General features: G+C 29.8%; 45 protein-coding genes and 1 pseudogene (1 of these 46 running past the window's edge). 27 read left to right on the forward strand and 19 right to left on the reverse strand.

Annotated features, from left to right (window positions below):
• Positions 1–84: 84 nt before the first annotated feature.
• From B3J31_RS08925 to B3J31_RS08960, 8 genes are all read right to left on the reverse strand, one after another.
• Positions 85–1,455 (reverse strand): HAMP domain-containing sensor histidine kinase, encoded by a 1,371-nt coding sequence (locus B3J31_RS08925; RefSeq protein ID WP_346873897.1) that lies wholly within the window; start codon positions 1,453–1,455, stop codon positions 85–87.
• Positions 1,452–2,138, reverse strand: coding sequence for a response regulator transcription factor (locus B3J31_RS08930; protein ID WP_346873898.1), 687 nt, complete (start codon positions 2,136–2,138; stop codon positions 1,452–1,454). The genes B3J31_RS08925 and B3J31_RS08930 overlap by 4 nt, the downstream gene beginning before the upstream one ends.
• Before the next feature lie 31 nt (positions 2,139–2,169).
• Positions 2,170–2,424, reverse strand: a complete 255-nt coding sequence (locus B3J31_RS08935) for a hypothetical protein (protein WP_125136560.1) — start codon at positions 2,422–2,424, stop codon at positions 2,170–2,172.
• A 13-nt stretch (positions 2,425–2,437) separates the two neighbouring features.
• Positions 2,438–2,620 (reverse strand): SHOCT domain-containing protein, encoded by a 183-nt coding sequence (locus B3J31_RS08940; RefSeq protein WP_125136561.1) that lies wholly within the window; start codon positions 2,618–2,620, stop codon positions 2,438–2,440.
• A gap of 42 nt (positions 2,621–2,662) precedes the next feature.
• Positions 2,663–3,049, reverse strand: coding sequence for a hypothetical protein (locus tag B3J31_RS08945; RefSeq protein ID WP_346873899.1), 387 nt, complete (start codon positions 3,047–3,049; stop codon positions 2,663–2,665).
• A 1,061-nt stretch (positions 3,050–4,110) separates the two neighbouring features.
• The gene (locus B3J31_RS08950) at positions 4,111–4,242 is read right to left on the reverse strand and encodes a hypothetical protein (RefSeq protein ID WP_346873900.1); all 132 of its coding nucleotides are present in this window, start codon (positions 4,240–4,242) and stop codon (positions 4,111–4,113) included.
• Between the two features lie 46 nt (positions 4,243–4,288).
• Complete coding sequence (locus B3J31_RS08955; protein WP_346873901.1) at positions 4,289–5,062, reverse strand: SpoVG family protein; 774 nt, start codon at positions 5,060–5,062, stop codon at positions 4,289–4,291.
• Between the two features lie 81 nt (positions 5,063–5,143).
• The gene (locus B3J31_RS08960) at positions 5,144–5,371 is read right to left on the reverse strand and encodes a hypothetical protein (protein WP_346873902.1); all 228 of its coding nucleotides are present in this window, start codon (positions 5,369–5,371) and stop codon (positions 5,144–5,146) included.
• 409 nt (positions 5,372–5,780) lie between these two features.
• On the opposite strand from B3J31_RS08960, the gene B3J31_RS08965 reads away from it, so the two are divergent.
• Positions 5,781–6,047, forward strand: coding sequence for a hypothetical protein (locus B3J31_RS08965; RefSeq protein WP_346873903.1), 267 nt, complete (start codon positions 5,781–5,783; stop codon positions 6,045–6,047).
• Positions 6,048–6,352: 305 nt separating this feature from the next.
• Here the strand turns inward: B3J31_RS08965 and B3J31_RS08970 are convergent, their stop codons facing one another.
• Positions 6,353–6,859, reverse strand: a complete 507-nt coding sequence (locus B3J31_RS08970) for a ferritin-like domain-containing protein (protein WP_346873904.1) — start codon at positions 6,857–6,859, stop codon at positions 6,353–6,355.
• Between the two features lie 592 nt (positions 6,860–7,451).
• On the opposite strand from B3J31_RS08970, the gene B3J31_RS08975 reads away from it, so the two are divergent.
• The 13 genes from B3J31_RS08975 to B3J31_RS09035 all read left to right on the forward strand — a co-directional run bounded on the left by B3J31_RS08975 (position 7,452) and on the right by B3J31_RS09035 (position 19,919).
• Entirely contained in the window at positions 7,452–8,111 is a 660-nt protein-coding gene (locus B3J31_RS08975; protein WP_346873905.1) for a CPBP family intramembrane glutamic endopeptidase, read from the forward strand.
• 98 nt (positions 8,112–8,209) lie between these two features.
• On the forward strand, positions 8,210–9,523 hold the full coding sequence (locus B3J31_RS08980; protein WP_346873906.1) for an erythromycin esterase family protein: 1,314 nt from the start codon (positions 8,210–8,212) through the stop codon (positions 9,521–9,523).
• A 125-nt stretch (positions 9,524–9,648) separates the two neighbouring features.
• Entirely contained in the window at positions 9,649–10,206 is a 558-nt protein-coding gene (locus B3J31_RS08985) for a glycerol-3-phosphate responsive antiterminator (RefSeq protein ID WP_346873907.1), read from the forward strand.
• 249 nt (positions 10,207–10,455) lie between these two features.
• A complete protein-coding gene (gene glpK, locus B3J31_RS08990) occupies positions 10,456–11,952 on the forward strand; it encodes a glycerol kinase GlpK (protein ID WP_150845408.1) in 1,497 nt (498 codons plus the stop codon).
• A 26-nt stretch (positions 11,953–11,978) separates the two neighbouring features.
• Complete coding sequence (locus B3J31_RS08995; RefSeq protein WP_346873908.1) at positions 11,979–12,422, forward strand: GNAT family N-acetyltransferase; 444 nt, start codon at positions 11,979–11,981, stop codon at positions 12,420–12,422.
• Positions 12,423–12,601: 179 nt separating this feature from the next.
• Entirely contained in the window at positions 12,602–14,029 is a 1,428-nt protein-coding gene (locus B3J31_RS09000) for an NAD(P)/FAD-dependent oxidoreductase (protein ID WP_346873909.1), read from the forward strand.
• A 12-nt stretch (positions 14,030–14,041) separates the two neighbouring features.
• A complete protein-coding gene (locus B3J31_RS09005; protein ID WP_346873910.1) occupies positions 14,042–15,292 on the forward strand; it encodes an FAD/NAD(P)-binding oxidoreductase in 1,251 nt (416 codons plus the stop codon).
• Between the two features lies 1 nt (position 15,293).
• Positions 15,294–15,653 carry a DUF1667 domain-containing protein gene (locus B3J31_RS09010; protein WP_150845412.1) on the forward strand — a complete coding sequence of 120 codons (360 nt, stop codon included), beginning with the start codon at positions 15,294–15,296 and terminating at the stop codon, positions 15,651–15,653.
• A gap of 97 nt (positions 15,654–15,750) precedes the next feature.
• Complete coding sequence (locus tag B3J31_RS09015; protein ID WP_150845413.1) at positions 15,751–16,086, forward strand: hypothetical protein; 336 nt, start codon at positions 15,751–15,753, stop codon at positions 16,084–16,086.
• A 94-nt stretch (positions 16,087–16,180) separates the two neighbouring features.
• The gene (locus B3J31_RS09020) at positions 16,181–16,690 is read left to right on the forward strand and encodes a methylated-DNA--[protein]-cysteine S-methyltransferase (RefSeq protein WP_035134771.1); all 510 of its coding nucleotides are present in this window, start codon (positions 16,181–16,183) and stop codon (positions 16,688–16,690) included.
• A 124-nt stretch (positions 16,691–16,814) separates the two neighbouring features.
• Complete coding sequence (locus B3J31_RS09025; protein WP_346873911.1) at positions 16,815–17,747, forward strand: M15 family metallopeptidase; 933 nt, start codon at positions 16,815–16,817, stop codon at positions 17,745–17,747.
• 35 nt (positions 17,748–17,782) lie between these two features.
• Positions 17,783–18,901, forward strand: a complete 1,119-nt coding sequence (locus tag B3J31_RS09030) for an amidase domain-containing protein (protein WP_346873912.1) — start codon at positions 17,783–17,785, stop codon at positions 18,899–18,901.
• Positions 18,902–18,971: 70 nt separating this feature from the next.
• Positions 18,972–19,919 (forward strand): type I phosphomannose isomerase catalytic subunit, encoded by a 948-nt coding sequence (locus B3J31_RS09035; protein WP_346873913.1) that lies wholly within the window; start codon positions 18,972–18,974, stop codon positions 19,917–19,919.
• 64 nt (positions 19,920–19,983) lie between these two features.
• Here B3J31_RS09035 and B3J31_RS09040 read toward each other — a convergent pair whose 3' ends face one another.
• The 4 genes from B3J31_RS09040 to B3J31_RS09055 all read right to left on the reverse strand — a co-directional run bounded on the left by B3J31_RS09040 (position 19,984) and on the right by B3J31_RS09055 (position 27,529).
• Complete coding sequence (locus B3J31_RS09040; protein ID WP_150845418.1) at positions 19,984–21,840, reverse strand: S8 family serine peptidase; 1,857 nt, start codon at positions 21,838–21,840, stop codon at positions 19,984–19,986.
• A gap of 3 nt (positions 21,841–21,843) precedes the next feature.
• The gene (locus B3J31_RS09045) at positions 21,844–23,730 is read right to left on the reverse strand and encodes a S8 family serine peptidase (RefSeq protein WP_150845419.1); all 1,887 of its coding nucleotides are present in this window, start codon (positions 23,728–23,730) and stop codon (positions 21,844–21,846) included.
• 70 nt (positions 23,731–23,800) lie between these two features.
• Positions 23,801–25,663, reverse strand: a complete 1,863-nt coding sequence (locus tag B3J31_RS09050; RefSeq protein ID WP_150845420.1) for a S8 family serine peptidase — start codon at positions 25,661–25,663, stop codon at positions 23,801–23,803.
• A 3-nt stretch (positions 25,664–25,666) separates the two neighbouring features.
• Positions 25,667–27,529 (reverse strand): S8 family serine peptidase, encoded by a 1,863-nt coding sequence (locus B3J31_RS09055; protein WP_150845421.1) that lies wholly within the window; start codon positions 27,527–27,529, stop codon positions 25,667–25,669.
• Between the two features lie 246 nt (positions 27,530–27,775).
• Here B3J31_RS09055 and B3J31_RS09060 point away from each other — a divergent pair, with 246 nt between their 5' ends.
• Positions 27,776–28,651 carry a tRNA 2-thiocytidine biosynthesis TtcA family protein gene (locus B3J31_RS09060; protein ID WP_035134780.1) on the forward strand — a complete coding sequence of 292 codons (876 nt, stop codon included), beginning with the start codon at positions 27,776–27,778 and terminating at the stop codon, positions 28,649–28,651.
• Positions 28,652–28,791: 140 nt separating this feature from the next.
• Here B3J31_RS09060 and B3J31_RS09065 read toward each other — a convergent pair whose 3' ends face one another.
• Positions 28,792–30,774: a sodium-translocating pyrophosphatase gene (locus tag B3J31_RS09065; RefSeq protein WP_150845422.1), complete on the reverse strand. Its 1,983-nt coding sequence runs from the start codon at positions 30,772–30,774 to the stop codon at positions 28,792–28,794.
• A gap of 669 nt (positions 30,775–31,443) precedes the next feature.
• Positions 31,444–34,644, reverse strand: a complete 3,201-nt coding sequence (locus tag B3J31_RS09070; RefSeq protein ID WP_346873914.1) for a lantibiotic dehydratase — start codon at positions 34,642–34,644, stop codon at positions 31,444–31,446.
• A 632-nt stretch (positions 34,645–35,276) separates the two neighbouring features.
• Between B3J31_RS09070 and B3J31_RS09075 the strand changes: the two genes are divergently transcribed.
• The 4 genes from B3J31_RS09075 (at position 35,277) to B3J31_RS09090 (ending at position 40,980) form a co-directional block, all read left to right on the forward strand.
• Positions 35,277–35,501, forward strand: a complete 225-nt coding sequence (locus tag B3J31_RS09075) for a hypothetical protein (protein WP_147522026.1) — start codon at positions 35,277–35,279, stop codon at positions 35,499–35,501.
• A gap of 460 nt (positions 35,502–35,961) precedes the next feature.
• Positions 35,962–37,287: a lanthionine synthetase C family protein gene (locus B3J31_RS09080; RefSeq protein ID WP_346873915.1), complete on the forward strand. Its 1,326-nt coding sequence runs from the start codon at positions 35,962–35,964 to the stop codon at positions 37,285–37,287.
• A 43-nt stretch (positions 37,288–37,330) separates the two neighbouring features.
• Positions 37,331–39,073: an ABC transporter ATP-binding protein gene (locus B3J31_RS09085; RefSeq protein WP_346873916.1), complete on the forward strand. Its 1,743-nt coding sequence runs from the start codon at positions 37,331–37,333 to the stop codon at positions 39,071–39,073.
• A gap of 587 nt (positions 39,074–39,660) precedes the next feature.
• A complete protein-coding gene (locus B3J31_RS09090; RefSeq protein ID WP_346873917.1) occupies positions 39,661–40,980 on the forward strand; it encodes an erythromycin esterase family protein in 1,320 nt (439 codons plus the stop codon).
• 93 nt (positions 40,981–41,073) lie between these two features.
• On the opposite strand, the gene B3J31_RS09095 is transcribed toward B3J31_RS09090, so the two are convergent.
• Positions 41,074–41,271, reverse strand: coding sequence for a hypothetical protein (locus tag B3J31_RS09095; protein ID WP_346873918.1), 198 nt, complete (start codon positions 41,269–41,271; stop codon positions 41,074–41,076).
• A gap of 310 nt (positions 41,272–41,581) precedes the next feature.
• On the opposite strand from B3J31_RS09095, the gene B3J31_RS09100 reads away from it, so the two are divergent.
• The 3 genes from B3J31_RS09100 to B3J31_RS09110 all read left to right on the forward strand — a co-directional run bounded on the left by B3J31_RS09100 (position 41,582) and on the right by B3J31_RS09110 (position 45,123).
• Positions 41,582–42,292, forward strand: coding sequence for an ABC transporter ATP-binding protein (locus B3J31_RS09100; RefSeq protein WP_346873919.1), 711 nt, complete (start codon positions 41,582–41,584; stop codon positions 42,290–42,292).
• On the forward strand, positions 42,285–43,874 hold the full coding sequence (locus tag B3J31_RS09105) for a hypothetical protein (protein ID WP_346873920.1): 1,590 nt from the start codon (positions 42,285–42,287) through the stop codon (positions 43,872–43,874). Before B3J31_RS09100 ends, B3J31_RS09105 begins: the two co-directional genes overlap by 8 nt.
• 109 nt (positions 43,875–43,983) lie before the next feature.
• On the forward strand, positions 43,984–45,123 hold the full coding sequence (locus tag B3J31_RS09110; RefSeq protein WP_346873921.1) for an aminotransferase class V-fold PLP-dependent enzyme: 1,140 nt from the start codon (positions 43,984–43,986) through the stop codon (positions 45,121–45,123).
• Between the two features lie 131 nt (positions 45,124–45,254).
• Here B3J31_RS09110 and B3J31_RS09115 read toward each other — a convergent pair whose 3' ends face one another.
• The 3 genes and pseudogenes from B3J31_RS09115 to B3J31_RS09125 form a co-directional block, all read right to left on the reverse strand.
• Positions 45,255–45,554, reverse strand: coding sequence for a DUF3343 domain-containing protein (locus B3J31_RS09115; protein WP_346873922.1), 300 nt, complete (start codon positions 45,552–45,554; stop codon positions 45,255–45,257).
• Between the two features lie 2 nt (positions 45,555–45,556).
• On the reverse strand, positions 45,557–46,831 hold the full coding sequence (locus tag B3J31_RS09120; RefSeq protein ID WP_346873923.1) for a double-cubane-cluster-containing anaerobic reductase: 1,275 nt from the start codon (positions 46,829–46,831) through the stop codon (positions 45,557–45,559).
• A gap of 324 nt (positions 46,832–47,155) precedes the next feature.
• Positions 47,156–48,166 (reverse strand): annotated as a pseudogene (locus B3J31_RS09125) (AAA family ATPase); the annotation flags it as partial.
• Positions 48,167–48,599: 433 nt separating this feature from the next.
• Between B3J31_RS09125 and B3J31_RS09130 the strand changes: the two are divergent.
• The 5 genes in view from B3J31_RS09130 to B3J31_RS09150 are tightly spaced (at most 17 nt apart) and all read left to right on the forward strand, a layout consistent with a single transcriptional unit that may run on beyond the window.
• Positions 48,600–51,857, forward strand: a complete 3,258-nt coding sequence (locus B3J31_RS09130) for a helicase-related protein (RefSeq protein ID WP_346873924.1) — start codon at positions 48,600–48,602, stop codon at positions 51,855–51,857.
• Between the two features lie 9 nt (positions 51,858–51,866).
• Positions 51,867–52,625, forward strand: a complete 759-nt coding sequence (locus B3J31_RS09135; RefSeq protein ID WP_346873925.1) for a DUF4391 domain-containing protein — start codon at positions 51,867–51,869, stop codon at positions 52,623–52,625.
• 17 nt (positions 52,626–52,642) lie between these two features.
• Positions 52,643–54,592 (forward strand): site-specific DNA-methyltransferase, encoded by a 1,950-nt coding sequence (locus B3J31_RS09140; protein ID WP_346873926.1) that lies wholly within the window; start codon positions 52,643–52,645, stop codon positions 54,590–54,592.
• Between the two features lie 12 nt (positions 54,593–54,604).
• Positions 54,605–57,553 carry a type III restriction-modification system endonuclease gene (locus B3J31_RS09145; RefSeq protein WP_346873927.1) on the forward strand — a complete coding sequence of 983 codons (2,949 nt, stop codon included), beginning with the start codon at positions 54,605–54,607 and terminating at the stop codon, positions 57,551–57,553.
• Positions 57,554–57,570: 17 nt separating this feature from the next.
• Positions 57,571–57,671, forward strand: the 5' end (the start) of a protein-coding gene (locus B3J31_RS09150; protein WP_346873928.1) for a YdbC family protein. It continues 121 nt past the right edge of the window; only the first 101 of its 222 coding nucleotides appear in the window; the start codon lies at positions 57,571–57,573; its stop codon lies beyond the right edge, outside the window.

Below are 57,671 nucleotides of genomic sequence, written 5' to 3' on the forward strand. Positions count from 1 at the left end.
TCACAACATCATTATGAGCGTGCTGCTCATTACAAGTCTGGCACACTCATAGTATATACAATATTTTAGTATATATAATTTTGATTATCTTGGTATTGTCAATATGAATTTACTACCTTTAGTTAAATCAGATTCTACAATAATTGTACCATGAATGATTGCCATATTTTCATTTGCTACATAAAGGCCAATACCGTCTCCTGCCGATCCAATTGATATATCCTTTTTATAATAGGCGTCAAAAATTTTAGCTTGATCTTCTTTACTTATTCCCGGACCGTTATCTTCTATTGCTAAGATAATACTATCAGAATTTACATGGTAGGATACAGATACATTACCATTTGGTTCAGTAAATTTATACGCATTCGTCAGTATGTTGTATATAGCCTGGCTTAATCTATATTTATCCGTTTTTATCGATACTTTTTCGTGATCTGTGATTTTAAAATCTATTCCTTTTTTTTCAAATTGTGCTTTTAAACCATTAACAATCTGCTTAACGAGCTGGCTAAGTTCAAATTCTTCGATATTTAATGTCGTTTCCAATTTTTCTGTATCAATCATACTGCTCATATTTGTAATAATAGCTGTAATGTTCTCAATCTGATTTTCACATACCCTGATTTCCTCAGGAACCATATCAATTACCCCATCCTCGATTCCTTCCAGATGTGTCCTTAAGATGGTTAGAGGCGTCCTAGTCTGGTGTACCAGCTGATCAATAAGAGCTTTCCTATTTTTCTGTTTCAACTTTAACCTTGATTGTAATGTTTGCAAGCTCTGTTGGATTACTCTAATTTCTTTCACTTTTGACTGACGAGAGGGTGTATCATTTCCAATATCAATATTTTGTGCCATCTCGGCAGTCTGAATTAAATCCTTACTCATCCGATTACTAATAATCATTCCAATAATAACTGCAAATATAAGCACGATACCGATGGAGTATAGGCTATTTTTCAAAAGAGACGATTGAAACATCCATGTCGCAAATGAATTTTCAGCTGAACTATATTTTGTAATGTTAACTTGGCCTATTACTGTATTACCATAGATGATCTCGGTATGGTCCACTTCCTCATACTGAGAGTCACTCATTCTCCCCATCATATTACCCATCATGCCACTCATCGTACCACTTGTTACATATGATTGAACATCCGCACTTACATCAGTTATTAAAACACCGTTATTATCATATACCTTTATTCTGGTTATCGGATCCACAAGATGAGTTTCTAACTCTAAAGCTATCTGATTTTCAGAATAATTTTCATCTTTTAATGCTCCTGATAAGTATTCTACAATCTGATTTAAATGCTTATCATAATTATCTTTCATATAATCTTTGAAGTACTGATTTGTTAAAGTACTTAGAATCAATGAGTTAATAATGACAGATAGAATTGCTATTATTACAAGTACCAGAAGCCACTGTTTTTTTATCGTCATATCTCCTCACCTCCAAATATATAACCTGCTCCATACTTTGTAATAAGTATTTTGGGAGTTTTCTGATCATCCTCTATTTTTTGTCTGATTCTCTTGATAAAGCTATCTATGTTTCTGTCGTAGCCTTCATAATCATCTCCATATGCCAGTGTAATTAACTGCTCTCTGGTCAAAATCTGCCCTTTGTTTTTGAATAAGACAAACAACAGCTTATATTCAGCTGTTGTAAGTGTTATTTCATTTCCGTTTTTCAACAATTTCATTCCTTTGGTATGAAGGCTTAAATCTTTAAAATGATATACAATTTCATCTGTTTCATTGTATATTCGCTTTAGAAATACCTGGATCCGCTTCATCAGTTCTCTGGGGCTGAAGGGTTTTATTACATAATCATCAGCTCCGATCTCGAAGCCTTTTAGACGATCTATTTCTTCTTGCTTTGCCGTGAGCATAATCACAGGCACATCCGATATTTTTCTAATTTCCTTTAATACCTCAAACCCATTAACACCCGGCATCATTATATCCAACAGGACAAGGTGAAAAATCTGATTTCCAAACAATTCGAGAGCTTCAAACCCATTGCTTGCTACTGCTACTCCGTAACCCTCTTTCGTGATGTACTTCATTACTATATCACTAATTTCTTTTTGGTCTTCTACCAACAAAATTTTGTAAACCATCTTTTCACCCCGTCCAGTATTTATAATTCTTCTATTTCTTATTTATTATATCTTTTCGCCTGAGATACTCTTCTTCCGTGATGTCGCCCTGCACATATTTCATTTTCAAATTCTCTGATGCAGCATCATACGATGTCTTTTTCTTACTATTATAAACTACAAAATAGAAAAGTAAAGAAATTGTTATTATCACTCCTAAGGTAGTCAGTATTCCCCATCCATTGTTCATAAATCTAAAGCAGCTTGCACTTCCATAATATCCATTACTAAAATATCCGTTCATCATAAAGATTCCTCCTTTAATATCTTATTGTTTTTTTCATTCTCTCAAAAGTTTCTTCATTAATTTCGCCGTTTACATAGCGTTCTTTCAACATATCTTCCGGTGAGTGGTCATTATGAAACGTGGTCTTTGTTGTTTCATGATCACGAAACCAATAGAAAATTACCGCAATTATAAGAATCCAAAAGAATATCATCATATTATTTTACCTCCTGTGTTTTTTTAGCCTTTACAAAATGATTTATCTATAGCAGCCAGCTGCACTACCCATGGAATTATACCTCGCAATCGTCCCTTCTTTTCCGAAACTATTCATCATCCCGACCATATTTGTATAACCATAATCATTCATAATATCAAGCATCTTTTGATAATCCTCATCTGAAAGATTATTCATGAAATTATTCATGTCTGTGTAATTACCATTTTTCATATCCTGGACTAAGTCACCATATCCGTACTGCTCCATCATACTGTACATAGAATTTCCTATGGTACTATTGTTGATGTCGCTACTACTAATCTCCGTAACATTCCTATTACTGTTATTCTCCTTTGCAAATGCAATGGTGGTTGTTCCTAACGCCAGAACTAATGCCGTTCCTATTAGTAATTTTTTGATAATCATATTATTGATCTCCTTTTCTTTGTTGGATGTTTATTTGCTTCGTTACTATATTTATATTTTAGGTTATAATTATGGTTGAAATATGGACAGAAAATAAATTCATTCAAACAGACTGTCATAAAAGATTTAGTATCCTTTATGACAGCCATGCATTATTCATTTTATTCCTTTAATTATAAAAAGTCTTAATTGTGGTTTTATCTAATTATTTTCTCACAAGACTTCTTTGTATTTCTACAACAACATTCATTCAAATTTCTTTTGATATTTTAAGCGCCCTTCCAAATTTATTTTAATTCTACCTTTTTGATACCTTCCTGATAACTCTCATATATTTGCATCACGAATATCATATCAATAACCATGTGCAGGTGTAAATTCCATAATTGATCCCCTTCGGGTCAAAAAACGGAATTTAAATTTTCACTTTACGACACGATAAAAAAATGCTCATTCAATTCTATCTCAGATATATCTTTAAACCCACAATTTTAAGTTCCTTTATTTCATCATTTACTATCTAACCTATGATTAACTGGCGGACCCCAATCACTTTCTCTCTTTATCCATTCGACAACAGCAATTTTCCCACCGTTAATTAGGATACGTTTTATTTCATTAAGAAACTTGATTTTGTCATCAATTTCATGCAAAACAGTGCAAACAAATGCATACCCATTACTGGCGATGTTGCTCCAGAAGCCATAATCAGAGCGGAGGATAGTGCAGGTCCGATACAGAGAGTCTATGCAGAACTAAAGGTAAATCCCATAACAAGTGCTATGAGAGTTTTCTTCACACTCTCATAGTACTTGTTTTCACTTAAATCAAGCAAATTTGGTGAATTCAAATTTGCGCCTATTTAATAATCATTACTGCCCATGATTAGCACTAGTTTATAGAATTGCTATCATTCAAGCAGAATGGAGTATATAAGAATAATTACTCATATACTCCATTTTCATTTCCCTTGTTGTTTTAATCCACCAAAAGAACAGCATGCTTTTTAGACATGTTCTCAATTAGTTATCGTTTCATACTATCTGTTGTAAAAATTCTGTCTATGTTGCCGATTCAAAGATATCATTTGCTTTATTCTTCATCTGATTTTCTTTCAAAAGCCTAATTAGCTCCATTACATTCTCATCTTGCGTCAATGTAGTATTCATTTTCTCCATATAACTTTCCTCCATTCTATAGGAGGCGATGCTTGCGCACCGCCTAAATCATTAGTATCTTTTAACGAAACGGTGTCTCTCTATCTGGTTGTCCGCCACTCACTACCACCTTGTCTTGTACCTGTACCTGTGTCGCAGTTTCCAGCTTATCCTTCGCCTCCTGATATGACGAAATTAATTCCCCATACAATTTCTCACGAAATTCCTTTGTTACTGGATAACAAACATCCTGATAGACCGGCTTCTGATTCTCATCCACCTGTTTTGTACGATAAGATGGCATTGCAATAAATAAACTCTCTTCTTTTCCTTGAAGAATGGACACATTATTTACAATAAAGCAATCCTCAAAATAAATGCGTGCTAATCCTCGGACATTACTTCCTTCTCTTTCAAATGGAGTTACTGAAACTGAAAAACTTGGAATCTCTGTTCCCTCCTGACTCTTCACCTCTTCAGCTTTATCTGCACACTTTGCCTTCTCAAAAGCCTCTAAGATATTGTCATAAAGTTCCTCACGAAATTCTTTTGTAATAGGATTACATACATCCTTATATACATTTGCACCCTTTTCATCTTTATCACTGGATTTGTAGCGTGGCATTGACACAAAAAGCTTACCCTCATTACTTTCCAAAATTGCAATATTGGAAATTTTAAAATGTTCTCCGATGATTAATGTTGCAAAACCTCTTAGGTGTGATGCATTTTCTCCTTGTTGCATTTCATTACCCTTAATCTCATTTGCTCTAATTGAATACTTCATAAAATCCTCTCTTTCTGTATGCTTCTGGCATACGTAAAAATATTTTTTATTAAAAAGGGACTGCCACAATGACAATCCCAACTACAATAAATATTCCTGCTATAATTTTTTAATTGCCTAATCTAATGACTAAAACGTGATAGTACATGACTACCTCCTCATATTATCCGGTCCAGTTAAGTAGTCAGTTCCTCGCTCTGCCACATTACTATCTGGTACCTCATTACCCTTTGTTTCCACACCATTCAAATCAACATCTTCCACCTTGCTGTTTTCAAGATCCAGCTCTGCATTTAACGCAAACTGCCTTGCCAGTTTATCTTTAAGCTCTGTTTCATACGAAAATGGCTTTTCGTACTCCTGCTTCGACTGTTCCATATCCCGCTGATACTGGTCTACCTTCTTAATCAGAAATTCTTCATTTTCAGATAACCAGGGTTAAGTAAATATAGAGTTAAGTTATTAAGCTAGTTAAAATTTATTACATCTATTGTATATTACTTCGAACAAAAAAATCAACCAAAGGCGAATGTAGTTTTCGTATTTATCCCCAAACAAGGTGCTTAATTTTTTTATAGTATTAAAATTAACAAATAACTAATTAGGCATTAACAGCGCAACGAAATGGAATATGTTGATGGAGAAGCTAGATATAGTGGAAGCCAAGAGTGGGTAGCTACTTCTGTTTTAGCCTATTTTTGCTTCATAATAAATAAAATTTTTTGAAAAATTTTATAAGTAGAGCAGAATAGTGATGATTTGAATTATACGTAAAGGAGTTATAAGCATGGATTTAGTAATAATCATGTTAATCCCATATATTATTGTGTTAGTATTACAAATTTTCTATAAAAAAAAGCATTTAAAAAATGGCAAGAAAACAGATAATATAGAGCATTTAGTTATTGTTGTATTTGGAAATAGCACGTTGGCTTATGTGTGTTCAAATTCTGACTTTACAGATATTATGCGTACGACAATAATAGGGATTTTTACAGTTCTGTATGTAATATTTTGGGTTGTTTGTTTAGGCATAGATAATAAAAAAAATTAGTAATCTTAAAATTGTACTGTGAAATATATTGTAGTAAAGCTCCTAATATTAGATATATGTTTGTATATTATCTAATGAGGAACTTTTCTTTATAAATTAAATGTAATAATAGTTAATATATACTGTAAGTACTTTAATATTATAAAGTGAGATAATTAATTAAATGCGGTTAAATGCTAGTAATATCAAGAGAAGAAATAGTAAAGAAGCAATAAAAGAAGAGTATTTTGATTAATGAAAAAGAACCTATTACAGAGTGATTATATACATTCTGTAATAGGCTCTTTTTAATTCAGAACAGTAGCCTACCTTCTTCTACAGACTTCATTATAAAGTAAAACTAAAGTTTTAATGTGAACTTCTTCATCCTTTACTATTCTTTCAAGTATTTCTCTGACCTTTTCATCTTTAATTAATTTTATAGTTTCTTTATATTGTCTAATGGTAGCTTTTTCACCGTCTATATCTTCACGAAGCATGGAGGCTAGATTTGAGCTATATTCAATAAATTTAGGTGACCAATGTCCTTTATTAATTTCAAATCTAGGATTTCCACCAAGAGCTATGATAAGTTTCCCCAAGATTTCTAGGTGCTCCAGTTCTACCCTAGCTATATCCTTTAAGCAATGGGATACATCTTCAAATTTTTCAGACATAGCTAGGCTGTGATATATATATTGATTTACAGAAGTAAGTTCTGAAATAGCACCAGCGTAGTTAATTTGTATTAAGTGTACATAAGATTTATTTTTATACTTGCAACCTATTTCTGGATAAGGTAAATCTGCTTTATATATATTCTTAGATTCCATAGCATATCTCCTTAAAAATTTTTACCATATATAATATGGGGATGAATATATTTTAGTGAGAGTTATTAATTACATAACTAAACTCGGTGGGAATAAATTATTGATCCTGCTAGGGTTTAAAATACTTTTTAAACTTTTAATTATTTTTAAAAGTCAAATATATATAAATGTAGTTTTTATCTAAAAGGCTTAATCCTAGTTGTATAAAAGGTTCAAATGTAATGGAATATCGTAAATGTGGAAGACAAGAAGCTAAGAATAAGGGAAGGAGTATAAGGAAAATGGCAAAGGGAAATTAATGGGAGGATGCCTTGACTATTCTTATATGGAAGTCATATACTTAATTTATAAAATTATACTTTTTAATAAAAAACATATTTAAATTTATAAGAGTTGGTAACTTAAAATCCATAACAGACAGATGTGGGGTTTAGCAATTTAGATCTAGTAATTGAATCTCATATATATTTAAGTCATGCCATGGTAAAAATTCAACTTAAGCTGTAACTTAAATTTATGTACTATTTTTAACTGACAACATTGAAATTAAGCCAACTTAAATTATAAAATACATAAAAAGGGGAGACTTTAGATGAAAATTAACAAAAAAATTATATATCCCATAGCTCTTATAGGTATATATATGGTGTATTTCTTTTTCATAATAAAATACTTATATAATAATGATTTACTTATAGCTGCTAAAAATGTCACTATATCAAATATCGGAATACAATTATTGGGTGATTTTCTAGCTAATTTACTTATTGTAATAATTATTATATCAATTATGCTTAGAAAAAAACAATCATTAAATATAACTGGAACAACGAGAAATGGCAAGATAGTTGCTTGTATTTTATTTGCAATTTATATAGGAATATTTTTTATTAAAGGTGATTTCTCACTAGCAGGTATATATAAACCATTCTTTTTTCTAATTGTTGTAGGATTTTCAGAAGAATTTATTTTTAGGGGATACTTATTTACCGAGCTGAATAAAGAGCTACCTACATATTTAGCCATAATAATTAGTGGTATGATGTGGGGTGCTATGCATGCTACTCTTCCAATTATCGTAAATAACTATTCAGTTACGCGGTCCTTAACTGCTATCTTCTCAGAACTTGGAGGAGGCATTGTGGCTGGAGGACTATTTATTTTATTATATAAAAAGAGTAATTCTTTGATAGTTCCTATTTTAGTACATGCTCTATTAGATTATTGGCCAGTGTTAGTAGGCAAGGTATAATTATTTATCCTAACAACCTATTAAGCTTAAAATGTATACGTTTATTAACGATTATATATTACTTATTAAATTGTTATACTGAAGGGGTGGAACATTTTATGAAAAGAATGAGTCTAAGATTACTATCAATTTTTTTAATACTAGGTATATTATTAACTGGATGTAAGAAAGAGGAGCATTCAATTGAATTCTCTGATAAAAGTTTAGAACAATCACCTGAGAATAGAAAAATCATGCAAGAGTATTTAAAAGAAAATTATAGTGCTATAGATTTAGAAGATGAAAGTGAATTTAAAGATTTAGCCATTATGGATTCGGATATAGAGGGAAAGGAAATCTTTTTAACTGCAGAACTTCATGGGACTAAGGCTAATGAACAGTTAAACACGAAATTCTTAAAATATTTTAAAGAAAAAACAGATTTTAAATACTATTTATGTGAACTTCCCTATAGCGATACTTATTTTATAAATAAGTATTTAGATACTGGGGATATAAAAATTTTAGAAGATATATATAAACCACTAAAAGGAACCTTTGCATGGAATAAAGATGGTTATAACCATTGGAAGAAGTTATATGAGTATAATAATACTCTACCTAAAGAGAGTAGAATAGAGGTTATAGGTGTGGATATAGAACATCAACCAGTTAATGCTTATAAGTTTTTAGTAGATGTTTTACCTGATAAAGAAGCTCCTGAAGAAATAAAAGCAGTAATAGATAAGATTAAAAGTACATTTAATGATTTAGATAAATTTGATGAAACTTTTGCTCAATGTTCAAAGGAATTGCAAAAAGATATTAAAGAGAAGGAAAGTATATACAAAGAGTATCTTGGAGAAAAATTGGCTAGCTTTAACCTTGTAAATTTGAACGTATTAAATCTAATAGAGACATATAAGTATGAGGAACGCATGGACTGGAATAATACTAGAGATAAAATGATGTATGAAAATTTTCAGATTCTTCAAAAGGAATTACCTAAGGGGAAGTATTATGGACAATGGGGACTTGACCATACATTTCAAAGTAAAGAAAAAGGTAAAATGTTGTTTACTGCCTATTTAAATTCTGATGACTCAATATTTAAAGATAAGATTTTAACAGTAATATATAACTATGATAATTGTGAGAAAATGGATATATCAGCAGTTGGTAGTTATCCCACTAATGAGTTGAAATTTGTTTATCCTCAAATCAAGGAAACTAATGATTTATTAGAAGGTAATTTTAATATTTATAAATTAACAGGTGAGGATTCACCTTTTTCTGAAACACCAATGTATTATACTAATAATAATCTAGAAGAGCTAGAAGAACTAGAAGCAAGTATGTTAGATTTTTTTCAATATATAGTTTGTGTAAGAGACTCTAAAGCAACAGAGCCACTTAATGATGAATATAATTAATTGATGATGACTTTAATTATAATTTCTGAGGCTATCAAAATAAAATTTTAGCTGAATTGACAAAAAAATTTAAACATGTAATAATTAAAAAAACATGTTAAAACAGTTCCGAAAGGGAGTTAAGTATGGATTTAATAAAGTTATTAGAGGAAAATCCTATAATAGCAGCAGTTAAGAATGAGAGTGAACTAGATATAGTACTAGATTCAGATGTTCAGGTAATATTTGTCCTATTTGGTGATATACTTAATATTAAAGAAATAAGTGAAAAGATAAATTCTAAAAATAAGATAGGTATCGTTCATATTGATTTAGTAGATGGTATTACTAATAGGGAAGTTGGAATAAAGTACTTAAAGAAAGAAACTCAGTTTAAAGGCGTAATAAGTACAAAACCTCAGATAATTAAATATGCCAAGGCTTATGACTTGTTAGCAATACAGAGAGTATTTATCTTTGATACTCTTTCACTAAATAATGCAATAAAGCATCTAGGAGAGGCCTGTGATGCTATAGAGATATTACCAGGGGTTATACCAAAGGTTATAGAAAAACTTGCAGAAAAGTCTAATAAACCTATAGTCGCTGGAGGACTTATTGAAAGTAAGGAAGAAATAATAACAGCTTTAAAATCAGGAGCAACCTGTGTATCTACTACAAAAGAAGAAATTTGGGCTATGTAGGCTAAGAGTGATGAGAGAGGCTACATAAGACTAGAATGCTAGTTTTATGTGCCTTTTTATTATTGATAAGGATGATTTTATCCGATGACTACCAGCTCTAATACTCCCACCTTCTTCAAAGTGGGAGTAAAGAGCTGTTACGTCCCTGGATAACGATTTCTAAGCTTCAGAGGGAGTAAAGACTCCCTCTGAAGCAAAGAATTCTGTTTAAACACAGATATTTAAGTAATTTATGGATGGAGGATTAAAATGGCAGATTATATAATTGCATTAGATCAAGGAACTACAAGTTCTAGAGCTATAATTTTTGATAAGGAACAAAACATATTAGGGGTGAGTCAAAAGGAATTTACACAAATATATCCTAAAGAAGGATGGGTAGAACATGACCCCATGGAGATATGGAGTAGTCAGTACTCTATGCTTCAAGAGGTTATGGCAAAGTGTAATATATCACAAAAGGATGTAGCTGCTATTGGAATAACTAATCAGAGAGAAACTACTATTGTATGGGATAAAAACACAGGGATGCCAATATATAATGCAATTGTATGGCAATGTAGAAGAACAGCTCATATATGTGATGAGTTAGTAAATCAAGGATTTAGTGAATATATAAAAGAAAATACAGGGTTATTAATTGATGCATATTTTTCTGGAACAAAGATTAAATGGATTTTAGATAATGTGGATGGAGCTAGAGAAAAGGCTGAAAGAGGAGAACTTTTATTTGGAACTGTAGATACTTGGCTAGTATGGAAGCTTACCAATGGAAGAGTTCATGTTACAGATTATACTAATGCTTCAAGGACTATGCTATATAACATTAAGGAATTAAAATGGGATGAAACAATATTAGATATATTACAGATTCCTAAATCTATGTTACCTGAAGTTAAAAATTCCTCAGAGGTATATGGTCATACTAACTTAGGTGGAAATGGGGGAATTAGAGTTCCTATAGCTGGAATAGCAGGAGATCAACAGGCAGCTTTATTTGGTCAGGCGTGCTTTGAAAAAGGAAGTGCTAAAAATACTTATGGTACAGGATGCTTCTTATTAATGAATACAGGTGATGAGATAATTAGAAGTAAAAATGGATTAATAACTACTATTGCCATAGGGATAGATGGAAAAGTTCAGTATGCTCTTGAAGGTTCTGTATTTGTTGGAGGAGCAGTTATCCAATGGCTTCGAGATGAATTAAGAATGATAACTGATGCTGTGGATACCGAGTACTTTGCTAATAAGGTAGAGGATAATGGGGGAGTATATGTAGTTCCTGCTTTTGTAGGACTTGGAGCACCATACTGGGACATGTATGCAAGGGGAGCTATCTTTGGATTAACCCGTGGAGCTAATAGAAATCATATTATAAGAGCCGCCTTAGAGTCTATAGCCTATCAATCAAAGGCTGTTATTGATGCCATGTCTGAAGATGCTGGCTATAGAATTGAAAAGCTAAAGGTAGATGGAGGAGCAAGTAGAAATGGATTTTTGATGCAATTCCAATCAGATATTATATGTCAAGAAGTTACTAGACCAATAATATCTGAAACTACGGCCTTAGGGGCTGCATATTTAGCTGGTCTTGCAGTAGGTTTTTGGAAGAGTAAAGAAGAAATTGCAGAGAAGTGGTTTGCTAGTAAGACTTACACGCCAAACTGCGATAAAGAGACTTCAGAGAAACTTTATGCTGGATGGGAAAAGGCTGTGGCAAGGACTAGACAATGGGAAGAAGATTAGTTAAATTTATTTTATGGAGGTAGGCTATGGAAATTAAGATAAAGAAATTTAATGAATTAACCACAGAAGAGTTGTATAAGATTTTAAGAGTAAGGAATGAAGTATTCGTAGTAGAACAAACTTGTATTTATCAAGATTGTGATAATAAAGACTATGATTCATATCACTTGTATGTAGAAGAAGGAAATGAAGTAGTAGGATATTTGCGAATAGTTAATAAGGGAATCTCTTATGATGAGATATCTATTGGAAGGGTATTAGTTAAGGAGACTCATAGAAACAAAGGTCTAAGTAGAAAAATCATGTTAGAAGCTATTAAGTTTATAGAAGAGAAACTTAATTCTACTGAAATTAGATTATCAGGCCAAGTTTATATAAAAGGATTTTATGAAAGTCTTGGGTTTAAACAAGTATCAGAAGAATACTTAGAAGATGATATCCCTCACGTAGAAATGTTATATAAAAAATAGATTTGACCTTTAAGTTTAATAACTAAAGAGCAGTTTCATGGACACTTTTTTAAAAAAGTGATATACTATTAATATAAATGAAATATTAGTGCTGATAAGAGATTTAGAGACAAGCACAAAATAAGGAGTTATATCCTTATTTTGGCTTGTCTTTTTTGCGATTAAAGGAGGAAATTTTAATGTATGATATAGCTATAATAGGTGCTGGAGTAATTGGAGCTTCAATATTTAGAGAACTTATGAGATATGATTTAAAGGTAGCAATAATAGATAAGGAAAATGATGTTTCCATGGGGACAACTAAGGCAAATTCAGCCATTGTCCATGCAGGCTATGATCCTAAGGTAGGAACTTTAATGGCAAAGTATAACCTTAAGGGTAATGAGATGTTTGAAGAAATTTGTAATGAGTTATCAGTACCTTTTAAAAGAAATGGCTCTTTAGTAATTGGATTTGATGAAGAAGATATGGAAACTATAAAAGAGTTATATGACAATGGAAATAAAGTTGGTGTTAAGGGACTACAAATTTTAAATAGAGATGAAGTCCTGGAAAAAGAGGTTAATTTAAGTGATAAGGTTATGGGTGCACTATATGCACCAACAGGAGGAATTGTTGGTCCCTTTGAATATACAATAGCTCTTGTGGAAAATGGAGTAGAAAATGGTGGAGAGGTTAAATTAAATAGACAAGTAATTGGTATAGAAAAGAAAGAACATTTTATTATAAATACAGCTGAAGGTGAAGTTATAGAAAGCAAATATGTTATTAATGCAGCAGGAGTCTATGCTGATAAAATACACAATTTAGTTTGTAAAGAAACCTTTAAGATAAATCCTATTAAGGGAGAATATTTTGTTATGGACAAGAGCCAAGGTGATGTAGTTAGTCACACCATATTTCAATGTCCTTCTAAACTTGGGAAGGGTATATTAGTGACACCTACAGTTCATGGAAATTTGTTAGTAGGTCCAGATGCAGAAAGTGTAGAGGATAAAGATAATGTTGCAACTACAGCTGAAAACTTAGAGTTTATTAAAAATACTGCTGTGAGAACCACAGATAAAATTAATTATAGAGAGAGTATAAGAAATTTTGCAGGACTTAGAGCAAATCCAGATTGTGGAGATTTTATTGTAGGAGAAGCTAAGGACGTAAAGGGCTTTATAGATGCAGCAGGAATGAAATCACCAGGTTTGTCTTCAGCACCAGCGGTGGCTTTAGATGTGGTAGAAATTCTAAAAAATTCCGGACTTAAGGCTGAGTTAAAAAACAATTTTAAAAATACTAGAAAGCAAATTAACTTCATGGAATTATCTAGTGAAAAAAAGGCAGAACTTATAAAAAAGGATAGTCGATATGGAAAGATAATCTGCAGATGTGAAAGTATAACAGAAGGTGAAATTATAGATAGTATAAAGAGATCCTTTGGAAAAGTAACCCTAGATGGTGTAAAGAGAAGATGTAGACCGGGTATGGGAAGATGCCAAGGTGGCTTCTGTGGTCCTAGAGTTCAAGAAATAATTGCAAGAGAATTAAAGGTTCCAATGGAAGATATAGTTCAAGAAAGCCATGGCTCATATATTTTAATTGGAAGAACTAAGTAGGAGGAAACATTTATGTATGATTTAATAGTAATAGGTGGAGGTCCAGCGGGACTTGCAGCAGCTTATGAAGCTTATAATAATGGAGTAGAAAAAATACTAATAGTAGAGAGAGATAGAGAACTTGGAGGAATATTAAATCAATGTATTCATAATGGCTTTGGACTTCATACTTTTAAAGAAGAGCTTACAGGGCCTGAATATGCTGAAAGATTTATCCATATGATAAGTGATACTAGGGTTGAAGTTAAGCTTAATACCATGGTATTAGAAATAAAAGAAAATAAAGAGATTCATATGATAAATGAGGAAGATGGATATTTAATACTAAAGGGAAAAGCTATCATTCTTGCTATGGGATGTAGAGAAAGAACTAGAGGAGCTATAAATATGCCAGGGGATAGACCTTCAGGAGTGTTTACAGCAGGAGCTGCTCAAAGATATATCAATATGGAAGGATATATGCCAGGAAAGGAAGTTGTGATTCTAGGATCAGGGGATATAGGTCTTATTATGGCAAGAAGAATGACTTTAGAAGGTGCAAAGGTTAAGGCTGTAGTAGAGCTTATGCCTTATTCTAATGGACTTAATAGAAATATTGTTCAGTGCCTAAATGATTATGATATTCCCCTTTATTTATCACATACCGTAACTAAAGTTGTAGGTAGAAAGAGATTAGAAAAGGTGGTAATTGCTAAAGTAGATGAAAACAAAAAGCCAATAAAAGGTTCTGAAATTGAGTTTCATTGCGATACTTTATTATTATCTGTAGGACTAATACCAGAAAATGAGTTATCTTCTAAGGCTGGTATTGATAAGGATAGAAGAACAAATGGACTTATAGTGAATGAAAGCATGGAAACTTCTGTAGAAGGAATATTTGCCTGTGGAAATGTAGTACATGTTCATGATTTAGTAGACTTTGTTAGTGCAGAATCTAAGCATGCTGGATTTTGTGCTGCCAAATATATTAAAGGTAAAGATGACAAGGGGAGTTATGTAAATATAATAAATGGTGAAAGAATTAATTATACAGTTCCTCAAAGATTAAATGTAGAGGCTATAGAAGATAAACTAACTGTATTTATGAGAGTAAATAATATATATCATAATAAGAGGCTTGTGGTTAGATGTGGTGATGATATAATCGCTAGCTTTAAAAGAAATCACTTAGCACCATCGGAAATGGAAAAGATTTTACTTAGCAAAACTCAATTAGAAAAGATTACAGGAGATATAATAATTTCTCTAGAGGATGGTGAATAATATGATAAAAGAATTAATTTGTATAAGTTGTCCTATGGGATGTCATTTAAAGGTAAATGCTGAAACAAAAGAGGTTACAGGAAACACTTGCAAAAGAGGTGAAATTTACGGGATAAATGAAGTAACTAATCCTGTAAGAGTTATAACTACCACAGTAAAAGTTAAAGATGGTGAGTTCCCTGTTATACCAGTAAAAACAAAAACACCTATTCCTAAAGAGTTAAATTTTAAAGCTATGGAAGTATTAAATTCTATAGAAATAGAGGCTCCAATTTCTATGGGAGATATCATAGTGAAGGACATTCTAGGCACTGGAGTAGATGTGGTGGCTACTAGAAACTTAAAGAAGAATATAGAGTAGGTTAGTAAATATATTTTTAAAATAATATAGATTTAGAATAATAATTTATAGGTTGGAATAATATATTTACAATGAAGCATTTTTAAGGTAGGAGTATATGGCACAGAGAAGAATTATTGAAAGTTATGGAAGAGATCTAGGTTTTACTATAGATCAGTTATGTAGACTTATAGGTTCCTATAAAATCTTAGTTGATACAGCAAGCAGTGTAAACTGCATTACCATTGCTAATAAAAGGGACATTAAAGATGCCCTCAAAAGAGCACAGGAAGTTGGTTGCTTAATAGATGAGCTTATAGATGTTTTAGATTGTAGTATATGTACCTGGGGCAACTATATGAAATTAAAAACTGAGTATATAAACTCTAGATTAGATTTATGCCTCATAGAAACCGAAGTAGAAGAAGAAATCAGATTACAATCATCACCATAATTATATAAAATATGTTATAAAGTAATTGAGAAGATGTTAATATATATATTAACATCAGTAAGAACTCTGTTTATAACGAAAGTGAGGGAATTTTATGTGGTATGATTACTTTGACTCTATTATAGGAACTATATATGTGGTTATGGATGAAAAGGGCGTTGTGAAGATAGAGCTTTTTCAAGATGGATGGGAAGAATACTATAACCTTAATAAGGGAAGTTTAGAGCATAATAAAGAGAGGTGCTTAAGGGCTATAACTCAATTAAAGGAATATTTTAATGGTGAAAGGGAAGATTTTAACTTACCATTGTCAGTAAGGACTACAGAATTTAGAAATAAAGTTTGGCAGGAACTTATAAATATACCCTATGGAGAAACTAGAAGTTACAGCGATATTGCTATAGCAATTGGAAATCCTAAAGGTGTAAGAGCTATAGGTGGAGCCAATAGAGCAAATGAATTTCCTATAATAATTCCATGTCACAGAGTAATTGGAAAGAGTGGAAAATTAGTAGGATATGCAGGAAATCATACGGATATAAAAAGTAAGCTTTTAGAATTTGAAAAAAATAATAAAGATAATTTATTAAAAAAAACTCATTAATTTACCAGTCATAAATAATTGTATATTTACACAAAATAGGCTAAAGGATATTTTTAGCCTATTTTTTATTTTAAATAACACCGTAAGTGATTTTTGTGTTAGGTTCTTTGCTAGGAGGATATATATGAAAAAGTTTTTTTTATATGGAATTATAATTTTAACTATATTAGTTACTTTTGTTAGTAATACAAAAGTATTTGCAGAGGATATAGAAGAGAATAATGAAGTTAATTACAATATTACAATGAAACAAGATATTCTAACTTTAATGATGGCATATCCGGAGTTCATAACTGGAGTTGAAAAAAGTGAAGAAGGAAAGGTATTTGTAATAACAGCTTCAGGAAAGAAAATACTATATGATGATAAAGAATCTAAGGACTTTAACGGAAAAATGGATAATGCAGATCTTCAAGATATACTAGAAGATATATATCCTCTTACTATGCCTGATAAACTTTTAGATATAAATAGAGATCCAGGTAGATTTAGAAATTATATTCTTTTAAATGAAGTTTATGGAGGTAGTGAAAGAGAAGTATCATCTAACCTTATAAGTGTTCCTGCACCCTATAAAAACTATCAATTTAATAAAAATAATGGAGCTGCAGAAAGTTTAAAGAAGGCTATGGAGGAATTAAAACAATTATCATTAGGTAATGGAGCTGTATCATCCCTTTTAAATCCTATTAATGGAACTTTTAATTATAGAGTTATATCAGGTACAGGTAAGCTGAGTCCTCATGCTTATGGAATAGCTATTGATGTTAATAGTAATCCTAGTGATTATTGGAAGTGGGCATCTAGAGATGCTGGAGAAAAGAGGATGTTATCCTATCCTAAGGAGCTAGTAGATACTTTTGAAAAAAATAACTTTGTATGGGGTGGAAAATGGGGTCATTTTGATATTCTTCATTTTGAATATAGACCAGAGGTATTAATAAAAGCAAAATACTTTGGAGAAACCTTTAAGGAAGATATGGATTGGTTTGGTGAAGTACCAAGGGATAAAAAAATAGATAATTATATTAACATTATTGAAGGAACTTTAAATTAATAATTAACTAAAGAGCTAAAATGAGGAGGACCTTTATGAACATTATAAGATCCATAAAAAAGATACTTACATGGAAGTTGATATTTGGAATATTACTAGCTATTATTATTGCAAATATTTTTTTTTCTAGAGCCAATGCTGAAGATGTAGATGAAGAAGTAAAGCTAGAAATTAAGAACTTCATTGAAGAAACTATTGCAAAGCGTAATAGAGCCATTGTAACTGGAGAAGAGGAAAGCATTAAGTCCGTTTATGATATGGGAACTAAGTATGGTACATGGGCCTATGAAAATGAAGAGAAAAAGATGATTTATCTTCACAATTGGGAACAGAAACAAGGGGTTAAAATTACAGAAATACTTCCTAAGGTGGTTGTAAATCGTATAAGTGAAAAGGATAATGGATTCAAAGTTAACTTTACATGTTCTACAGAATATAGGTATGTTTATGAAGATAGACCAGAAGAGGTCAATGCAGCTAGGATAGGGACTTATCATGTGCTTACTTTAATAAATAAAGGAGACAATTTCTTGATAAATAAGGAGTGGTATACAGATCCATTTGCAGATTCTTTAAATCTAGAAAAATTAAAAGTAGATGATGTAAAAGAATTTATTTTAGCTCAAGAACCTAAAGATTTTTCAAATTTAGATGAAAGAAGGAAAGCATCTGTAGAATATGCCAATAAATATTGTGGAGCAGCTACTGAAGAAGAATTTGGTTATAAATACAATAAAGATTATAGAAATTTTAATCCAGAAGGTGGAGATTGTGCTAACTTTGCTTCACAGATATTGCATGAAGGTGGTAAATTTAAGAAAAATTCATCATGGAATTATTCTAAAGGAGAAGCTACAGCATCTTGGGTAAATGCGGATAAATTTAAGAGTTACTTTGTATATAGTGGAAGAGCTTCAGTAATAGCTCATGGAACCTATGATAAGGTATATAAAGCCTCCTATCAGCTTATGCCAGGAGATTTTGTTGCTTATGAAAAAAAAGGTGATATTAAACATATATCTACTGTAACCAATGCAGATTCTAGAGGTTATGCTTTAGTTACTTGTCATAATACTGATAGAAATGATGTACCTTGGGATTTGGGTTGGAGTGATAAAAATATTAAATTTTGGCTTATAAGAGTTCATTATTAAAAATATTTAATTAACCTTATTAGGATACATAGCATACCTTAAAATATAAACATTTATATTAGAGGGCAATATGTATCCTATTAAATTTTCAAATTTATATTATGAAAAAATTTGGGGAGGAAGAAAGCTAGAAGATTATAGAACAAATCTTCCTAAAGGAAACATAGGAGAAAGCTGGGAAATTGCCTGTCATAAAAATGGAATGAGTATTATTAGTAATGGAAAATATAAAGGAAAAGCACTTATTGAAATAATTAAGGAATATAAAAACTTAATTGTAGGAGATAAGATATATATAGATAAATTTACAGATAGGGATTTTCCACTACTTATAAAGATTATAAATTCTAATGAGAATCTATCTGTGCAGGTACATCCAAATGATAAGTATGCTCATAGAGTAGAAAATGATAATGGTAAGGTTGAGGCTTGGTATATTATAGATTGCGAAGAGGGAGCAGAAATAATTGTTGGTACAACAGGATGTACAAAGGAAGAGTTTAAAAGAAGTTGCACAGAGGGTACTGTGGAAGGTTGCATGAATAAAATAGCAGTTAAGCCTGGAGAATTATTTTTAATAGAACCTGGATTACTTCATTCCATAGGAAAAGGTATATTACTAGCAGAAATACAACAAAATAGTGATATTACTTATAGAGTTTACGATTATCACCGAGGAAGAGAACTTCATATTGACAAAGCATTGGATGTAGTTAATTTCAATGGTGGGCCTAAGAGCTTATGTATAAACAATGATTTAGTAATACAAAATCATATGAAATCAGAAAAATTTAATATAGATATATACAATATAAAAGGAAGCTATAGTGAAACTAGTGATAAAGACAAGTTTTTTGTATTTACCTGTGTAGAAGGTAAAGGTAAAATTAGCTTTGTTGATGAAGGACTTAGAAAGTTTATTGATATATCTATTTTGGAAAGTTTTCTAATACCAGCATATTTAGGTGAATATATTTTAATAGGTGATATGAAGTTAATAAAAAGCCATGTATTTTAAAGCAAAATAGCCCTAGACTTATATAGAGAAAGCTATATGAGTCTAGGGCTATGTTAATGAAGAACTACTCATTATACCTTAATCTACTCAATAGACTTACTGGTAGTGAAGTTTCTACATTATCATCAAATTTCCTAGAAAGGTTAGCAGGTTGTGAAGTTGGACTGATAAGTGGTGCTAACTGACCTTGTTGAGAGTAAATTCCTCTGATAGCATCAAAGACTCCTCGCATATCCAGAATACCATAGCCCCAAAATTCATTGGGATAGACCTCATTGGGTCTTTTTCGAGTTCCTCTAATTAAAAAAGTTTTTATGCTTTCAGAAGATAATATAGGAATGTTTCCTTCAGTGATACTCCATTGATAAAAAAGAGCTATAGCACCAGCAAGCACTGCTGTGGCAGCACTAGAACCTGATATAGTAGCTGTAGTGTTATTTAATCCAGTAGTTAATACATTTATTCCTCCACAGGTTATTTCAGGTTTTATTTTATTATTTGAGGTAAATCCAACTCCAGAATTTGAACCTATAGTATTAGTATTTTGGTTATAAAATGCAGTGGTAACAGCTAAATTACTAGTAGAAGGTATAGTGAGAGTTGTAAAGTTGTCTGGATTTAATAGTGCTGTACCAGGTTTAGATAAAGGTCTTTGATCAATCCAAACATTAAATAAACCATTTACTATATAATCTCCATATAAACTTATATTCCATACACCTGGAGCAATGTTTGAAAAAGTTAAAAATATTAGCTGATTACCGGATACAATTTCAGGTAAATAGTAAACTATTCTAGTAGTAGTATTTTCATATAAAAAACTAAGGTTTGCACTTTGACCAATCTTTACAGGAATTCTGGGAATTACCTGTCCACTAGGAGAAGTTAAACCCAAAGACATTTTGTCTGGGTAGGCACACCATATTGCTATATTTAAATCACCTTGATCTGGATCTACTGAAAATTCCACAGATTGAGTTTCTCCAGTATTAGCTATATATCCAGAAGCATGAGTTTCAGAACCACCTTGATTACCTGTGCCTAAAGCAAAGGTCACTGTGGCAGAAAAAGAATAGTAATCAATGAGTTCCTCTAGAGCATTAGTGCCATCGTGAGCGCCTAGGTTGCTGCTAACAGGTAGAAATATAACCATAGGTCGTAGGTATATAGAACGTTGACGTAAAAGATAAACCATAGCTGTAGCTATATCTGTATTATGATAAACTGGAGTGCTAGGAGTAGATGGAGCTACTGTATCTTCTATCTCTTTTATAGGTCTTAGTTTAACAGATATAAAATCACAGTTTGGAGCTGCTCCCTTTATATCTCCATATCCTCTAGCACCGATTATACCTGCACATTTAGTTCCATGACCATTGGTATCTATCTGTGGAACTATAGAATAGGGATTACCACCTGATTTGCTTAGAGCAATAGCTTCATTTATTTGTTCTTGGGAATATACACTACCATAACCGATACCAGATGGTGCAAGTCCAGTGGCATCAGTTTGGTCCCAAATAGATAATATCCTAGAGGTATCGTCTTCTCTAGTAAACTCTGGATTTAAGTAATCTATACCAGTATCGATGGTGCCTACAATTACACCAGTTCCTGTTAAATCTATAGGATTATCTTCAGAGAATTGAACTATGTTAGAAGTTTCTAAGGGGGACAGTTGTGTAAGTATAAAGTCATTAGGTGGCTCAATTATATTAACATTAGATAGAGATACAATTAAGTTTTCGTATCCAACTTCTACAAATATAACAGCCATATATGGGGTTAGGATTACAACACTAGCTTGAGGTATTTCAGCAATAGAAGCTACTATATTACCAGTATAGTAAATTATAAAGCTATTGTACTGTAAAGGGTTATCTAATTGTTGGGTTACTTCTCTTAAATCTTTTAGATTCATGAACTAATCCTCCTTATATATATCATCTATTCTTCTATATAATTCTATAGGCATTTTTATAGATGAATTAAGTGGTAAATAATTTTCATAGGAAGAGATATGGTCATTATAATTTCTAGGTAGACTAGATGATCTAAGATTTTCAAAGGAGCCTAGAAGATTTAGCATACCATAGCCCCATTGAGGGTTTGGATATATATCACCAGATCTTTTACTAGTTCCACGAGTTAAATAGGAAATAATAGAAGGACCATATATATTGTGATCATTACCAAGGACTATGCCCCATTCTAGGATAAGAAGTGCAGCACCACAAAGTACAGCTCCAGCTACAGAACCACCAGAAATTATATTGGTTTCATTATTTAGCCCTGTAGTTAATGCCGTAACACCACCAGTAGTTAAGTTAGGTTTAATTCTATTATCAGCAGTAAAGCCTCTACCAGATTCTACAGCTATAGTATTGTTATTTTGATCGTAGAAAGATGTGGTTATGGCTTTTCTAGCATTGGCAGGAGCTTGTAAAGTTGTGTATGGATTAGGATTAATTACTCTAGTGGTCAACTGTATAAGAGGTCTTTGGGGTAGCCACATATTATATTGACCATTAACTATATACTCTCCTTTGAGTCTCAGTTGCCAAAGTCCAGCTTTAGGATTTTGTATAGTTATATATACAGCCTCATTGCCAGTGGAAAATTCGGCACTGGTAAAGGCGATACTAATTACACTTTTTTCAAGGATAAGAGTGACTTGCTCAAACTTATAGGCTACTAGCTGAGGTTGAACAGGTTCCGCAATTTCACCATTAGGAGAAACTATAGATATAGATATTTTATCAGGTCTTTGAAGCCATAGCATAAGAACTAAGTTATCTTCATTTAGCCCTACAATAATTTCTATAATTTCTAAGGAGTTGGTCTTTAAAAATCTACCATAGCCATGGGTTAGACTAGCCCCTTGGTTACCAGTATTAGTAACGAATACAAGCCCTCTTCGCGATGAAAAGAAATCAATATCTTGTTCTATGGAAGATAAACCTTCGTGTCCACCCCAATTTGTTCCAGTAGATAATAAAACACTCATTGGTTGTAATAAATTTCTATCATTATAATTTATTACAAATCTTACACCTAAATAAATATCAATACCTTCAAAAATTGGAGTGCTTCTTCTATTGTTAATTCCAATTAATTTAAGATTACTGTTTTTTGCTTCCTTAAGCTTTACAATTATAAATTCACATTCAGGAGCGCTTCCGATTATACCATCTAGTCCTCTTGCACCGACTAAACCAGCCATATTTGTACCATGGCCTATTTCATCTCTTGAAGGGACTATATCATAGGGATTACCACCTTCAGCAGAAGCTTGGATAGCCCTATTTATATCATCACGACTATAAATTGTACCAAAAAAGGCTATATCATCATTAGTATTTGTATTACTTTCAATAGTTTGATCCCATATTGCCGCAATTCTTGTAGTTCCATCTGGATATTGAAATTGTGGATTCAAGTAATCTATACCAGTATCAATAATTGCAGCTATTGTGCCTTCTCCTGTAAGGTTTAAAAAAGTTTCTCCATGAAATTGTGTTATGTTAGCAGCATCTACTGGTTGGATAGCTGTAAGAGTATATGGAAAGCTAACATCTATAATTAGATTATCTGTTATTCCTGAATACTTGGTAATAAAGTCCATGTAATTACCAGCACGAACCACTACAATATAATCTATTTCAGAAACTTTAAAGGCACAGGCATAATCTATATCATTAAGGATGCTAACAAGATCCCTATCATATTGAACAAATAGGCTTATATAATCTTCACTAAGATAGGCTTCTTTACATGAATCAATTTGTCTAGATGTATTTAAATTATTCATCAATAAACTTACATCTCCTAAAACTTACTTATATATCTATATTATTCTAAAGGATATAAAGTAGTTACATTTAAAGCAAAAACTCCTTGGTAAGGTTTAGTCTTCTAAATAAATCATAAGGGAGATATGTTTCAATATTATCATTGCAATATCTAGAGAAGCTAATATTTCCTGAAGTTATAGGTGTTGCTAACAAATCTGTGTGAGAATAGATACCTCTAATAGCATCAAAGGTTCCACGGATATCAAGAATTCCATAGCCCCAAAATTCATTAGGATATGCTTCACTAGGTCTCTTTTTTGTACCTCTAATTAGTAATGATTTTATATTTTCAGAGGATAACATATTGAAATTACCATTTGTTACCCCCCATTGATAAATTAAGGATATTGCTCCAGCCAATACTGCAGTAGCGATGCTAGAGCCGGATACAGTTGTAGTAGTATTATTTAGGGAGGTAGTTAATACATTTACACCACCACAAACTAGGTCAGGTTTAATTTTATTATTTTCTGTAAATCCAACTCCAGAATTTAAAGCTATAGCATTAGTATTTTGATTATAAAATCCAGTAGTAATAGCTAAGTTGCTAGTAGATGGAATTGTAAGAGTCGTGAAGTTGTCAGGATTTAAGAGTTCAGTTCCCGATTTAGATATAGGCTTTGGATAAATCCAAATATTATATAAGCCATTAACTATATAATCTCCATATAAGTTTAAAGTCCATATGCCAGGAGCAATATCAGGAAATTCCAAGTAAATTAATTCGTTACCAGATATGGTTTCAGGGAAGTAGTAAGTTAGAGTAGCAGTATTTTTTTCATACAAAAAATTAAGCACTGCTTTTTTTCCAAGTTTTACAGCAATCCTTGAAATTACTTGACCACTAGGGGAAGTTATGCCTAAAGAAATTTTATCGGGATAGGAACACCATATACCTAAGTGAAATTCTCCTTGATTTGGTGCTACGGAAAATTCAATAGAGGCAGTTTCTCCCGTGTTATTTATATAACCAGAGGCATGGGTTCCGGAATTACCTTGGTTACCAGTGCCTAAAGCAAAGGATACCTTATTACTAAAAGAATAGTAGTCTATAAGTTCTTCAATAACATTAGTACCATCATGAGAGCCTAGGTTACCACTAATGGGTATAAATATTACCATAGGAAGTTCATAGATATAATGCTGTTGTATAAGATAAAGTATAGCTGTAGCTATATCACAATTACGATAAACAGGAGTACCATCTTGGGAAGAATTCATAGCATCGCCTATTTTTCTCCAAGGCCTTAATTTTATAGATATAAAATCACAGTTAGGAGCAGCACCTTTAACTTCACCATAACCTCTAGCACCAATTATACCTGCACATTGAGTACCATGACCATCAGTATCAATTTCAGGAACTATGGAATATGGATCACCACCTTCAGCTTTAAGTGAAATAGCTGCATTGATTTGTTCTTGCGAATATACAGTACCATAATTGATATTAGATGGACTAGGGCCGTCATTATTTGTTTGATCCCAAATAGATAATATCCTAGAGGACCCATCTTCTCTAATAAATTCTCTATTTAAATAGTCTATGCCTGTATCAATGGTACCAACAATGACGCCTGTACCAGTTAAATCCATGGGGATACCTTCAGAAAATGGAACTATATTAGAAGTCTGTAAAGGCGATATTTGAGAAAGCATGAAGTAATTATCTGGCTCAATTATATTGATATTAGGAATAGAAGTAATTAAGTTTTCATAGCCAATTTTTACAAATATAACTGCAATATATGGGCTTAAAAATATAACTGTAGCTTGGGAAATGGTGCTAATAGGAGTAATTATATCACCAGTATAATAAACAATATAGCTATTATATTGGGATGGATCATCTATTTGCTTAGTTATTTCTCTTAAATCTGACAGATTCATAAATTATTCCTCCATATCCATGGTATCATCTATTCTTCTATATAATTCTTTAGGCATATTTATAGAAAATATAGAAGGTAGATGGCTTTTTGTTTTAATATTACACTTATTGTAATTTCTAAAAAGTGAGGTTGTTCTAAGATTTTCAAAGGAACCTTGAAGATTTAGCATGCCATAACCCCATTCAGGATTTGGATATATGTCTCCAGCTCTTCTACTAGTTCCCCTAGTTAAATAAGAAATAATAGTAGGACCATACATATTGGGATCATTTCCTAGTATAATACCCCACTCAAGCATAAGCAGAGTAGCACCACATAACACTGCTCCAGCCGCGGAACTGCCAGAAACTACAGCATTTTCATTATTTAAACCAGTAGTTAATACCATGATACCTCCTGTAGCTAAGTTTGGTTTAATTCTATTATCGGCAGTATAACCTCGACCGGAATCTACAACTACTGTATTGTTATTTTGATTATAAAAGGCAGTAGTTATAGCTTTTTTAGCATTGCCAGGAATCTCTATTGTATTATAAGGTGTAGAGCTTATAATTCTAGTAGTTGGTTCTATTAAAGGTCTTTGGGGAAGCCATACATCATATTTACCATTAATTATAAAATCGCCTTTAAGTCTTAATTGCCAAAGGCCTTCTTTAGGATTTTTAATTGCTATATATACAACTTGATTTCCAGTTGTAAATTCTGAACTTGAAAATAGAATGCTAATTGTGCTGTCTTCAACTACAGAAATAATCTCTTCAAATTCTGTAGCTTCTAATTTAGGTTGTATAGGTTGTGAAACTTCACCGCCAGGAGAAACTACAGATATAGATATTTTATCTGGTCTTTGAATCCAAAGCATGACAGATAGATTGCTTTCCTTTGGACCTACAATAAATTCTACAATATTCTGGGAATTGCTTTTAAGAAACCTTCCCTCAGAATGGGTAGCATTAGCCCCTTGATTTCCACAACTAGTTACAAAAATAAGACCTTTCCTAGAAGAAAAATAATCAATATCTTGCTCAATAGAGGTTAACCCTTCATGGCCACCCCAATTAGTTCCTGTAGATAATAAAATACTTATTGGTATTAAGGAATTAGAATCTTTATAATTCATAACAAATAACATTGCAAGAAGTATATCAAGACCTTCGTAGATAGGTATGTTTTTTCTATCATTGACACCAATTAATTTAAGATTACTGGTTTTAGCTTCTTTAAGTTTTATAACAAGGAAATCACATTCAGGAGCACTACCGGTTACTCCATCTAAGCCCTTAGCCCCAACCAAACCTGCCATATTTGTACCGTGTCCTATAACATCTCTTGAAGGAACTATATCATAAGGATTTTCACCCTTATTAAAAACTTCAATAGCGTTATTAATTTCTTCCCTAGTGTAAAAAGTACCGAAAAATGCTGTAGGAATATCAGTTGTTTTATTACTTTCAATGGTTTGATCCCATATACCGATAATTCTTGTGGTTCCATCATCATTTTGAAATTGAGGGTTTAAATAGTCTATACCTGTGTCTATAATTGCAGCTATGGTATTTTTACCTTTAAGATTCAAGAAGGTGTCTCCATGGAAGGGAGCTATAGAAGAAGACTGTATTGGTTCTATAGATGACAAAGTGTAGGGATAGCTAACATCTACTCTAAATATTTCTCTGAATTCACCAACTAAATTATGATACTCTTGAGTTAGAACAGAAACATAGTATATTGTATCAGATATCTTGTAAGCATAAGCATAAGCTACATCTTTTAGAATATTAACAAGATCTTTTGTAGACAAAACGAATAGAGTCACATACTCTTCACTTAGATAGGCATCTTTAAATGAACTTACATTATCCATAAAAAAACTTACATCTCCAGAAAATGTTTATCTATTTATAGTATTCTATAGTTCTTAAAGTAGTTACAGTTAGTATACCTTATCACTATAATTTTTAATTGATCTATGGAGGTAAGAATAAGTGGTGGTATGACAAAAATTTATAAAGGTGCTATAATATCAAAGTAAGTTTATAGTGTAAAGATGTAAACTTAATATTAGAAATATATAAAGTCCATATATTAAAAAATATACGAGGTGAAATAAATGAGTGGTGTAGCAGGAGAAGGTTGTGAAATACTAGTCCCTTTTAATGAAAGAAAGCCATTAGAAGAAATAGAAAGAAGTTTAATTAAAAAATATAGAAAATCAGTATGGTCTAAGTTTATTAAGGCTATTAGAGAATACAACCTAGTAGAAGAAGGAGATAAGATAGCTGTTGGAATATCTGGAGGTAAGGATAGTATAATAATGGCTAAATTATTCCAAGAGTTAAAACGTCACGGTCAAGTAAATTTCGAATTAGAATTTATTGCTATGGATCCAGGATATCATCCACAGATTAAAGAGCTTTTATTGGATAATTGTAATTATTTAAATATACCAATACATACCTTTGATTCAAAAATATTTGACATTATAGATGAGATAGCAAAGGATTATCCTTGCTATATGTGCGCAAGGATGAGAAGGGGTGCATTATATTCTGAAGCTGAAAGACTTGGATGCAATAAGCTAGCATTAGGACATCACTTTAATGATGTTATTGAAACTACAATGCTTAATGTGCTTTATGGAGGAACCTTTAAAACTATGCTTCCCAAACTTAAAGCAACTAACTTTAAAGGATTAGAGCTTATACGTCCTCTTTATTATGTTGAGGAAAGCTACATAGAAAACTTCATACAAAGCAGTGGTATATGGCCTCTTAACTGTGCATGCATGGTAGCAGCAAAGAAGATTGGTAACAAGAGACATGAAATAAAGGATATGATAAAAGAAATGAAAAAGAATTTTAAAGATGTGGATAAGTCTATATTTAAGGCTGCTGAAAATGTAAATATGGATGCAATTTTAGGTTGGCAAAAGGATGGACAAAAACATTCTTTCTTAGAAGAATATGATGGAGAATTTTTAGATTAAAAATTAAGGTGATTAATTGATTTACTAAAAGATTACATAGTAATTACATGTGAGATAAATACTATATAAAAGGAAACCTCTTATTTTAGAATTACAATTCTAGAATAAGAGGTTTAATATTTTAACTTATAATTAGATTTCTATAAAAGTCCACCTATTGAAACAAATAGTGAAGCAAAAACTAAAGAAACAATTGTCATAAGTTTTATTAATATGTTGATTGATGGACCTGATGTATCCTTGAATGGATCTCCAACAGTATCTCCAACAACAGCAGCTTTATGAGCATCGCTACCTTTACCACCGTGAGTACCTTCTTCAATATATTTCTTAGCGTTATCCCATGCACCACCAGAGTTAGACATGAAGATAGCAAGCATAACTCCAGAAACAAGAGCTCCTACTAGAAGTCCACCTAAAGCTTCTGTACCAAGTAATATACCAATTACTAGTGGCATAGCTACAGCCATAACTCCAGGAAGCATCATTTCTTTTAATGCTGCAGCTGTTGAAATTTCAACACATCTTTTGTAATCAGGTTTTCCTGTACCTTCTAAGATACCAGGAATGTTTTTAAATTGATTACGAACTTCAACAATCATTTTGTTAGCAGTTTTACCAACTGATTGCATTGTAAATGCTGAGAATAAGAATGGAAGCATACCTCCAATTAATAAACCAACAATTACTTTAGGATTTAGACAGTCTATAGTAGTTAATCCAACAGCTTGAGAGTAAGAAGCAAATAATGCTAATGCAGTAAGAGCTGCAGAACCAATAGCAAATCCTTTACCCATAGCAGCTGTAGTGTTACCTACAGAGTCTAATTTATCTGTAATCTTACGAACTGATGAATCAAGTCCTGCCATTTCTGCAATACCACCAGCATTGTCAGCAATTGGACCGTAAGCATCAACTGCAACAGTAATACCAGTAGTTGAAAGCATTCCAACGGCTGCAAGAGCAATACCGTATAATCCAGAGAATGAATAAGCAACTAGTATAGCAATAGCAATTAATATTATAGGAAAAGCTGTAGATTCCATTCCAACAGCAAGTCCAGATATTATTGTTGTTGCAGAACCAGTTTCAGATTGTTCAGCAATTTTCTTTACTGATTTATAATCACTTGAAGTGTATACTTCTGTTAACTTACCAATTAATAAACCAACTATAATTCCAGAAATTATTGCGAAGAATGGTAAGAAATCTCCAAAGAATTTTTTACTAAGTATAGCAGAAGATATAACAACTAATATACTAGCTAAGTAAGTTCCGCTATTTAAAGCTTTATGTGGATTTTGGCTTTTACTTTTATTTACAAGCACAATACCTATTATAGAACAGAAAATTCCAGTTGCAGATATTATAAGTGGGAAAATAGCTCCATCTAATCCAAAAGCAACTACGCCTAGAGTAATAGCAGATATGATAGAACCAACATATGATTCAAATAAGTCTGCACCCATACCAGCAACATCACCAACATTATCACCAACGTTATCAGCAATTACTGCTGGGTTACGTGGGTCATCTTCAGGTATACCAGCTTCAACCTTACCAACAAGGTCAGCTCCAACGTCAGCAGCCTTAGTATATATTCCTCCACCAACACGTCCAAAAAGAGCTAGAGTAGAAGCTCCTAAACTAAATCCAGTAAGTACTTCTATATTATTTGTAAAAAAGTAAACTACACTTACGCCTAGAAGTCCAAGACCTACAACACACAGACCCATAACAGCTCCACCAGAGAACGCAATTGAAAGTGCTTTACTCATACCAGATGTTCTAGCACCTTCAGCAGTTCTTACATTAGCTTTAGTAGCTGTATGCATACCAACATAACCTGCTAGAGTTGAGAATAATGCTCCAACTAAGAAGCAAACAGCTGTAACCCAGCTACCTATTCCTACACCAATTAATACAAAAATAATTGCACAGAAAATAATTAATACTCTGTACTCTGCCTTTAAGAAAGCAGCAGCACCTTCACTTATAGCTGAAGCGATTTCTTTCATTTTATCTGTACCTTCACTACTTTTATTAATTTTTGATAGTAGTAAAAAGGCAGAGATTAAAGCAAGCAATCCAGCAACTATACAAACATAGATAAGATTGTTCATAATAAAGTCCCCCTATATATTCTTATTTAATTTTATTTAACAATTGAAGTGAAGGGTTTAACCTAGACTTCAATTGGATTTGTCCTATGTATTAACCTTGTATATGATACAAAAAATATTATAATATATCAAGCAGAAAAATTAGCCATTTTAAATTAAAATGCTAATAAATATGTATTTAAATACAGTTTAAATCTTATTAGTACTAATAAATGTTATCATCATAATAATTTTATGTCAAATATAAGTTGAATTTTATTTAAATATCTTTGAATATATTAAAAGAAAATATAGAATTATTTTAATATACTAAATTGTGATACATTTTATATGTAGAAAGAAAGTATTAATGCCACCTTATAAATGTCAATTATGATTAATAATTATGGTTAATTTATATAAAAAGGACACCTTAAATTTTACTTAGGTAAAATGGAGGGATTTTACGCTTGTAATAAGTATGAAAGATGTATAAATAATTATTTAAAATAAAAGGAAATTAAATACGCAATTAGTGAATGTATTAATATAATTTATGTTAAATGTATTTTCGGTAATACAGGCTTGAATTAATTTAAGGAACTTATATATAAATTGCATAGATTCAAGTATAAAGTATAAAACATCTAATTATACACAAAGTATAAGATTAGATGTTTTATTTATAGTTTATTTTAAATTATTTTGTTTATCTTTCCAAAATTGTAATGATTGTAGACAATGCCTTGTTAAACACATTACTTTATTTTCAAACTCAAGATTACCATTTAATCTATTGCAAAACATATGAATAATACTTAGCACTATATCCAATTTACTATTAGTTAAGTTACCAGAGTTATCAACAGAGTTCATTTTTTCAGCAAAAGAATTTAAACTTTTTTTTCTTAATTCTAGTAATTTTATAATAAGAGAACGATCAGTAAATTCATCTCTAAATGGTAAAGTAATATTAAAATCTGATATTTGTAAATAAAGGTTTCTTTTTTGATTAAACAAGTCTCTATATTCATTTTTATCATATAAAGTTATGAATATATCTTTCTGAGTATAATAGTCTAGACCTAATTCATTTAATATACTGAGTATACCTATAACGGCAATTTCTTCTAATTCTAGATTTAAAGCATTAGTTCTTATGAGTTTTATAATATTAGAAACAAATATGCTATCATCACAAAATATATTTTCAGCATAATCTATTAGTTGATTACCTCCGTAGCGTTCTATTTCTCTAAAATAAGAATCAAAGTCTATTGAAGATATTATTTGTTTATTAATCAATTCGTTAAACCATATATTTAATTTATCTAATAAATCATTTTTTTTATGCGATTTATTTAATTTTAATCTAAGGCGTAAGCTTCCACCTTTGTCACTATATCTTAAGAAAAAGAATTTTTCGATCTCATTATTGCTTTTTAATGTTTCACAGAAAGGTAATAATTCAAATCCTATAAATTCATTTGTTCTATCTCCTAATCCGTATAGTTTAATATATACCCATTCACTACCTGGTAGAAAACATCTATCACGACTAAATGTCGGAGTATTAGCTCTATTGTTTATATAGTTAGAACTTGTAGAATAGTTTAAAAATGTTTTATGGCTAGGTTGTGAATTTTTATTTAATACTAAAGGAATTATAAATTCAGAAAAGTATTTTCCATCACTTCCTTGTGCAATTAGATTATTTTCCATTTCTAAGGTTTCAGTAACTATAATTTCTTTAGCATCCTTCTTTAATACTTCAAATAATATATCTAGATGTTCTACGACATCTAAATTTAATAATAATCGATTATCTGAATATGAACTTTCTTTCATAAATATATATTGAGGGATCTTATTATTAGAAATCCATTCGTTTATTTTAGTATGAAAGTTATGTTTATCTACACTTTTATAATCAAGATTTAATGCATTTAGAGAAAGTTTCCATTGTTCTGGAAGCAATACTATATTTTTGTATGATATCCTAGGTATATAATTAAGCTCTAAGAAATCATCATCTAATAAAAATGAAAATAATTGTTTTGAAGAACAATCTGATATTTCAATTAAGAACTTGGTGATGTCACTACAGAATATCGGATTAATCATACTTTCGGATTTGAATTTTATTTTTTTATTCATTGTTTTAGATTTAACAAAAAATCTATCATTATCTATACCTACATATAAATCTGATAACGCTATTGATTTTATATCATTAGAATTATTGGTAGAAAGATTAATTTCATATTTTCTATTTGAAGATACAGTAGTTACATTTCCATGTCTCCCATACATTGGAGTTTCATTAATTGTTACTAGTATTTCATTATCATTTAAGTCTGATTCCATTTCATTTAACTTTTTTAAATGATGAATACTATCATCTAGTAACTCTGAAAATCTTCCAAAGCTTTTTCCAGCTCCATTAGAACCTATTGTGGGACCTAAACATATTAAAAAATCTCCGTTATCAATGTCTGAACAAGAGTTAGCAATTATGTTTGCATATATTTCCATAGATGATGGAATAGGTGTAAATCTATTTAATTCATACTTATCTAATATAGTCTCAAGTTCTAAAGCTTCAATTTTTACTTCATTTATATTTTTCTTTAAGGCGTCTATAATCTTATCATACAAATACTTATTTATAGACTTCCTTTTTCCAACGGAGATATAATAACGGGAATCATGTATATTTTCAATGTTTGCATATTTGTCATAAAAACCTAGACCTATATTAGAATCCATAAGCTCCAGTAATGGAACCTCTCTATATATTCCATACTTCTCTTCAAAAGACTGCTTATAAGCCATGAGACTTTTTTTGCTAGAATCTTCACTAATTAAGTAGAATAAAGATACAAATTCCTCTATTGACTGCTTAATTTTTTTATTAAGCTTAACATCATTTTTAGAAACTGATTTCATATCAACTTGAACATAGTCTTTAGTTTCAATAATTAACTTCATTTTAGTTATTAATTCATTATAGATATCTTCCCCTTGTCCAACACTTGTTTTATTATATTTTTCAATAAGAGCCTTAATTTCTATAAGTTTAAAATATATATTAGGGTTAAATTTAAGTTTACTTAAAATATCAAGAATATAATTTAGGGGATTAGTATTCACTATAGGAGGTCTTAGTTCGGATATGAGATATTCATTTTCTAATAATTGATATATAAAATTTTTTATTGTGCTATCTTCCACATCTTTATTTAAGTCTTTTAAATGATTGAATAAATCTATAAACTTCATAGGATTTTCACATAAACTCATTGAATATTTCACCATATTTGAATTCGTAATAGAACTAGTTTGGGATCTTGTTTTTTTGTCTGTGACATAATCCCCCATATTGCTAATGTATGGTATTTTAAGTCTGGAACCTGTTTCATAAACTATATTATTTTTAGTTAATTTTAATTCTTGCATTATTGACTCATCTTTTTCTATCATTTTAATGACTTTATAACACCATTCCATATCTATTCTAGTACTTTTAATAAAATTTTCTTGTTGACTTAATTTAATATCAGAGGAATCATCAAAAAAACCCACATTAATTCCTGAAAAAAGACCATATGGAGTAGTTCTTGTACTCATCCTTATTAAATATTTGATAAAAGAATCTACGATTTTACTGTTGCATTTATAGTCAATGCATATGTTTGAATTTTTCATTGATTCATAGAGTGACAAGCTAGATACGTTAATAGCTTCAATAATAATTTCATTACTAAAAAGATTATTTAATTCATTATAATTTAATTCATTAATTCTGAATAAATTTTTATATAAGTCTATTGGATATAACGGTGTTCTCATCATAAAAAAGTCTGCAGCTTTAAATAATTCTAAATTCATGTTTTCAGCTTCTTTCTATATTTATATTGAATTTTATATATAAATGAATCTCATGTATGAAATTTATATATGAATAGTTAAAATTACAGAAAATTAGTGATTAATTTAAATATATTTAAGAAATATAGAGAATTATAAATAGTTAAACAACATTATATATTAAAAAAAAAAAATTGTAAATAATCGTATTACAAAATTTTATTTGTAAAATTTCAAATAATTGTATTTACATTTATGGAAATTATATATATAATGCAACTTATAGAAGATAACTAACAGTTAATGAAGTGTGTTAAGAAATTGTGTTTAAGAATATAGAGTATTATTTATAAAGTAGTAGTATTAATAAAATTAAAGTAATATATTAATTTAATTCTATTGTTAATAAGGTGATTATGGACAAGCTAATGCATAAGGGTATTAAGATATTAAGTGTATTGATAGGTGGTAAAGATTATATGGATATATTAACTAAGTAATTATCTTAATAATATACAGAATATTAATAATAAATAGATTAATAATAAATTTCTGATTATATTAATTATTTTAACTGTATCCTTACTTTGTTTTGTTGGACTGTATCACAAAAGAAAGGTTTACATAATTATTTATTGAAAGGAGGTGATTAAATGAATAATAATAGTTTCAGTTTAGATTTACAAAAGAATGAAGGAATTGGGAGTAATGCTTTAACTCCAACTCAAGATTCCGGTGGGGGAAGTGCAGGTAGCGGTATATCTATAACTTCATTTTGCTGGCCTACTGGTCCATGTCCTACTAATAGTGGTTGTTCTTCACCCACAACTCAATCTATAACTAAAAATAGCATATTTGTGAAATGTGGGCAATTTTAAAAGAAAAACTAAAAAAGAGATTCATATATATGAATCTCTTTTCAATATTAAATTAGAATAATGCGTTTAAGATTTAGTATTGTTCTAACAGTATATATACTGTTAGTTGAGTATTTTAAGTTATTAAAAAATAAGTAATATATAGATATTAAGTTTATAGGTATACTTGTAAAGATTTTTAATCAAAAGTATTTAAAATAACACTTAAAAGAACTGAAATTAGCGTATTATAAGATTTATAGGTGAAAAGGTACATAATAATATTTTTAAGCAAGAATAAGAGTTTGGATATAAATTATTATTAAATTTCAAATTAAATAAATATACTATGCATGAAAATGTACATATTTTAGAGCCCTAAAAATAATGAGTTGCTTTTAAAAATTATAGTCAATACCTAAACTGGTAAATACTTTAGTGTTTATTATAAATGATAAATTTTGAAACAGGAGGTGAGATCATGAATTATATTAAATCTGTATTATATAATAAAAATGAATATGATAAGAAAATATTAGATATAATTAATTTCATAATAACCAAATTAATGGGTGAGTTAGAATCTAACTCAAGTTTGACTTTTAAAGATAAGTATATTAACTTATTTAATTATTCTGCAATATGTTTATTATTAGCAGAAAGTAAAGATGTATTAGACGAAGACATTGATTGGGATGGCCTAGTTCTTAATAACATGAAGAAAGTAAAAAATATACTTGATGAAATGGGATATTATACACCGCCTTGCAACTTTGAAGGGAATTCCGATGTAGCTTTTAGTATATATGCACTAGCTAAAAAAACTACATACTATGATGTTTTTTTAGAAGGATTAAATAATTTGATTCTAGAACAAACTAAAATAAAATTGAAAAGTTTAAAACAGAATAATAAAGAAATATTATTGGAAGACTACGATTTAATTAGTGGATTGGCTGGAATATGTTTATATTTAATACAATTTAAATCACATAAACATATAAGAAAAACTATTATTGAGATCATAGAATGGCTAATTTTGCTTATGGATGAAGTAAATGTAGATGGATATAATGTACCTATGTTTTATATAAAATCAGAAAATCAACATTACCCTAACAAAGATTTTTTTCCAAATGGTAGTTTGAACTTTAGTTTATCACATGGAATATCTGGTGTATTGGCTACTTTATCAATTTGCCTAAAGGAAGAAATTGAAGTTCAAGGACAAAGACAATGCATGAAAAAGATACTAGATTTATTAAAAAATACTATGTATATTGAAAATAAAAAATATTGTTGGCCTGGAATATTAGATTTGAAAGATTATGTTAATCATGATTATAGAAGGTTTAGCAATGGAGCCAGTTGGTGTTATGGAACTCCTGGTATTGCAAGAGCGATATTTCTAGCAGCTAATGAATTAGGGGATAATGAAGGAAAAGATTTAGCTACTCAAGTTATGATTAATATATGCAATATGAATTATAAGCAATTAAATTTAGGTTCACCTATAGTATGCCACGGATATGCTGGATTGTTAGCATGTATTTATACAATGTATTTAGATACGAAAAATAAAATATTTAAAGATGCTATATTTAAATATTCTAATACTATTGTTAGTTATTTTAATACGAATAATAAATATGGATTTCAAGATATTATTATTGATAAATACAATAATAATATAATTAAAGAAGATAAAGTTAACTTTTTAGAAGGAAATGTAGGAATAGCATTAGCTTTATTAGTAACTTACAAATGGGACAAACCTATCTGGTTAAGACATATGGGATTAATTTAGATAAATAGTAAGTTTATAATAATTAGAAGACTGGGGAGTAATTATGAATGATATAAGGATATCTAAAAAAGATATTATTTATTCAAAAAATAATGAGAAAAGAAAGGTTAAACAAGAATCATTTAGTACTATAAGGTGGTTATTAATGGAGTCAATACCTATAATTCCATATCAAATTACAATAATCATAATTAATAGTTTTGTATCAATTACTGGAATATATACAGCTTTATTATCAAAATCGCTTATTGATTACGCCATAAATAAGGATAGAGAAAATATGTGGTTATGCCTTATAATATTTTCAATTATTACATTTATAAAAGTGTTTTTAACTCCATTAATTTCAATCATTACAGCGAAGTCTTCCCTAAAATTTAAAAATTTATTACAAAATAAAATGTTTAAACATATTTGTTATAGTAAATATGGAAGTATAATGAAATATCATAGTATGAATTTATTGACAAGAATAACATCAGATATAAATATTATATCTTCAATTATTTTAGAGACTATCCCTAATTTAATTTCATTAATTATAACATTTGTTATTTCATTATTAGTATTAATAAGGTTGTCTTTTCAAATAGGTATTATTGCATTAATTTCTGCACCATTACTATTTATAATTAATTCCAAGATAAGTATTAAGTTAAAAGAAGTTTATAAAGAAATTCAAAATGAAGAAGTAAAGTATAATTCATTTATTCAGGAAACATTAAAAAATATACTTGTAGTAAAGTCATTTTGCAAAGAAAAGGTAAGTATTAGTAAACTTAAAATTATACAAGAAAATAAATTAAGTTTATATATAAAGAATGTTAAAATAAGTTCTTTGTCAGGACTTTCTATAAACTTTTATTCAACATTTATTTATTTTATAGTATTTAGTTGGGGAGTAATTAATATTTGTAGTGGAAAAACTACTTATGGTACACTCACTGCAATACTTCAGCTTTATAGTAATGTTCAGTACCCTATATCATCAATTGCAGAAATAATTCCACAATTTGCACAATGCAAAGCAGCTGTAGAAAGGATTAGAGAGATTGAGAATATATCAATTGAAGATAAAAATGTACATGTTAAAGAAGAAGTTTCTTCAGACTCAGTTATAGAATTAAAAAATGTAACATTTAATTACAATGATGATAAAGCTAAGATATTAGATGGGGTTAATTTAAGTATAAATCATGGAGAAATAATAGCGCTAGTAGGACCATCAGGGTCTGGAAAGACAACTTTAGCTAAATTAATGCTTTCACTGTTAGAATGTAGTGAAGGTGAAGTAATTGTAAGTATACCAACAAATATAAATATGAATGAAAGTATAAAGACTAATTATAGAGAATTAATCTCCTATATTCCTCAAGGAAACACTCTTTTTTCAGGAACTATAGAAGAAAATATAAGATATGGCAATAGTGATGCAACTTTTGATGAATTAAAAGAGGCGGCTATTCAGAGTTGTGCACTAGAATTTATTGATAAGTTAGACAATGGATTTGATACTTTGATTGGAGAGAATGGGATAGGTATTTCTGAAGGACAAGCACAAAGAATAGCTATTGCTAGAGCATTGATAAGAAAACGGCCTATACTTTTATTGGATGAAGTTACGTCATCTTTAGATGAGGCTACAGAATGTAAAATTGTTTCTTACTTAAGTCAATTATCCTATAAACCTACATGTATAATAATAACTCATAGACCGGCAGCTCTTTCAATATGTGACAGTATTTATAAATTAGAAGGTGGACAAATTGTTAAAGTTAATTATTAAAGGAGAATAAGTGAAATACAAATAATTACAGTAGTAGCTGGTAAAGGAGGTTTAGAAGAAGCTTTAGCATATACTAAATTTGCTGTAAGGAGAACAGAAGAAATAAAAAATATGATAGAATGAATGAAAGAAATGATACGATTATGTTATGGACTCATAATATACTTGTTACTTACAATGATGAGGAGTATATATATGGGAAAAAGACTTAGTGATAAATATGAAGAGGCGTATTACTCTATAAGATTTGAATTTTCAGGGGAATAAATTACTTCACATAGTGAAAGCTTTAGAATTTCATATAGATAATAATTACTCAAATTAATTATGCTATTCTTTTGATATAACCTAGATACCTATTTCATTTTTAGATTTAAAATCTGTTTCTTCAAACAATGTTAAATCTAAATTTTTATGTAACAGACAGTATATTCATTTATTTGAAGAAAATTATTTAGGCGGTGAAGTATAACATTCTCTTATGCATTCACCTTGATATTTATTCGATGGGTCAATATATATAAGTGAAACAACAGAATCTAAGAATATATACTAAAATAAAAAAGATTAATGGGGTGTTAATTAATATGAAAAAGAAAATAAGATTTATATCAATAGTTATATTATCTATATTAATTCTGTCAGCATGTTCAAAGAGCGGTGATGAAAAAAGTATAGAAGCATTAAAAGCAAGTATAATACCTATAAATACAGTTGAATATGGTAATGGCTTTGAGGATTTAATGCCACTTAAGAATATATTAAAAGATAAGAAGATAGTTGCCATGGGGGAAGCAACCCATGGAACTAGTGAATTTTTTAAGATGAAGCATAGATTCTTTGAATTTTTAGTAGAAGAAATGGGATATAGAGTCTTTGCGATGGAATGTGATGGAGGAGCTGGACAAGTTATAAATGAATATATATTAAATGGAAAAGGTAACTTAAATGACTGTTTAGAAGCTGTTAAATATGATGTTTTTACAACTGAAGAAGTAAAAAGCATGATAAAGTGGATGAAGGAATATAATGATGATCCATCTCATAAAGAAAAGATTAAATTTTATGGGATGGATAATGTCAATATAGTAGATACACTTCCTAAACTTAGTTATTATTTAGAAAAACTTGATAAAGAGCTACAGACTAAAATAGAAGAAGATACTCTAAACACAATATACAGAAATGATATTAAAGCTATTACGAATGAACAACTTGATAGTATACTATTAAATATAAATGAAATTAAGAAAGATATGGAGAATTCAAAAGAAAAGTACTTTAATAACAACTTACAGAATGAGTATGAGTTAGCTATATGGAATCTGAACCTCGTATCACAATGTGCAGAATATTATATAGAAGTTAATAAAAGTGTAGATCAAATGGTTCAATCAGTTGCAGCAATGAATTTACGAGATAAATATATGGCTGCAAATGTTAAATGGATACAAGAGCATGAAGGTAAATTAGGAAATGATAAAGTTATGTTATGGGCACACAATATACATGTATCATCTATGGACGACATTTATAAATATATGGGTAAAAATTTAAAGGAAATGTATGGAGATGAATATTATTCTATAGGCTTTGAATTTTCTAGGGGAAGCTTTAATGCAAGTGATATGTCTACTGGGACTATGACAAGATTTGATACAGATAATAATACTCCTGAATATTTAGCATACAAATTTGATAGAACTGAGATACCTATATCATTTTTAGATTTCAATTCAGCTTCTAAAAATAAAGAGGTATCAAAAATACTATCAAAGAATCAAACTTTTAGTCTTATTACTGCATTTTATGATGAGAGTATTCAAAAAAGCTTTCAATATATACCTAAAAATTTGTTTGATGGATTAATATATATAAAAGAGACTACACCTTCCAAAATACAATAGGCCATTAACTTTATAACTACTTAATTTTATATGATATATATAATTTAATGGATAGTATAAATATTTAAGAATATATAACACCAATTTATATGACTATTTATAAATTGGTGTTATTATACTATTTATAAATATTGAAGAAATGTTATTACTTATTAGGAAATTATCTCTAGTAGTTAATAAATTAAAGTAAGGTAATTTTTTTTGTTGATCAGATAACTCATATTCCTCTTCATCATCTTCTGTTGAAAAACTAGATTTCATAAAGTTTCGAAATTTCTCAATATTTTTCATTTAATACAACTCCTTAAAAAGTAAAATAATATGTTCATAAATGATCTTAGTTTTGATTTATTCTTGACTCTAAGTTATTACTTAGAATTAAGAATAACCTTATTCTATTATTTCATAATAAGCTGCAATTTTAAATAGATAATTTGTAAAATATGTGATTTAATAGTTAATAGGATATATGAAAAAAGTTTCCTATATAAATATTTATATAGGAAACTAGTTTAATATTTATAAATATAACTATTTAAATAGTTAAATAGTTAAATAGTTGTTCTGCCCATGCGGGTTTGAGAAGATTAGGGGGAGAAAAGTGGAGTTAATATTAAAGGATATACAAAAAAGTTTTGAAAATAAAGTGGTGTTAAAAGGAGCATCTTTTACCTTTGAAAAAGGAAAGATATATGGCCTATTAGGAAGAAATGGTGCAGGTAAAACTACTTTATTTAATTGTATAAGTGGAGAGCTAAGCAAAGATTCAGGGGAAGTCATCTTAGAGAATGGATTGGGTAATGAAGGAGAGTTAGATTATTCTAATATAGGATTTGTTTTTGCAGATCCAGTACTACCGGAATTTTTAACTGGATATGAGTTTATTAAGTTTTATATTGATATAAATAAGAATAAAATTAAAGATTTAAAAACAATAGAAGAATATTTAGACATTATCAAAATAGCTAAAGAAGATAGTCATAGATTAATAAAAGGCTATTCTCATGGAATGAAAAATAAGATTCAAATGTTATGCTTTTTAATATCAAGACCACCAGTAATTTTATTAGATGAACCATTAAGTTCTTTTGATGTAATTGTGGCACTAGAAATTAAAAATTTATTAAAGGAAATAAAGAGTGAGCATATAATTATATTTTCAACCCATATATTACAACTTGCCATGGATTTATGTGATGAAATTGTAGTTCTTAATCATGGAATATTAGAGCAAGTTCCAAGTGAACTTATAAAAAATGGAAAGTTTGAGGAAAGTATCATGGAAATCTTAAAGGAGGACAATTATGATTAGAACTTTTACTAATACATACAAATTCTCCTTTGTACAAGGTGCAAATACATTCATATATTTCATCAAGAGGATTCCGCTAATAGGTAAAAAAGTTCCAGAGAGTCTTTATAGTAAAACAAAGGCTAAAATAACCCTTGGAATTATATTTGAAATAATGTCTTTTTTATTTGGTTTTATTAAAAAGGCTATTTATGTAGGTGTGATGATAGCACTTCCTGCTCTTTATCTCTCAAAGAAAGGCGGAAATATACAGGAAGCAGCTCTTCAAATATTTTTTATTTTAAGCTTTATTCTAGGACCCATTATAAATACTACTTTAATGCCACGAGATGAAAAACCTTTCAACATGATAAGATTAATGAGGTCGGATGCTAAAAAGTACTTTATAAGTGAAATGGTTTATACCAGAATTTTAGCTTTTATACATTTTACGCCTGTGATGATGCTGCTATTTTCTCCAGTAAAGGGATTAATTTTGACCTTTGAGTTTATACTCATTAGATTCATATGGGAGTTTATACATTTATTTGTATTTAGTAGATTTAACAAGATGATATCAAATATGGATATATTTATTGGGACATTGGTGATTATTTGTCCTTTACTAGCTTATGTTCCTTTATTTTTTCATGTTAATATAGGACTTCATAGGTGGATATATGATTACAGGATTATTATACTATTATTTTTATTGTCAGTTTTATCTCTTAGATATATCTTTAAATACAAAAGATTTAAGGATATTGGTAAAATTATATGCACTAAGGATAATGTTTTAGAGAAACAAAAATTAGTAAAAGATGTTCAGTTTAAAGATGTAGAAATAAATGAGAAGAAGATAAAAGTAGAAGACTTGAATTCCAATATCTATGAAAATAAGCAAGGCTATGAATATCTTAATGCTATATTTTTCAAAAGGTACAAAAAACTTTTATCAAAGTCTTCAAAATATATAATTATAGGAAGTCTTATAGTAACAATGGTTGCCATTGGATTTATATTGTGGAAACCAAGTGGTAAGGTGGGGATTATAGATTTTTTCAAGAATAAAACTTCTAGTTGGATATTTGTAATGTACTTTTTATCTACTACAGAAAGAATTTGTAAGGCTATGTTTTTTAATTGTGATATAAGCTTACTTAGATATGGGTACTATAGACAAAGAGAAGCTATGTTTTCTAATTTTAAATCTAGGTTAAAAAGGGTAGTTGTCTTTAATATTCTTCCTGCTTTAGTAATTTGCTGCTGTATAATTTTCATAGTAATAGCATCTGGAGATCTTAAGGCAATATTAGAATTAAGTTATTTATTTTTAAGTATAATAGCCTTGGCTTGCTTTTTTTCCATACATCATTTAGCGGTATATTATATAATTCAGCCATATACTGCTAACTTAGAGGTCAAAAGTCCACTATTCAGAGGAATTAACACAGTAATGTATGTAGTTTGTTATATGTGTTCAGGAATTGATAGCTCTTCCTATATATTTAGTTTAGGAGTAATCATATTCACTGTAATATATATGATTATAGCATTAATATTAGTTTATAAATTAGCACCTAAGACATTTAAACTTAAATAGATAACAAGTGGAAGTCTAGTTCATGTGATTAGTTGACTATAAGGTTAAAAGAAAATACAATTAAGGGAGTATATGATATATATTTATATAAATAGGAGATGTTTTAACTATGATATACTTTGACAATGGAAGTACTTCCTTCCCTAAGGCTCCTAATGTTGGGAAAGCTATGGTAGAGATGATAGAAAAGGGTGCCTTTAATATTAATCGTGGAGGATATGAGGGAGCTTATAACTTAGAAGGTATAGTTTATGATACTAGGGAACTAATCTCCGAACTATTTAAGTTTCCTAAGTCTAGTAATGTTATTTTTACTCCAAGTATTACATACTCATTAAATTTTTTTATAAAAGGATACCTTAAGCCAGGAGATCATGTCATTGTAAGCAGTATGGAACATAATGCGGTTATGAGACCCTTAGTTCAAATGGAAAAGGTAGGGGTTGAATTTGATATTGCAGAAGGGGATAGGGAAGGTAATGTTACAGTAGAGGCTTTTGAAGCACTAATAAAGGAAAATACAAAGGCTATTATTACAATTCATGGATCTAATGTATGTGGTACAATTATCCCAATAGAAAAAATTGGACAACTATGTAAAAAAAATAATATTGTATTTGTAGTAGATGCAGCTCAGACTGCAGGAGTTTTAGATATAGATATGGAAGGCTATAATATTGATTTTTTAGCATTTACAGGACATAAGAGTTTATTAGGACCTCAAGGTATAGGTGGATTTATTGTGAGGGATGAGTTAGCTAGCAAGATTTCACCTGTCATTGCTGGAGGAACAGGTAGCATTTCGGATTCTGAAGAACCACCAATGTTCTTACCAGATAGATTTGAATGTGGTACATTAAATTTGCCAGGTATCATAGGATTGTATACGGCACTAAAATATATTAAATCTGTAGGAACTGATAGGATTAAAGAAAAAGAACTTAGCTTAACAGATTATTTTATAGAAGAAGTTAAGAAATTTAATAATATAGGGATTATAGGGAAAAAAACCATGGAAAATCGATTAGGAATCGTATCCTTAGATTTTAAAGCTATGGATAATGCCCAAGTTGCCTTTTTACTAGATAGCTTATATGGCATCTCAACTAGAGTTGGATTACATTGTGCACCACGTGCACACAAGACGCTGGGAACTTATCCTCAAGGCACAGTTAGATTTTCCTTTAGTCATAAAAATACTAAAGATGAGATTGATGCATGTATCAATGCATTGAGAAACATAGTATAGCAGAGAAAATTTATTTTATATAAGATAAAGGGCTTTAGCAAAATATATCACTAATTTTATATAAAAATATAAAATGTTGCCCATGTACTTATATTATTAAGTACATGGGCAATATTTATTTAAAAAGCTCTCTAACAAAATTTATCCCTTAAGGGATTTGATATTTTAGGAAGAGCTACAATATCGATAATATCAATATTTTCTGATTTTACACACTGATTTACTACATCAATAGCTTCCTTTGGTATCAACAGTGAAATTCCGCAGCAGGAGCTTGCCCTTCTAGGTGTAGGTACAATAGTAGCCTTAATTTGTGCCTTTTTTAAGCTACGATATAAATGTAATCCATTATTATGATTTGGAAATAGTACATAATATTCCATAGCTGCTGTCGCCTCATTTGGGGATTTATTTAATGAATCGCAAGTCATAATTAACTATTAAGAATTTCAACAAAGGCACCAATTCTAGTACGTAATTGTTGAGAATCTTGGTCGTTATAATCAGTTTCGATTCCAAGCACAGGAATGCCTGCTTCTTTAAGTGCTTTTTCTACTGTATATCCCTCAATATCATATAGGCTACAGAATTTTAGATTAATATCAATTACACCATCTGCTTTATATTCTTCTACTAAACGTTTAATATCATCAATTCTTCCGCTATTTGGCGTAAAGCATGCACAATTAATACTCATATAACGTTCAGCTAATGCCATAATCATATCATCAATAGATGTTTTTGTTTCATCTACTAAGTTTTCAAAGTATCTAGTACCTGTACAGGTTTCTTCTGCAACTACAGCAGCACCACTTGTTTCTACAATATGATGCAATTTCCAGTTTGGAACTGCCATTGGTGTACCTGTAAATAAAATTCTCTTTGTACCTTCTTTAAATATTCCCATTCCTTGTTTTACACGCTGGTCTAATTCATCACAAAGCTTGTTTACCATTTGTGTAAAACGAGTTGGATCATCATAAAAGGCAATTTGAGAAATTAGTAATACATCCTTACCACTAATTGGTGGATTAGGTTGTTTTCTTAATTCATATAGTCTAGCTAGAGCGCGTCGCTTATCATTAATCAATTTAATACTTGAAGAAAGAGATTCAGCTGTTATCTTGTTACCAGTAAATTCTTCAACTTTAGTCATAAATGTTTTGATTTCTTCAGCCCATCCTTCTACGTCTTTTCTACGTTTCATTTGTGGTAAGTCCATAACATGCATAGGTACATCTTCACCTAGAATTTCCCAAGCCTTTTTCTTTCCATCACAAGTAGTTTCACCAATGTACATATCAGCAATTCTAAAGAATGGACAAGTTTTATCTAAACGAGCACCAACAGAAGCTTTTATTAATGGGCAAGTGCTTGATGGTAATACCTTTTCGCCACCTGGAACCCAAAACTGAGAACCACCACAAAGACCAGTAGCAATAGCACCTGCTGCAAATATTACCTCATCAGGAACATAAACACAGAAAGTACCAAATACTTTACCACCATTTTTTTGATGTTCAATAAGTTCTGCTGGTCGTACTCCATGAATTTCTGCAATTACAAAGTTAAAATAATCCATTGATTCTGGACGATTTTCTTGAGTTAAATATACATCTTCAAACATAGCGGGTAATACCTCACATAGTTGGTCATGAGTTTCTAAATCCATGTTTAAGCCTTCCCACATCTTACGATAGTCTGCCATTATAAATCCCCCTCTTTTACTTCTATGTATTATTATCTTATAATAGTTTAATTTACATATTAACAATATAAAACTATTATTTTGAATCTATAACACATTATAGCATTGGGAAATAGGCACATACAACGAGTATGCGCAAGGTTACTATTGAGTTTTATAATATATAAATTGGGAGTTATAGAAATAATAAATATATGAAAATTTTAAAGGCATGGTTATTATCCTATAATCCCATGCCTTAACTTCAATGTTAATATATCCTAGAGAAAGGCTGTATTAACATTTATATAATCTTTGAGCTAAGGTTCCCATAGACACATTCCCTTAGCAATAAACTTCAACTATTCTTTTTTCTTTCTCACCTAGGTTTAAGGTTGTTTCTTTCACTGTTCCTACTTCTCCATTTACTCTTCTAAAATCAAATATTAAAAGGTATCCCTCATTAAGGCTATATTGCTCTAAGTACTGACCTAGCTGGATTAGTCCTCTTTGATGATAAGATTCTCCACTCCATCTTTTCAGCTCTAGTACATACATCTTTTTATTGTATGTTATAACGATGTCAAATCTCTTTTCATCTCCACCTTGAACTTCCTTAAAAGCAAAGCCAGTTCCATTTATTATTGGACTTATGAAAGCTAAGAATAGTAGTCTTCCATCTGCCTCTAAAAAGGCTTCTCTTTTCTCAGAATACTCATGCTTCATAAACTCTGAGAATTTTATAAGAATCTTTTTAACATCAAGGTTGCCATCTTCTTTAATATAGCAACTTCTTTGATTATAGGAGCCAATATTAGTTGAAGTTTCTATAAGTGAACTCATATAATCATATATAATAAGTTCGTAAATTCTATTATTTATTTTTAACCTCATATTTTCATTTCTAAATATTCCATACTGTATTCCAATGCTTATGATTGGATTATTAATATTATAGGTTATTTTATTACCATCTATAGCTAAGCTTTTCACCATTGTTTTTAATTCTTCATTATTCTCAATATTTTTAATTAAGCTATCAAAATTAGTATTACTATCTTTTAAGAGTTCTTTAACAGCTAGATCCATGTACTCTTTTTCCCATAATAATATATCTTCATCCATTATATTTTCATCTATAATTTTGCATAGTTTACTCACCAAGAAGGGGTAACCAGAAGTATAGAAATAAAGTCTTTCTGCAAGGCATTCTTTATCAAGGTTAACCCTTTTATTTTCAGTATAATCATCCAACATAGTGATTATCTCTTCCTTTGAAAAGCTCATATCCACATTAAAATCAGTGGCTATATTTCATGGACTGTTATATTTATGCTCCTCATCAGGTCTTAATTTGTTGTTCTGTAAGGAACCTAAATGACTAGAGTCATTTAAATAAGCGACCATATCAAAATTAGCACGGCACCTTGAGCTTTCTCTTTATTCTTTATTTTTGAGAGTGATAATCTAAATGTTTTTATGTTTTTATGTTTTTATGTTTTTATGTTCTTGTACCCTTAATACGTTGGAACTAATAGGATAGAGGCTCCTAGAGGAATGAGTAACTTTATATTATCGATATTAAATAAAAATACTTTTTTATTTAACTTAAAGAGTACATGGTTTTAGATATGGGTTTGGAAAATAGTTTCATTGCAAGAAATTATAGAAAGTACAAAAAAATAGGATTATAATATAATTGCATAGGTGTAAGCTGGTGTAATTATTTTTATTTGTAAATAAATAAAATAGAAATATTATTTTAACATTAGATAGGATGGGATTGAGTATGCAGCAACCTAAAATATTAGATAATAAACAATTTGGTAAGGTAGGAGAAGAGCTAAAAAGTACTATAAAAAGTTATTCAAAACTTTCAATAATATCAGCTTATTTCACTATTTTTGCTTACAAAGAACTAAGTAGGGAATTAAAGAAAATTGATAAGTTAAGATTTTTATTTACGGAACCTACCTTTGTAAAAAAAGATAAAAATTTAGTAAGAACATATTTTATAGATAGAACACCTGAACATAATATATCAGGGAATGAATTTGAGATTAAACTGAGAAATGAAATGAATCAAGCAAGTATAGCTAAGGAGTGTGCTCAGTGGATCAAAAATAAGGCTGAGTTTAAATCACTTATGAAACCAAATCCAGCACAACAAAGACTTATATATATAGAAAACCAGGAGGAAAATATATCTATAAATGGAACAGTTGATTTTACTACAGATGGTTTAGGATTTTCTCCATCTAATAGAATGGATATGAATACATGCATGTATGGAAAAGAGTGCACTAATCAATTCCTTACAATGTTTAATAATATATGGGAAGACGAAAGTTTAGTTGAAGATGTAAAAGCAAAGGTCTTAGAACAAATGGAACTTATATATAAAGAAAATACCCCTGAGTTTATATACTTTGTAACCTTATATAATATATTTAAAAACTATTTAGGTGAGATAGCAGAAGAGAATATAGTTAAAACTAAAACAGGATTTAAAGAGACAGAGGTTTGGAATAAGCTATATAAGTTTCAAAAAGATGGTGTTATAGGAGCCATAGATAAGATTGAAAAACATGGTGGATGTATAATTGCTGATTCTGTAGGACTAGGAAAAACTTTTTCAGCATTGGCAGTCATAAAATATTATGAACTTAGAAATTATAGAGTACTGGTATTAGCACCTAAAAAGTTAAGAGAAAACTGGACAATCTATACATTACAAAATGATAAAAGAAATATTTTGGGTAAAGATAGATTTAATTTTGATGTATTAAATCATACTGACTTAACAAGAACAAGTGGTAAAGTAGGAGATATAAATTTAGAGACATTAAATTGGTGTAACTATGACTTAGTAGTTATTGATGAATCCCATAACTTTAGAAATAATAATGCTAGAAATGAAAAGATAACAAGGTATTCTAAGCTATTAAATGATGTTATTAGAAGTGGAGCTGAAACAAAGATATTAATGTTATCAGCTACACCAGTAAATAATAAGATGAATGACCTAAAGAATCAAATTAACTTTATTACAGAAGGAAGAGATAATGCATTTGATTCAGAAGGAATAACCAGTGTTGAGTTAACTTTAAGAAAAGCACAGCTTGTATTTAATAAATGGACTGAGTTAGAGGAACAAGAAAGAACATTAGATACTTTTATGGAAATGATGAATATGGATTATTTTAAACTTCTTGATACAGTGACAATAGCAAGGTCAAGAAAACATATTGAAAAGTATTATGATGTAGCTGAAATTGGAAAATTTCCAAAGAGATTAAAACCTATTAATATTAAATCAAATATTGATGAAATGAACGAATTTCCTAGTTTAGAACATATAAATAAAGTTATTAGAAATCTTAATTTAAGCACATATGCTCCATTAAAGTATGTGTTGCCAGAAAAGAGAGCAGAATATGATAGGAAATATGATACTTCTGTAAAAGGTGGACAATCTGTATTTAGACAGGTAGATAGAGAACAAAGTTTGGTTAGCTTAATGAGGGTAAATATATTAAAAAGAATGGAAAGCTCTATTAATTCTTTTGGAATTACCATAGCTAAATTATTAAAGCAGATAGATAATACATTAGAGAAAATTGAAAGAAAACAAATGGATTTTGATACATCATTAAATATAGATGATATAGAGATTGATGATGATAGATTAGAGGATTCATTAATAGGAAATAAAGTCAAGGTCCTTATTCAAGACATGGATTTGATTAAGTGGAAACAAGATCTAGAAGATGATAAAAAGAAGCTAGAAGAACTTATTTATGAGGCGGCTAAAATTGTTAAAAATAGAGATGCTAAACTAAATAATTTAAAGGAGATTGTAATAAATAAATTGAATAACCCTTTAAATCAAGGAAATAAGAAGATAATTATATTCTCAGCTTTTGCAGATACAGCAAATTATCTATATGAAAGTTTATCATCATGGATTAAAGAAGAGTTTAACTTACATACAGCGCTAGTTACAGGTGCTGGTGATAATAAATGTACTCTTTTAGGAATAAATAAAAAGGATTTAAATGTAGTCCTTACAAACTTTTCACCAAAGTCAAAGGAAAGAGAAAAGATTTTTCCAGATATGAAAGAAGAAATAGACATATTAATAGCTACTGATTGTATATCAGAAGGACAGAACTTACAGGATTGTGATTATCTAATAAATTATGATATACACTGGAACCCAGTTAGAATAATTCAGAGATTTGGTAGAATAGATAGATTAGGTTCAAAAAATGATTGTATACAATTAGTGAATTTTTGGCCTAATATGGAGTTAGATGAGTACATTAATCTTGAAGCTAGGGTTACAGGAAGAATGATGCTATTAGATATTTCAGCTACAGGAGAAGAGAATATTATTGATAATAGTGGAAAATCTAAAATGAATGATTTAGAGTATAGAAAGAAACAGTTAACACAATTACAAAATGAAGTAGTTGATCTTGAGGATATTTCAGGGGGAATCTCTATTACTGACCTTACTATGAATGATTTTAAAATGGATTTAATGGAATATATGAAGAACAATAAAGTAGACTTAGAAAAAGCACCAATGGGGATGTATGCTATTTCTAGTATTGAAGATGAAGAATTAAAGGAGCAAATAAAACCAGGTGTTATATTCACATTAAAACAAGTGAATCATAATGCAAAACCAGAGGAAAGCAATTCATTATATCCTTATTATATGGTTTATGTTTATGAAGATGGAACTGTTAGGTATAACTATATTCATACAAAGAAAATACTGGATTTTTACAGGAAGTTATGTTCAGGTAAGAAGGAGATATTAAAAGATATAGTTAAAGCCTTTAATGATGAAACTAATGATGGAAAAGATATGAATAGATATTCAAGTCTTTTAGAAGATGCCATTGATAATATAATGGGGAAGAAAGAAGAAAAAGGAGTTGCCTCTTTATTTAGTAAAGGAGGGACAACTATTCAAAAGAGCTTATTTAAGGGGATTGAAGATTTTGAATTAGTATCATTTTTAGTGATAAAATAGGGGGAAACAATGGCACATAAGCTATATGAAAAAATGAATATACCAGCATCTTGTGAGGTGGATAATACTATATTTAAAAAGTTGTTTTATGAAAATGCCAATATGAATAGTTCTGATAAGGAGATATTTACGAATCACATTGATAAGATAGTTTGGAAATATTCATTTAAAGAAGAAAACTTAAATATAAAAGGGTACAAAACAGATGAATTAGATTATGAAGAAATAGCTGTTATTGAGGTATCATTAAATAATGATAAAAAACATAAGAGAATAACTGAAATTATACAAAACACAATACCATATCCTTTAATTTTGGTGTTTGTTATTGAAGATAGAATTCTTTTAAATACAGCTAGTAAAAGGGTTAATAAAGTCGATGTGAGTAAAAACACTGTAGAAGATTACATCTATAGCCCATGGATTAACTTTTCAAACTTAAATGATAATGAGGAAAAATTTCTGCAATCATTGAGCATAAGAGATTTTTCTTTTATAAATATATATAAATTCTATTGTAGCTTTGTAGATAGAGTTAAAATATTTAATGCGTCTATCATTGCAGGTGATTTTGAAAGTTTAAAAAATAAAGATATAGAAGAAGTAAATACTTTAAACACTCAAATAGAAAGTTTAAATACTGAAATTGAAAAGTTAAGGGGAGAATTAAAAAAAGAGCATCATTTCAATAAAAGGCTAGATATAAATGTTAAAATAAAAAAGATAGAATCTAAGAGAAGCAATTTAATTGAAAAATTAAAAGCATAAGTTGGGAGGAACTCATAATGGAAAAAATCAATGGATACAGTTTAGATATAGTTAAAGAAAACATATCAAAACTAAAAGAAATATTCCCAGAGGTATTTTGTGAGGATAAAGTTGATTTTGAAAGATTACAAGAAGTTTTAGGGGAATATATAGAGGATAAAGAAGAGAGATATAGATTCGAATGGCATGGAAAATCACAAGCCATAAGAATGTCACAAACTCCATCAAGAGGAACTCTAAGACCATGTAAAGAAGAAAGCAAAAATTGGGATACAACAGAGAATTTATATATTGAGGGTGATAACTTAGAGGTTTTAAAATTACTTCAAAAAAGCTATCAAAACAAGATAAAAATGATATACATAGACCCTCCCTATAACACAGGAAATGACTTTGTATATAAAGATGATTACAAAGATAATCTTTCCAATTACTTAGCTATAACAGGTCAAATTGATGAAGAAGGGTATAGAACATCTACAAATTCAGATACAAGTGGAAGATATCATACTGAGTGGTTAAATATGATGTATCCTAGATTAAGATTAGCAAGAAACTTATTGACAGAAGATGGAGTTATTTTTATATCTATAGGTGAACAAGAATTCCATAATTTGAAAAAAATTGGAGATGAGGTTTTTGGAGAGGATAATTTTATAGGATGTGCAGGTAGAATTTCCAAGAAAGCTAATAATCAAGGAGATTATTGGGCACCTAATTTCGATTATATATTAACATATACTAAAAATAGAGACTTTTGTGTTCCTTTTTTTGGTGGAATAAATTATTCTTCGTATAATCTTATTGAAGAAGAAGGGTCAAGGAAAGGTGAGTATTATCAATTGGTAAGGCTATATATGACCAGTTTAGATCCTATGAGAGGTTGTACGAATCAAAGATATTTTATAGAATGTCCAGATGGAAGTTTAGTAATTCCGCCTGGCAATATATATCCTGATGAGAAAAAAGATGGTGCAAGTGTTATTCCTCAAAGTGGTAAAGATAAAGTGTGGCGTTGGAGCAAAAAGACTTATGAAGAAAATAAAGATAAAATAGTTGTTAAAAAAGTTAGATCTTCTAATTTAGTTAATGAGAATGGCGAAGAAACTTTTTGGAATGTATTCACTAAAACATATTTAAATGATGTAATTAGTAAATCAAGTGCAACACCAAATAATTTTATTGAAGAGCATATAAATCAATCTGCATCCCATGAATTAAATAAATTAGGAATACCATTTGATTTTGCAAAGCCATCATCATTAATAAAGTTTTTATCTAAAACATGTAGAGTAGGAAAGGAAGAGATAGTTTTGGATTTCTTCTCAGGTTCTGCAAGTTCAGCTAATGCAGTAATGGATTTAAATCTTGAGGATGGAGGCAATAGGAAGTTTATAATGATACAGTTACCAGAAGTAACAGATATTAGTACAGATGCTTATAAAGATGGATATAATAACATATGCGAAATAGGTAAAGAACGTATTAGAAGAGCTGGTGATAAAATTGTTGAAGAGAACAAAGATAAAGTAGGAATTGATGATTTAGATATTGGATTTAAGGTGTTTAAGTTAGATACATCAAATATCAAACCATGGAATCCTAAGTATGATAATGTTGAAATGTCACTTGAAGATGTAATTGACAATTTTCTTCCGGGAAGAACAGAGGAAGATGTGGTTTATGAAATTATGCTTAAGTATGGTATTGATTTGACATATCCTATTGAGGTTAGAGAAGTTAGTGGAAAGAAAGTATTTAGTATTGGGTTTGGAGCTTTAATTATTTGTTTAGATGATGAAATCACTTTAGAGGTTGTTAATGGAATAGTTGATTTAAGGAATGAGTTAACACCTGAAACCACTAGGGTGGTATTTAAGGATAATGGATTTAAAACTGATTCTGTGAAAACTAATACCATAGAAATATTAAAGAGAAACAATATAACTGAAATAATGAGCATATAGGAGGGAACTTAAATGAAGTTAAAATTTAATTCAGATTTAGACTATCAAAAAGAAAGTATCTCTTCTATAGTTAATATTTTCAAAGGACAAACTCCAGCACAATCAAATTTTACAGTATCACCTTTAACAGACAGTGTTGGTACTGAAGGTAAGTTTATAACAGATACTGGTATAGGTAATAAATTAGAACTGTATGAAGAAGATATTTTAAAAAACGTAAGAGAAATTCAACTTAAAAATGGATTAAAACCTTCAACGTTATCTGATTTAGATAAAAATGATTATAAATTTACTGTAGAGATGGAAACGGGTACAGGAAAAACTTATGTTTATTTAAGAACAATATTTGAGTTAAATGCAAAGTATGGATTTACAAAGTTTATAATTGTAGTCCCATCAGTTGCAATTAAAGAAGGTGTTGTTAAATCTATAGATATTATGACAGAGCATTTTAAAGGGATTTATGATAATGTAATATTTAAAGCCAATGAATACAAGTCTCAAAAGCTAGATATTATAAGAGATTTTGCTACTAGTGATAATATAAGAATAATGGTTATGACAATACAATCCTTCAATAAAGATACTAATGTAATAAATATCGATAATGAAAAAACAAATGGAGTTAAACCAATTGATTTTATTAAAGAAACTAAACCAATTGTTATTATAGATGAACCTCAAAGTTCAGCAAGTACACAGAAAGCAATGGATGCAATCAAATCATTAAATCCATTGTGTACAGTAGGATATTCTGCTACTCATAAAGATAAACATAATTTAATGTTTAGATTAGATGCTGTTGATGCATATGAAAGACAGTTAGTAAAGCAAATAGAAGTTGCCAGCGTTATTTCAAAAGACCATAACAATGACGCATATATAAAGCTTATAAGTGTAAATAATAAAAAATCACCAATTAAAGCAAAGATTGAAATTGATAAATGGGATGCTAAAAAAGGAACAATAGTTAGGACTGCAAAAGAATATAAAGTAGAAGATGACTTGTATGAATTATCAGGAAGAAGAGATGTATATCAAGGGTATCAAATTACAGAAATCAATGCTAAAGAGGGCGATGAGTATGTTTCTTTTGTAGGTCATGAACCTATAAGATTAGGGGAAGTTCGTGGTGAAATTGATGATGATATAATCAAAAGAACTCAAATAAGAAAGACTATTGAAGAGCATTTAAACAAAGAACTTAGACTTAAAAAAGAAAGAATTAAGGTGCTTAGTTTATTCTTCATAGATAAAGTTGCAAATTATAGAATTAAAGATAAAGATGGTAATCCTCAAAAAGGAAAATATGCAATCTGGTTTGAAGAGGAATATAAAAAAGCTATAGAAAATCCTAAATATAAAACATTGTTTAATGATGTAGATATAGAAACAGGAGCGGAATTAGTCCATAATGGTTATTTTGCGCAGGATAAAAAAGGAGCATTAAAAGATACTAATGGTTCAACAGCTGCTGATGAAGATGCATATAGCTTAATAATGAAAGATAAAGAAAAATTACTAAGCTTTGATACAAAGCTAAAATTTATCTTCTCCCATTCAGCCTTAAAAGAAGGTTGGGATGATCCCAATGTATTTCAAATATGTACTTTAAATGAAACAAAGTCAGAATCAAAAAAGAGACAGGAAATAGGTAGAGGACTTAGATTAGCAGTAAATCAACAAGGTGAAAGAGTGTATGGTTTTGCTGTAAATACATTAACTGTAATGGCTAATGAAAGTTATGAAGACTTTGCTAGAAAGCTACAAAATGAATATGAAGAAGATGAAGGTATTAGATTTGGAATTGTTGAAAAGCACAGTTTTGCTAATATTATAATATCAAAAGATGGAGAATCAACATATTTAGAGCAAGAGGTTTCTGAAAAGATATTTAATCATTTAAAAGAATTTAAATATATAGATGATAAAGGTAAAATAACAGATACCCTAAGAACAGCACTAAAAGAGCAAAAAGTAGATATACCAGAAGAATTTAAAGAAATAGAAACTCAAATAGTTGCTAACCTTAAAAAGTTATCTGGTAATTTAAATGTAAAAAATGCAGAAGATAAAAAACCAGTAAACTTAAATAAAATGAGATATTTAAGTCCAGAATTTAAGGAATTATGGGATAGAATAAAATATAAGACAACATATTCAGTCCAGTTTGATTCTGATGATCTTATAAGAAAATGTGCAGAGGAAATAACACATAATTTAATTATCAGTAAAGCTAAGTTGGTTTATTCAAAGGCAGAAGTAGATATAACTAAAGCTGGAACAGTTACTGAAGAGAATAATAGATATAGTATAGATATAGAAGAACCTAATTTTGTATTACCAGATATAATAACTTTCCTACAAAATCAAACAAACCTAACGAGAAGAACCTTAGTGGAAATACTTAAAAAATCAGAAAGGTTAGATGATTTTAAAAAGAATCCTCAAAAGTTTATGGATGAAGTAGCTAGTATTATTAAAAGAAAAATGAGATTAATGATAGTTGATGGTATTAAGTATGAAAAAATAGGTGATGATGAGTTTTACGCTCAAGAGCTATTTGAAACTCAAGAGTTAAGCGGATATTTATCAAAGAACATGATAGGTAGTGAAAAATCTGTTTATGACTATATTATTTATGATTCTGATGTAGAGGCAGAGTTTGCTAAAAAATTTGAAAAAAATCATAGTGTGAAAATGTATATAAAATTACCGGATTGGTTTAAAGTAGAAACGCCACTAGGAAGCTATAATCCAGACTGGGCTGTATTAATAGAAAAGAACAATACAGAAAAACTATATTTTGTGGTTGAAACAAAGGGAAATATTTTAGCAGAAGAATTAAGAGAAAGAGAATATAGAAAGATTCAATGTGGACATAAGCATTTTGCAGCACTAGGTAATGAAACTATATTTAGGGAAACAGATAGTTTTGAGAAGTTTATTGAGAATGTATAAATGGAGGTAGTGAATTTATGGCAGATATTAAATTTGAAATAAAAGAAACTTTAGGAGTTGTATCAGAATCAGCTAAAGGGTGGAAGAAAGAATTAAATCTTATAAGCTGGAATGGAAA

This window comes from Clostridium sp. UBA5988 (assembly GCF_002435615.1).
Taxonomy (GTDB): Bacteria; Bacillota; Clostridia; order Clostridiales; family Clostridiaceae; genus Clostridium_J; species Clostridium_J sulfidigenes.

What these genes read in the sequence shown, in the direction of transcription:
- B3J31_RS08925 (WP_346873897.1), bottom strand. Translation starts at nt 1,455, where the DNA reads ATGACGATAAAAAAACAGTGGCTTCTGGTACTTGTAATAATAGCAATT.
- B3J31_RS08930 (WP_346873898.1), bottom strand. Translation starts at nt 2,138, where the DNA reads ATGGTTTACAAAATTTTGTTGGTAGAAGACCAAAAAGAAATTAGTGAT.
- B3J31_RS08935 (WP_125136560.1), bottom strand. Translation starts at nt 2,424, where the DNA reads ATGATGAACGGATATTTTAGTAATGGATATTATGGAAGTGCAAGCTGC.
- B3J31_RS08940 (WP_125136561.1), bottom strand. Translation starts at nt 2,620, where the DNA reads ATGATGATATTCTTTTGGATTCTTATAATTGCGGTAATTTTCTATTGG.
- B3J31_RS08945 (WP_346873899.1), bottom strand. Translation starts at nt 3,049, where the DNA reads ATGATTATCAAAAAATTACTAATAGGAACGGCATTAGTTCTGGCGTTA.
- B3J31_RS08950 (WP_346873900.1), bottom strand. Translation starts at nt 4,242, where the DNA reads ATGGAGGAAAGTTATATGGAGAAAATGAATACTACATTGACGCAAGAT.
- B3J31_RS08960 (WP_346873902.1), bottom strand. Translation starts at nt 5,371, where the DNA reads ATGGAACAGTCGAAGCAGGAGTACGAAAAGCCATTTTCGTATGAAACA.
- B3J31_RS08965 (WP_346873903.1), top strand. Translation starts at nt 5,781, where the DNA reads ATGGATTTAGTAATAATCATGTTAATCCCATATATTATTGTGTTAGTA.
- B3J31_RS08970 (WP_346873904.1), bottom strand. Translation starts at nt 6,859, where the DNA reads ATGGAATCTAAGAATATATATAAAGCAGATTTACCTTATCCAGAAATA.
- B3J31_RS08975 (WP_346873905.1), top strand. Translation starts at nt 7,452, where the DNA reads ATGAAAATTAACAAAAAAATTATATATCCCATAGCTCTTATAGGTATA.
- B3J31_RS08980 (WP_346873906.1), top strand. Translation starts at nt 8,210, where the DNA reads ATGAAAAGAATGAGTCTAAGATTACTATCAATTTTTTTAATACTAGGT.
- B3J31_RS08985 (WP_346873907.1), top strand. Translation starts at nt 9,649, where the DNA reads ATGGATTTAATAAAGTTATTAGAGGAAAATCCTATAATAGCAGCAGTT.
- glpK (WP_150845408.1), top strand. Translation starts at nt 10,456, where the DNA reads ATGGCAGATTATATAATTGCATTAGATCAAGGAACTACAAGTTCTAGA.
- B3J31_RS08995 (WP_346873908.1), top strand. Translation starts at nt 11,979, where the DNA reads ATGGAAATTAAGATAAAGAAATTTAATGAATTAACCACAGAAGAGTTG.
- B3J31_RS09000 (WP_346873909.1), top strand. Translation starts at nt 12,602, where the DNA reads ATGTATGATATAGCTATAATAGGTGCTGGAGTAATTGGAGCTTCAATA.
- B3J31_RS09005 (WP_346873910.1), top strand. Translation starts at nt 14,042, where the DNA reads ATGTATGATTTAATAGTAATAGGTGGAGGTCCAGCGGGACTTGCAGCA.
- B3J31_RS09010 (WP_150845412.1), top strand. Translation starts at nt 15,294, where the DNA reads ATGATAAAAGAATTAATTTGTATAAGTTGTCCTATGGGATGTCATTTA.
- B3J31_RS09015 (WP_150845413.1), top strand. Translation starts at nt 15,751, where the DNA reads ATGGCACAGAGAAGAATTATTGAAAGTTATGGAAGAGATCTAGGTTTT.
- B3J31_RS09020 (WP_035134771.1), top strand. Translation starts at nt 16,181, where the DNA reads ATGTGGTATGATTACTTTGACTCTATTATAGGAACTATATATGTGGTT.
- B3J31_RS09025 (WP_346873911.1), top strand. Translation starts at nt 16,815, where the DNA reads ATGAAAAAGTTTTTTTTATATGGAATTATAATTTTAACTATATTAGTT.
- B3J31_RS09030 (WP_346873912.1), top strand. Translation starts at nt 17,783, where the DNA reads ATGAACATTATAAGATCCATAAAAAAGATACTTACATGGAAGTTGATA.
- B3J31_RS09035 (WP_346873913.1), top strand. Translation starts at nt 18,972, where the DNA reads ATGTATCCTATTAAATTTTCAAATTTATATTATGAAAAAATTTGGGGA.
- B3J31_RS09040 (WP_150845418.1), bottom strand. Translation starts at nt 21,840, where the DNA reads ATGAATCTAAAAGATTTAAGAGAAGTAACCCAACAATTAGATAACCCT.
- B3J31_RS09045 (WP_150845419.1), bottom strand. Translation starts at nt 23,730, where the DNA reads ATGAATAATTTAAATACATCTAGACAAATTGATTCATGTAAAGAAGCC.
- B3J31_RS09050 (WP_150845420.1), bottom strand. Translation starts at nt 25,663, where the DNA reads ATGAATCTGTCAGATTTAAGAGAAATAACTAAGCAAATAGATGATCCA.
- B3J31_RS09055 (WP_150845421.1), bottom strand. Translation starts at nt 27,529, where the DNA reads ATGGATAATGTAAGTTCATTTAAAGATGCCTATCTAAGTGAAGAGTAT.
- B3J31_RS09060 (WP_035134780.1), top strand. Translation starts at nt 27,776, where the DNA reads ATGAGTGGTGTAGCAGGAGAAGGTTGTGAAATACTAGTCCCTTTTAAT.
- B3J31_RS09065 (WP_150845422.1), bottom strand. Translation starts at nt 30,774, where the DNA reads ATGAACAATCTTATCTATGTTTGTATAGTTGCTGGATTGCTTGCTTTA.
- B3J31_RS09070 (WP_346873914.1), bottom strand. Translation starts at nt 34,644, where the DNA reads ATGAATTTAGAATTATTTAAAGCTGCAGACTTTTTTATGATGAGAACA.
- B3J31_RS09075 (WP_147522026.1), top strand. Translation starts at nt 35,277, where the DNA reads ATGAATAATAATAGTTTCAGTTTAGATTTACAAAAGAATGAAGGAATT.
- B3J31_RS09080 (WP_346873915.1), top strand. Translation starts at nt 35,962, where the DNA reads ATGAATTATATTAAATCTGTATTATATAATAAAAATGAATATGATAAG.
- B3J31_RS09085 (WP_346873916.1), top strand. Translation starts at nt 37,331, where the DNA reads ATGAATGATATAAGGATATCTAAAAAAGATATTATTTATTCAAAAAAT.
- B3J31_RS09090 (WP_346873917.1), top strand. Translation starts at nt 39,661, where the DNA reads ATGAAAAAGAAAATAAGATTTATATCAATAGTTATATTATCTATATTA.
- B3J31_RS09095 (WP_346873918.1), bottom strand. Translation starts at nt 41,271, where the DNA reads ATGAAAAATATTGAGAAATTTCGAAACTTTATGAAATCTAGTTTTTCA.
- B3J31_RS09105 (WP_346873920.1), top strand. Translation starts at nt 42,285, where the DNA reads ATGATTAGAACTTTTACTAATACATACAAATTCTCCTTTGTACAAGGT.
- B3J31_RS09110 (WP_346873921.1), top strand. Translation starts at nt 43,984, where the DNA reads ATGATATACTTTGACAATGGAAGTACTTCCTTCCCTAAGGCTCCTAAT.
- B3J31_RS09115 (WP_346873922.1), bottom strand. Translation starts at nt 45,554, where the DNA reads ATGACTTGCGATTCATTAAATAAATCCCCAAATGAGGCGACAGCAGCT.
- B3J31_RS09120 (WP_346873923.1), bottom strand. Translation starts at nt 46,831, where the DNA reads ATGGCAGACTATCGTAAGATGTGGGAAGGCTTAAACATGGATTTAGAA.
- B3J31_RS09130 (WP_346873924.1), top strand. Translation starts at nt 48,600, where the DNA reads ATGCAGCAACCTAAAATATTAGATAATAAACAATTTGGTAAGGTAGGA.
- B3J31_RS09135 (WP_346873925.1), top strand. Translation starts at nt 51,867, where the DNA reads ATGGCACATAAGCTATATGAAAAAATGAATATACCAGCATCTTGTGAG.
- B3J31_RS09140 (WP_346873926.1), top strand. Translation starts at nt 52,643, where the DNA reads ATGGAAAAAATCAATGGATACAGTTTAGATATAGTTAAAGAAAACATA.
- B3J31_RS09145 (WP_346873927.1), top strand. Translation starts at nt 54,605, where the DNA reads ATGAAGTTAAAATTTAATTCAGATTTAGACTATCAAAAAGAAAGTATC.